This window comes from Sedimenticola hydrogenitrophicus, assembly GCF_029017505.1.
In the GTDB taxonomy this organism is placed as follows: domain Bacteria; phylum Pseudomonadota; class Gammaproteobacteria; order Chromatiales; family Chromatiaceae; genus Sedimenticola; species Sedimenticola hydrogenitrophicus_A.
This window is the reverse complement of the sequence record NZ_JAQGEI010000012.1, coordinates 57163-114833: the sequence shown is the minus strand read 5'-3', so window position 1 is coordinate 114833 and position 57671 is coordinate 57163. Positions and strand designations below refer to the sequence as shown.

Sequence of the window (57671 nt, the reverse complement as noted above, 5' to 3'; positions counted from 1 at the left end):
CCAGTCAGCGTATGTTTATCTGAAAATAGACCATCAGTGGCGTGGTTGACCCTCCGACCTTGTGGATTACCCGGATTGAATTGATAACCGGCCATGGTGTATTTCAGCCTGCGGATCCCCGAGGAAACGCCTGCGGTTCCCTTGCTGTTCCAGCGCTCGACCTTCGCCCACGTCACACCTTCTAAAGCGTAGTTATAAAATGTAAATTATCCAGTCAAAATTGCCCTGCCATGATGTTCCGCCGACAAACTGCCGGTTTATGCAGTAGAATTGTTTTGCATAGATAATATTTATAGTTATGGAATTACTCCCGTTACAGGAAGGCAACATGATGACGCCTTACGCCGACGAACCGGCCACCAATAAACTGGACAGTCGGGCACAGAGCTATCTCGCCACGGTCAGGCAGGATCTTGAGCGGATTGCCAAGGCGGCGCATTACAACCCCTGCGCCATACTGGGCACACGGAAACATCCTCCGGACAGCCCGCTGCTGCTCTATTCGCCCGATACGCTGGAACTCTCCCTGGAGGTCTCCCCGGAATCCTCCCCGGAATCTTCACAGGAGCAGCCGGGGCACGCCCTGCCGCGGGTCGGCGATAGCGACTTTTTTATTTATACCGGGGATCTTCAGGCACTCCCCCGGCACTACAGGGTGCGGCGCCTGGACACCCAGCAGCGTATCAGCCGCTTTCACGACCCTTACAGCTTTCCCCCGCAGATTTCCGATTACGACCTGCACCTGTTCTCCGAAGGGAGGCACTTCCATATCTACAATATCCTCGGTGCCCATTTCAGGTGCATTGATGGCATAGACGGCATCCACTTCGCCACCTGGGCACCCAACGCCGAGCGGGTCAGCGTGATCGGTGACTTCAATCACTGGGACGGCCGCCGCCATCCCATGTGCTCCCGTGGCCCCAGCGGGGTCTGGGAACTGTTCATACCCGGCCTGCCCCAGGGCACGCTTTATAAGTACGAAATCCGTAACCGCGATTCCGGGGCCATCCTGACCAAAACCGATCCCTATTCACAACAGATGGAACTGCGCCCGCGCACCGCCTCGGTGGCCACGCAACCGCCCCCCCACCAGTGGCAGGACGACGCCTGGATGGCGGCCAGGGCCGATCGGGAGTGGCTGCATGAACCGCTGTCGATCTATGAGTGTCACCTCGGCTCCTGGCAGCGCGACGCGGAGGGGCGCTTCCTCAACTACCGGGAACTGGCGCACCGGCTGGTGGCCTATCTCAGGGAGACCGGCTTCTCCCACCTCCAGCTGATGCCGATCACCGAACATCCGCTGGATGCCTCCTGGGGCTACCAGACCACCGGTTATTACGCGCCGACCAGCAGGTTCGGCGAGGCCAACGAGTTCCGCTACTTTGTCGACTACTGCCATAGCCATGGGATCGGCGTGCTGCTGGACTGGGTGCCGGCGCACTTCCCCAAGGATGAGCACGGCCTGGCCCGCTTCGACGGCTCCGCGCTGTATGAACACGAGGACCCGCGCCGCGGCGAACACCGCGACTGGGGCACCCTGATCTACAACTACGGCCGCAACGAGGTGAAAAACTTCCTCCTCGCCAGCGCGCTCTACTGGCTCGAGGAGTTCCATATCGACGGCCTGCGTGTGGACGCCGTCGCCTCCATGCTCTATCTCGACTATTCACGCCAGGAGGGTGACTGGCTACCAAACACCCATGGGGGTAACGAGAACCTGGAGGCGATCGCCTTTCTCCGCGAACTGAACAGTGTCGTTCACGAGCGCTTTCCGGGCGCGCTGATGATCGCCGAGGAGTCCACCGCCTGGCCGCAGGTGACCCGGCCGGTCCACCTCGGGGGGCTGGGGTTCGGCATGAAATGGAACATGGGCTGGATGCACGACACCCTGAACTATATGCAGCAGGACCCGATTTACCGCCGCTACAGCCATGACCAGCTCACCTTTGGGCTACTCTACATTTTCACCGAGAACTTCATCCTGCCGTTTTCACACGACGAGGTGGTGCACGGCAAAAGCTCGCTGCTGAACAAGATGCCGGGGGACGAATGGCAGCGCTTCGCCAACCTGCGCCTGCTCTATACCTACATGTTCTCCTATCCGGGGAAGAAGCTGCTGTTCATGGGGTGTGAGTTCGCCCAGGGAGACGAGTGGGACCACGACAGGACGCTGGACTGGTACGTGCTGCAATACCCCCTGCACCAGGGGGCCCGACAACTGGTCAGCGACCTGAACCGGCTCTACCGGAGCCTGCCGGCACTGCACCGCTACGACTTCGATCATGAGGGATTCGAGTGGATCGACTGCCACGACTCGGATCAGTCGGTGCTCTCCTATCTGCGCAGGGCCGGTGATGAGCATGTGCTGGTGGTGCTCAATTTCACCCCGGTGATCCGCACCGGATACCGCATCGGCACCCCGCTCGCCAGCGCCTACCGGGTGCTGTTCAACTCCGACTCGCTCCATTATGCCGGCAGCAACGCCGGCAGCGGCGAAGTGGTGATGGCCGAAGAGACGCCCTGGATGGGCCGGCCGGCGTCGTTATGCCTGGACCTGCCACCTCTGGCCGGCCTGATGCTCGTCACAACAACATGAACAAAATCCTGTACCTGACCAGCGAGCTGTTTCCGTTGATCAAGACCGGCGGCCTCGCCGACGTCGCCGGGAGCCTGCCGCCGGCCCTTACCCGACTGGGCCAGGAGATGCGGGTCCTGCTGCCCGCTTACCCGGAGGTGATGCGCAAGGTCAAGCAGCCGAGTCTGCTGGCCAGCACCCGGTACTATAACCAGGAGGTCAAACTGCTCGAAACCCGGTTACCGGAGAACGGTCTCTCCCTCTGGCTGGTGCACTGTCCGGCGGCGTTCGACCGCCCCGGCGGCCCCTACATCAACGGCAACGGCGAGCCCTGGCATGACAATGCCCTGCGCTTCGCCATCTTCTGCCTGGTGGCCGTGGATATCGCCCTGAGCCGACTCAACCTGAACTGGCAGCCCGACATCGTGCATGGCAACGACTGGCAGTCCGGACTGGCCCCGGCGCTATTGCAGCTGCACTCCCGCCGGCCGGCCACCCTGTTCACCATACACAATCTGGCGTACCAGGGGCTGTTTGATCATCAGACCTTCCTCGACCTGGACCTGCCGGCGGGTCTCTGGCACCTCGACGGACTGGAATTCTACGGCCAGCTCTCGTTCATCAAGGGCGGGCTGGCCTTCGCCGACCGCGTCAACACCGTCAGCCCGACCTACGCCCGCGAGATCCTGCAGGTGAAATTCGGCTGTGGCCTGGAAGGTCTGCTGCAGCATCGCCGCCACCGGCTGTCCGGCATCCTGAATGGCATCGACAGCCGGGTCTGGGACCCGAAGCACGACAAGTATCTCAAGGCGCCCTACGGCACGGAGAATCTGGAACAAAAAAGCATCAACAAGACCCTGTTGCAGCAGCAACTGGGCCTGCCGGTCGACTCCGACATTCCGCTGATCGGCATGATCAGCCGGCTGGTGGAACAAAAGGGCCTGGAGATCATTCTGCAGGGCATGGCCGATCTGCTGGCGTTGCCGGTGCAACTGGTCATTGTCGGTACCGGCGACACCCATTACGAACTCCAGCTCAGCCACTGGGCAAACCGCCACCCCGACCAGATCAAGGTCATCATCGGCTATAACGAACCGCTGTCCCACCGCCTGGAGGCCGCCGGCGACCTGTTCCTGATGCCCTCATCATTCGAGCCCTGTGGGCTGAACCAGATCTACAGCCTGCGTTACGGCACCCTGCCGCTGGTAAGCAATGTCGGCGGTCTGGCGGATACCGTGGTCGATGCCGATGCGGAAAACATTAAAATCGGCACCGCCAACGGTTTTGTCCTCCCCAACCAGACTGCCGACGACCTCCTGGCCACCCTGCGCCGGGCACTTGGGCTGTGGCAGACCGATACCTGGCGTCAGCTACAGCTCACCGCCATGGGTAACGACTACTCCTGGCGCAGCAGTGCCAAGCACTACCTGGACCTGTACCACCTGGCGCTGGGCGACCGGCGCGGGGCGATGGGCTAGCTGTGCAGCTTTTTTGCGGCAGAGAAGCAGTCCTCACGCCAGCGGCACATCGACTGATCGCACTCCCCCGTCACCGCCGAGGCGAAACAGTCGAAGTTGCCCTCCCGCCGCTGTATGGAATGGATGATTTTCATTTTACTGATGCCCCCGGTCTTTAGCCCCAGATCCTTTGCCACCCGGCGCACTTCCTGCATATTCACCATATTCTCCTCCTTAGTTACGCTCCCTCTCCTTATCGCCAGCATTGCCGCCGATGTTCCAGAGCGTAGCACATGAATCCGACAACTCCCGATAGGCGATTGAGTTTGTAGCCTGAATGGCGCCCGGCCAGGGGTGCTTGACAGGCGCCCCCCCTATGCGACCGATGTTGGGGTTCGTGCCTCACCCCAACCTACGGCCTGAGCTAGCTGGGTAATCAGCTTGGTAGGGTGGGCACGCTTTTTGTGCCCACGCGGAAGATGTGGTACGGGGCAAAAAGGTGGGCACAAACTACGCGCCCACCCTATGCGACTAGTAGGTTGGGGTGAGCTTGCGAACCCCAACAGGGTTTCATGCGTGCGCACCATGATGCCGGGGTTCGTGCCTCACCCCAACCTACGGCCTGAGCTAGATGGGTAATCAGATACCGATTGGCTCGACCCGGCCGCGTGGGTGCCCCGCCACTCCGCCAGGCGCGGGGTTCAGGACTCCTTCTTTTGGCGGAATTTCTTGTGACAACTGCCGCAGGTCTCGGCGGTCTTCTTGAACTGCGCCAGCATCGCCTGCTCATCCCCCGTTGCCGCCACCTGTTGCAGCTTGACGGCTTCGTCCTGCAGGTTTCGGTAGTTGCTCAGGAACTCATCCCAGTTGTCCCAGATCTCCGGCTTGGCATCGCTCTCCTCGATCGATCCCTCGGGAAAGCCCTCGGAGACGTCCAGCCGGGTGGCGTTGGCCAAGCCCTCAGCACGACTCTTGAACCGGGCGGCATCAAACGGGATCTTCCCCTTGGCCATGGCGCCCATCGGCTGCACATACCACTTGAAGGTGGTCATCACCGAGGCCCTGAAATCGATCGCCGCCTGGGTGGACTCCTGAGCCATGCCGGAGGTGCTGGCAGCGCCGCTGGCGAGGAGACAGGTGATCAGGGCGGTTTGCATAAGACGCTTGTTCATGATTTTCTCTCCCTATTAGCGCTCTGTGTTGTTGTTTTCCGAAAAAGCCTGTTCCTGGTGATAAACAACCGGGGCCGGGGTTTATTCCATCCCGTGGCCGAATGCTACATGGTTAAGCCCAGAACCACCGTCATCCCGGCGAATGCCGGGATCCAGGCGGCTCGATGGAGGCGGTTTTCCTGGATTCCGGCCTGCGCCGGAATGACGGAAACAGGTGTATCCCAGCTTAACTAAGCGCCATTCACCCCGTGGCCGATTTGTTTGGGAATAAATGCCGCGCCCGGGTGTTAACTACAATAGTAGAGATTTATGCAACAGGGAGAAGTCATGTCCTCATTCGGACAACTCATCAGCCAGCAGATCCCCAGGCTGCGCCGTTACGCCCGGGCCCTGCTTGCGGATCCGGGGACGGCGGATGATCTGGTGCAGGACTGCCTGGAGCGCGCCTGGTCGAAGCAGCGGCTGTGGCGTAATGAAGGCGACATTCGACCCTGGCTGTTCACCATCATGCACAACATATACGTCAACGACATGCGCAGCCTGAAGCGCCGTCCCGGCTTTGAGTCGCTGACGGCCATGGCGGAGCCGCCCGGTCAGGAACGACCGGAAAGCCTGCTGGCGCTGCAGGAGCTGGAGCGGGCACTGCACCAGCTGCCGGATAAACAGCGACAGGTGCTGCTGTTGATCGGGCTGGAGCAATTCAGCTACGAAGAGGCGGCCTCGGTACTGGGGATACCCCTGGGCACCGTGATGTCACGGCTGTTTCGCGCCCGGGAAAATCTCCGGACCACGCTTCACGGGGAGCAGAAGTCGCACCTCAGGAGGGTCAAGTGAACGAACGGCAGCCGCAAGTCACCGAACAGGATATACACGCCTATGTCGATGGACGGCTGGAGCCGGCACGGCACAGCGAGGTCGAGGCCTATCTGAATGAATCGGATGAGGCGCGGGCGCAGGCGGCGGGCTATCGCCAGATCGACCAGGCGCTGCACACACTCTACGATCCCGTGCTGGATGAACCGGTACCGCCACACCTGGGGATACCTGCCAACCAGGGCCAGTCATACCGGCACCTCGGCTGGCGAATGGCCGTGATGCTGGCGACCCTGGTGATCGGTGCCATCGGCGGCTGGTTTGGCCGGGGCGGACTCGACGGCCAACCGGCACAGACCGCCAGCCTGTTCAGCAACGCCTATATGGCGCACGTGGTCTATAGCCCGGAGGTACGTCATCCGGTGGAGGTCGATGCCGAACAGGAGCAGCACCTGGTCACCTGGCTCTCCAAACGGCTGCAGGCACCGGTACGGGCCCCCGTGCTGAGCGAGTTGGGTTATCAGCTGCTGGGGGGGCGGCTGCTGGCCAGCGAGGGCGAACCGGCGGCCCAGTTCATGTACGAGAATGCCCAGGGAAACCGGCTGACCCTGTTCATCCGCCGCAACCGGCAACAGGCCGGCGACACCGCTTTCCGCTTTGACCGCAACAACGGCATCCAGGGTTTTTACTGGATCGACGGCGAGCTCGGCTACGCCCTGATCGGCGAAGCCGACCGGCAGTTGATCTCCCGGGCGGCCCATCGGGTATACGAACAGCTGGCGCTGCATTAGTACTACTTCAATTTGATAAAGTACTTTTGTAGGGTGAGGAGTGGTACAAGGATGTACGCTGATAGTCCGGCTGGGTACTAATCGCCAAGAAGTTCGCCGATGGGTTTCAGATCCTCTACATGATCGCAAATCGCCTTTATGATCATGACGGCAGGCACGCCCAGTAATAGCCCCCACAAACCCCACAACCAACCCCAGAAGAGTACGCTGACGAAAACCACTACCGGACTCATTCGGCTGGTCCGGCCGGTAAGCCACGGCGTCAGCAAGTAACCTTCTATGCTGGTGATCAGCAACGCAGTTCCCGAGACCAGAAGAACCATGCCGAGCGTTTCAAATTGAAGAAAGGCAACGAGTGCCGTGCCGCTGCTGACAATAAATGGACCAACGTAAGGTACTGAATTGAATACTCCCGCGGCGATACCCCAGATTGCCGCATTATCCAGTCCGATCCAGAGAAATGCCAACCAGGTTGCCACACCCACCAGCAGGCTGGTGAAAATATGTACCAGCAGGTAGTGTTGGATCTGTTCAGCAATTTGATCCAGCACACGCAGGGTAATTTTTTTCTTGCTGAGGGTGGGACCGGCTATTTTTACCAACTTGCGCCGGAAGGTATCACCCGAAGCGAGCATGAAATACGCCAGGAACAAAACCAATATGAGCTGGCCGGCAAATGCAACGGCTCCCTTTGTCCCCATCCAAAGATACTCTTTTATATTCAGCTTGGGTTGTTCAATCTGAACACGTGTCACACCGCGCGGCGTATCAGGTGCTGCAGTGCCTGTCTCACTCGCCGCCTGTTCGAGCTTGGAGGCAGCTTTTTGCATACTCTCCATCGCACCATCGGAGGCTCCCGGTTCTTTCTGGTTGGCAAGTCTCAGCTTATTCGCTGCATCGGGCAGGGTTTCAATCAGCCTGGCGGCGTCATCGCTGAGCGAATACACCAGGTAGCCAGCCCCTGCCACAATACCAAGCAGCAGCACCGCGGCTCCGATGGCGTTCGGAATCCGCCATCTGTTCATCCGGTTAACCACCGGAGCAAGCGCATAACTGATCACCACGCCAAGCATCAGCGGAATGAATATCGCCATGGCCCATCGCAGCATGAAAACGACCGCGAGTGCCGCAAGCAGCACGAGCGAGAGACTGTGTGTATTAATCGGTACAGGCAGGGTTAATGGGGCGGGTTCACAAGACTCCTCGCCGTTGTTGTGTTCGACACTTGTCTCTTCAGGCGCAAGATGATTATCCATCTGTGGTTCCTATTATGTCTGCTAAACTGCTTTTTTCACTAAACATCATTGGCGCCATTCAGGGGCAAACGCCGTTGATATTTTGACACCCTATTGTCAATCGCCCTTTGAGATCGGTACTATCCAGTGATCTACTCTTTATAGATTTCCAGGAAATTCACACAGACCCCTGCAAGTGCCAATCAAGCCTGCTTAAAGCTGTCTTCGCAATCTCCCGCGGCACGCCGCCATAATAAGCCTCGACATTCCCCCCGGCTATACTGGCCAGAGTATCACTGTCGCCACCCAGAGAAACAGCATTGCGTACCGCATCCTCATAATCCGTTGAATCGCGAAAGGCAATAAGGGCTTGCGGCACCGATTTCTGGCAGGAAATCTCAAAACCGTAATCGGGGCGGATGCCATCGATCCTTGAAGAGAGATCATAATGAAACTGATCTCAATAAAAAGGTAGCAATAAAAAGGTGATGGGGGGAATAAATAATATTCCCCCCATCACCTTTTTTTATGAGATAACTTTCATCTCTCTAGTTTCGTGCCATGCCCGGCACACACGCTGGAGTTATGGCGAACCTATAATTTATTGACTTGATAAAATCACAAAAAGTAGACCAAAAACACCAGGAATAGCCTGCACAAAAAGAATTTTGCGGCTTGCAGTTATTGCACCGTATATGCCGGCAACAACAACACAAGCCAAGAAATACACTTTGAAATCATATCCTGCCGACCCTTGAATAACACCCAACAAAAGGCCAACCGCAATGAAACCATTGTAAAGTCCTTGGTTTGACGCCAGTACTTTCGTGGCAGCCGCTTGCTCTTTAGATTGGCCAAAAACCTTAAGCCCAACTGGCTTATCCCAGAGGAACATTTCCAAAATCAGGAAATATCCATGAAGCAAGGCCACCAACAACACAACCACATCAGTGAATATTGTCATTTGTACTTACCTATGAGTGAGTCATAACGCCGCCAAGAACTTAAATCGCAGGCGTCCAGTTTTTCGGGTCAACCATCGCCCCCAAACTGAATTATCCGCGAACGGTTCCCGGTTGGCCATTAAAGATGAATTCCACTCAACGGAATAGCTCCTCGAGGGGCACCGACATCTCATCGGAGAGGCCCCGCCCTACGCGCTGCACGATTTCTCGTAATGCCTGCTCGGCTGGATCATCATCCCGCAGCAGCGTGGTATCCGGCAGGGCGATTGCCTGCAGATGGTAAAGGTCCAGCAATGAAACGGCCGACAGATCTCGCGCCAGCAGCCACTGCTCACCCTCGGTGTAGGCCAGGAAACGGGCGTGCTGAAGCGTGTTCAATTGTTCCGACAACTGGTCATGATCGATTTCGTTCAGCGCCTGCTGCAACTGTTCAATGGAACAACCCTCACCCCGCTTATGAGCGACGAACAACGTCCGGAGAATCCGGAAGTGGAGAATCAGTGGATCGACCCGACGTTGCTCACCGGATGTCTTGCTCTCGGCGGCAATTTCCAGACAACAGCAAAACTCCGCACCCAACAGGGCGATCGCCCAGCCCAGGTAGACCCAAATTAAAAACAGCGGCACCATCGCCAGGGCGCCATATATGACCTCATACCGGGCTATGAAGGTAATGTAAAACGCAAACCCATGCTTTGTAAACTCGAACAGGAACGCCGCAAACACCCCGGCGGTAATGGCATGGATGGGTCGGATACGCTGATTTGGCACGATCAGATAGAGCAAACTAAAGGCCGTCGCGGAGGCCAGCACCGGCATCGTCTTGAATAGCGGCACGCTCAGTCCGAAATGCCTATCCGCCAATGAAAAGACCGGCATAGAGATCAGGTAAGAGGTTGCCGCTACGCTCAGGCCAATCAGTAATGGCCCCAGCGTGAGAATCGCCCAGTAGACCAGGAACCGGTTGAGCACTGGTCGGGTCCTCTCAATCCGCCAGATCCGGTTAAATACCTGCTCGATCTCGGCCATCAACAGCAGGGCCACCACAATCAAAAACGCCAGGCCGGGTCCTGTCATGCTGCCGGCATTTTCACTGAAACGGTTCAGGTACTCGTATATCACCTCACTGGAGGCGGGCAAGAAGTTCTCGAACACAAAATTCTGCAGTTGGGTAATAACCCGGTCACCCACCGCAAAGGCTGACAAAATGACCAGAATCACACTCATCAACGGGACCAAGGAGAGCAGTGTGGTGAAGGTGAGCGAAGCGGCATTGGGCAATGCCTGGTCGGTCATGAAGCGGGACACGAGTAGCTGTATGAAGTTGCGTAGCCAGCGAGCAACCGCAGGAATTTGCGCGATGCGACCCTTTAATTGATTCTGCTCCATGCATAGCACCCATACGATTTTATTGCATACCTGCTCTCTCCCTGCATAATACATCAGCTACCGGCCCAGTTCAGGGCTGAATGCGGTTGATGCCGGTCGGAGTGGTAGTCATCAACAAGGAGCCTGACCCTTGAAAAAGATCAGCGGGGTTCAGGACCGGGATTCGCAACGGGATTCAGGACATCCATCATTTATTCATCCGTTATTGTGGGTAATTTTAAAGCACACCAATCATCGAAGTTTACGCAGGCAAAGCGCGATACAGTCGCCTCGACTCCCCCAACCCCTTGATAAAACAGCGCCCCGCCGCCAGTGCAATCTGCCTGATCCGCTCGGCTTGACCAATCACCACAGGCGCCTCCATCTGGCCGTATCCCGATAAGTGCTCCAGATTAAATGTGGATGTCCCGGTTTTTCCACCGGTTTTTTACCATCGGCGGGCACGGCCCGCCCTATGGTTCTCGAACATCGCCAGCACGGGATAGTAGTGAGTCTCATGGTGGCCGGAAATACGGCCCGACAGGCGGCTAGGGATTGGCCACCCGGTGCTTGGCGGCGATGAACTCGGTATGCGGGACATACAGCAGATCCGCCAGGCGGCGTATCACGTGCTCTTCGTAGTGATGCAGTTCGCTGTCGGAGAAGGCCACCCGCCAGAGCGCCTCGATCAGATCCACCTTCTGCCGCGGCGAATAGTGCTGGTTGATCAGGCGGGTAAACTGGAAATAGTCGGTGGAATCGGCATGCTCCGCCTCCGCCAGACCCAGCAGTTCATCCGCCTCCCCCGGCGCCAGCCGGAAGTGCTCCTGAACCGCCAACAGCAGCGCGGCCTTCTCATCGGGATGCTGCTTATAGTCCGACTCGGCCACTTCGAACAGCAGCACCGCCACCGCCAGCCGCAGGGCGTGCTCCGGGTCCTGGTCCATCGCGGATGAATCGGGGGCCATGTGGGTTTCAAAAAACTGTTTAATCTTCTCAATCATAATAAATACTTCGCTTGTGCCAGCGGCCACGCCTGAGTCTCAACCTCCAGTGGCATGCCGGACAAAACGGCTGACACCGCCAATTTTGGACCCCGATCCGGCCTCGATGTTTCGCGGAGCTCCGTGAACCGGCACTGCCGGCCCGCGGTGGGCGTTCCGTTGCACAGGCCGCCCCGGCCGCCGCCGCGCCGGTTGACCTGCCGGGAGGGACGGCGGCAGGGGGCGGTACAGAGGGTACCGAACAACTACACTGTAGTCATCAACAAGGAGCCTAAACCATGAAACAGATCAGAGCAGCAGATGACCGTGGTCATGTCCAACAAGGCTGGCTGGAGAGCCATCACAGCTTCTCCTTCGCCGATTATTACGATCCGGCCCACATGGGGGTATCGATCCTGCGGGTCATCAATGAAGACCGGATAGCGCCGGCCAGCGGATTCCCCACCCACCCGCACCAGGATATGGAGATCGTCACCTATGTCATGGAGGGGGAGCTGGAACACAAGGACAGCATGGGCAACGGCTCACTCATCCATCCGGGTGACATTCAACACATGAGCGCCGGCACCGGGGTCAGACACAGCGAGATCAACCCGTCCGAACATCAGCCGGTGCACCTGTTGCAGATCTGGCTCCTGCCCAACGAGAAGGGCGTGCCCCCCGGATATGCCCAGAAGCACTTCCCCCTGTCGGAGCGGCGCGGCACCCTGCAGCTGCTGGTCTCGCCGGACGGCAGTGGCGGCTCCATCAGCGCCCATCAGGACGGGCTGCTCTACGGCACCCTGCTGGAACAGGGCGAGTCGGTGACGCACACGCTGACGGCGGGGCGAACCGCCTATGTCCATGTCGCCAGGGGCCAGGCGCTGGTCAACGGCGAAACCCTGGGCGCGGGCGACGCCCTCACCCTGGTGGATGAACCGCAGGTGGAGCTGAGCGGTGTCGACCGGGCCGAGGTGCTGCTGTTCGATCTGCCTTGATCACCCAGGTGATCACCCGTTAACCGGCGGCACGAATCAACCAATGAGGCACCATGAGAAACAATGATGCAGGCGAGTTTGTCCGCTGGGAATCCCGCTTCAGGAACTGGGTGACGCCAACGGGAGCGGCGGGCCTCAGCGGCGAGTCCGGTTTCAGGGCCGAGCCGGGCCGCTACCATCTCTATGTCTCCCTGGCCTGCCCCTGGGCCCATCGGACCCTTATCTTCCGCAAGCTGAAACGGCTGGAAGCGGTGATCCCGGTGTCGGTGGTGCATCCCGTCATGCCCGAGGAGAGCTGGCTGTTCGGCGCGTATCCCGGGTCCACCGGGGACCAGGTGCATGGTTACCGAAAACTGGCCCAGCTCTACGACCGGGTCGAACCGGGCTACGACGGCGTGGTGACCGTGCCGGTGCTGTATGACAAACAGCGGGACCTCATCGTCAACAACGAATCCTCGGAGATCATCCGCATGTTCAACAGCGCCTTCGACACCTGGGGAGACCAGGCGATCGATCTCTACCCCGTGCCACTGCGCGCAGAGATAGACGAGATCAACGACTATATCTACGAACGGGTGAACAACGGGGTCTACCGGGCCGGTTTTGCGCGCACCCAGCGGGCCTATGAAACCGCCTTCGACCGGCTGTTCGATGCGCTGGATGAATTGGAGCGGCGTCTCGCCGGGAACCTCTGGCTGGTGGGCGACCGTCCCAGCGAGGCCGACTGGCGCCTGTTCCCCACCCTGGTCCGTTTCGATGCGGTTTACCATGGTCACTTCAAATGCAATAAGCGGCGCATCATCGACTACCCCAACCTGTGGGCTTGGTTGCGTGCGCTCTACCGGATACCCGGGATCGCGGAGACGGTAAACTTGGACCACATCAAGACTCATTATTACCGCAGCCATCCGTTCATCAACCCGAACGGCATCGTGCCGAAGGGGCCGGATATCGACTTTGAATCACGCGAGGGTATGGGCCGCTACAACTGACCTGAGCCCTAAGACAGGCGACGCCGGCCCCACAACGACAGGCTTCAGGGCTTGATCTCCGCCTTCGGCTGCTGATCCTGGATGCGGTGCGTTTCACTCAGCGCCGGCGGCGCTGAACCAGCAGCGCGGACGCACCCCGTGGCTCTGCAGCGGGTGCTGGGTGCAGAGCCAGGGCGGCCCGTCCGCCCCCGTCGCGCGATTCTCCGGATCGCACAGGGCGGCGGCGAAATAGGTATCGAGACGGCACTGCGGGCTGGGCGGCCCCGTTTCGGTCCGACGGGCGACCTCCAGCGCCGGCATCTCGAACAGTGGGTAACCGATATGCCGTTTGTGGGCGAAATAGCGGGTCAGGCGCGCCCCGGCCATGGCGGAGCGCATGCAGAGCTGGCGCTCCTCGCGGGAGATGAATACCGTCCGGCAGCGGTCGACCACGATCTCCGGGGTGGTCTCCTCACGCAGCACGCTATACTCGGGCAGCTTCGGAAACACGCGCCGCAGGCAGTCGGAGACCCCGAAGTAGTCCGCCTGCCCCTCCACCGAGTATTTCCAGACCGCCGGCGGTCCCGCCAGATGGTGGCCGATCTCGTGGCAGACGATCAGGGTGAAGGCGTCGGCATTGATGATCGGCTGCCGGGCGATGCCGCCGGGGATCCGCAGGATGGCGATCTCGCCGCGCCGATCCTCCTCCCGCCAGGCCGAGGCCTGGTTGGTCTCATCCGGCCACAGCCGATCGATGCGCAAGCGCTCGTTGCGCTCGCTGAACGCCCCGGCGTAGGTCCGGGCGACCACGTCGAGGATGGTATCGTAGGTGTTGCGGGAGATCTCCGCCTGCACTGTCGGGAGATTGACCAGGGACAGGCCCAGGAACCAGAGAACCACCAGGGAACGACGCAGCATACACAGTTTCCACTCGTGTCCGGCTCCCCTTATTGATAACTAATAGTGCAAACCCCGCCAAGTTCAAGCCGCCGGCGAATGTTTGCCCCGACGCGGATCTCCTGCGATGATTCGGGCACGTTACGCCAAACCACGAGGAAGCCCAATGGAACGCATCACCATATCCCTGGACGAGGAGCTGATCGGCCAGTTTGAGGAGTACCTTAAACGGCGCAGCTACAAGAACCGCTCCGAGGCGATCCGGGATATGATCCGCGACACCCTGGAGGCGGACCGCATGGCACATGCCGCCAGCGGTCACTGTGTCGGCACCCTCAGCTATGTGTTCAACCACGAAGAGCGGGAGTTGGCCCGGCGCCTGACCCACGCGCACCACCACCATCACGATGTCTCGGTCTCCACCCTGCATGTCCATCTGGATCATGAGAACTGCCTGGAGGCGGTCGTGGTCAGCGGCCCTACCCGGCAGGTGGAGGAGTTTGCCAACGCGGTCATCACCCAGCCGGGCGTGCGCCACGGCAAGCTCAACCTGATCCCGGTGGAGGTGGAGCAGGAGCACCACCACCACGGCGGCGGCGCCCACAAACACAGCCATACCCACCCGCAGACCTGAGTCACCGGGTTAACTCCCCGGCTTGGCCCGGGGGACTCGTCAGGTTTGACCTATGCATGGTTTGAGTGCCTCTGGATAACTGATGGCAAATGGACTCTCGCCAAGACGCCAAGAGCGCAAAGATTAAAGGAAGGAATCGGTTTTCCTTGGCGTGCTTGGCGTATTGGCGAGATCAAAGATCATTGTCCGGTTCGAGCCTGGGAAGGAGCCGTGGAGAAGAAGGGTTGTACAGTCGGCTCGGATGGTCCCCCGAGCGGTTCAGGATGTTGCGACACCGTTGAGGCCCTCAACCTGTAAGTGCCTAGTGTTCACGGGCCAATTGTATTACAAATTATTTTTTTGTAATATCGCTTAACCGACCCGGGCACCACAGCAGGATCACCCGGCCATTTTTTCACCGGAGTCCGCGGATGTTTAAACGGCTTACCCGATATCTGGCGACAGCGTTCTGCCTGCTACCCGCCCTTGCCGCCGCCCACTTTCAGACCCTGATCCCCTCCCATGAGCTGCTCCATGAAGGCACCCCCCGCCTTGTGCAGCTGGATTTGCGCTTCACTCACCCGATGCTGGGCGGTCCGACCATGCACATGGGACAGCCGTTGCGGTTCGGCGTGCTGGGCCCCGAGGGCGACCGGGACCTGCGTGACGCCCTCTCCACCTATCAGGTGGATGGCCAGACCGCCTATCGGGCCGAATACCGCGTCACCCGCCCCGGCGACCACCTCTTCTACCTGCAGCCCGCCCCTTACTGGGAGCCGGCCGAGGGGAAAATGATCGAACACTTCACCAAGGTGGTGGTGGACGCCTTCGCCGGTGAGCCGGGCTGGGACCGGCTGGTGGGGTTTCCGGTCGAGATCGAGCCGCTGACCCGCCCCTACGGGCTCTGGACCGGTAACCTGTTCCAGGGCGTGGTGCGACGGGATGGTGAGCCGGTGCCCTTTGCCCAGGTGGAGATCGCGTGGCTGAACGACGGCAGCATCACCCCCCCGGCGGATGCCTATGTCACCCAGGTGACCAAGGCCGACGCCAACGGCACCTTCAGTTATGCGCTTCCGCGCGCCGGTTGGTGGGGCTTCGCCGCGCTGCTGGAAGGTCCGGAAAAGCTGCGCAATCCCGCCGGCGAAGCCGTACCGGTGGAACAGGGGGCGCTGATCTGGATCCGCGCCCGTGACATGCAATGACGCCAATAGAATGATTAGTAGAATGAGGAGCCACGGCCATCGCCCATATCCCTGACGGTGTACTCTCCGCACCGGTACTGATCAGCGGTGCCGCCGCCACCACCTGCCTGCTGGCGGTGGCGATCCGGCGGCTCGATTTCGACCGCATCCCCCAGGCGGCGGTGCTCTCGGCCGCCTTCTTTATTGCCTCGCTGGTCTCGGTCCCGGTAGGCCCGAGCAGCGTGCACCTGATCCTGAACGGACTGATGGGGCTGATCCTGGGCTGGGCGGCGGTGCCGGCGATCCTGGTGGCCCTGCTCATGCAGGCGGTGTTTTTCGGCTACGGCGGCCTGCTGGTGCTCGGCGTCAACACCCTGAACATCGCCCTGCCGGCGCTGCTCTGCGCCGGCCTGCTGGGTCCGGCGCTCAGGCGCTCCAGCGGCAGGGCCAGCCTGGCTTGGGGGGCGGCCAGCGGCGCCCTGGGCGTCGTGCTGACCGGCACCCTGGTCAGTCTCAGCCTGGGCCTGAGCAGCAGCGATTATCTGCCGGCGGCCAAGGTGGTACTGGCCACCTATGCCCCGCTGATGGTGGCCGAGGCCGCGGTCACCGGCTTCACCCTGGCGTTCCTCCTCAAGGTGGCGCCGGAACTGATCACCCTGCAGGAGTAAACCGATGCCCCGCCTGCATCTAATAATAATCCCGCTCCTGCTGTTGCACGGCAGCGCCGAGGCGCACCTGCTGAAGCTGTTTGCCTATGTGGAGGGGCCGAACATCCACGGTTCGGTCTACTTCGCCGGCGGCGCCGAGGCGGCCGGCGCGGTCGTCACCGTCAGCGACACCGTCAGCGATCCGGGCGGCCAGCCGCTGGCGACACTAAAAACCGACCCCCAGGGCGCCTTCAGCTATACCCCGGCGAACGCGGGGGAGTACCGACTCCGGGCCGACACCGGTGACGGCCACCAGGCGGAGTGGCTGATCCGCGCAGCGGAGTTCGGCCCGACCGGCCCTGACGCCGCGATTTCAGCCGGGACCGGGAGCCGGCCGACGGCTACCGATCAAACGGGCCTGGTTGACCGACAATTGGCGGACCGACAGCTGATGGCGCTGGTCGAGCAGGCGCTGGCGCGCCAGATCGGCCCGCTACGCGCGGCGCTGCAGCGTAGCGACGAGCGGGCGCGGCTGAGCGACATCCTCGGCGGTATCGGCTTTATCTTCGGTCTGGCCGGGATCGCCCTGTGGTGGCGCGGCCGCCGGGGTGGACCGGGCGGCGGACCAAAAAAATGATGCAGCTGACCCTCGGCCAGGAAAACGCCCAAGGAGGCTGGCTCAGCCAGTTCGACCCGCGCCTGCGCCTGATCGCGGCCCTGCTATTCGCCCTGGCCGTGGTCTCACTGCAGCGCCTCCCCCTGCTGTTGACGGCCTTGCTGCTGGCGCTGCTGCTGGCGTGGCGGGTCGGCCTGAGCGGCCCGCTGCTGCGCAAGCGGCTGCTGGCCATGGAGGGTTTCATGATCGTGCTGCTGGTGATGCTGCCTTTCTCGGTGCCGGGAGAGAGTTGGTTGACCCTGGGGCCGTTCAGCGCCAGCTTTGAGGGACTGCAGCGGGCCCTGGAGATCGTGCTCAGGGCCAACGCCGTGGTCATTCTGCTGATGGCGCTGATCGGCACCCTGGAGCCGGTGGTCCTGGGACATGCCCTGGGACAGCTGCGCCTGCCGCAGAAACTGATCCACCTGTTCCTGTTCACCGTGCGCTACATCGGCGTGCTGTTCGACGAGTACCAGACCCTGCGCCTGGCGATGCGCGCCCGCGCCTTTGTCGCCGGCAGCAACCGCCACACCTGGCGCAGCCTCGGCTGGCTGCTGGGCATGCTGCTGGTGCGCAGCCTGGAGCGCTCGCGGCGGATCCTCGCCGCCATGAAGTGCCGCGGCTTCAGCGGCCGCTTCTACCTGGTCAACCCGAACGTCTGGCGCCACCGCGACACCCTGGGGCTGTTCGCCGCGGGCGGAATCGCCGCTATCCTGTTACTGCTGGAGCAGACCCTATGAATGAAATCCTGATCAGCCTGCAGGATATCGCCTTCGGCTACCCGGCCCATCCGGTGCTCTCCGCGGTCAACTTCCATCTGCACCCCGGTGAGCGGGTCGCCCTGCTGGGAGAGAACGGCGCCGGCAAAACCACCCTGCTGCAACTGATGGTGGGCCTGCACAAACCCAGCGCCGGGCGCATCCACGCCTTCGGCCGGGAACGCCGTAGCGAGCAGGAGTTTCGCGAAGTGCGCGCCCGGGCCGGGCTGCTGTTCCAGGATGCCGACGACCAGCTGTTCTGCCCCACGGTGCTGGAGGATGTAATCTTCGGCCCGCTGAACCTGGGCCGCAGCGAGACCGAGGCGCGGGAGATCGCCGAACAGGTGCTGGACTCCCTGGGGCTCTCCCGTTATGCCGAGCGAGTCACCCACAAGCTCTCGGGCGGCGAAAAGCGCATGGTCGCACTGGCCACGGTGCTGGCCATGCAGCCGCAGGTGCTGCTGATGGATGAGCCGACCAACGGACTGGACGAAAAGGCCGAACAGCGCCTGCTGGAACACCTGGAGTCCCTGCCCCAGGCGATGGTGTTCGTCTCCCACGACCGCAAACTGGTGGAGCGGCTGGCCACCCGGGCGGTGCTGATCCAGGACGGCACCCTGGTCGAAGGCATCATGCACCGTCATCCCCATCTGCACACCCATTCGCACCTGCATGTCCACGCCGCCGGTATCGACGCCGGGCATGAGCATGACGCAAAGGTGCCGGAACACAAACACTCCCATGGCGAGGAGTGACAACCGCGCTATAAGCCTGCTATCTGCCTTGTAACTCAAGTTTCTGAGTTCATTTCACAAAGCTTAATCGCTGAATTTGTAGGGTGTATAAGCATCAGCGCATGCCATCCTCAGGTCCGTAAACGGTACATTCATGTACCACTCCTCACCATGATTCGGATGCGGTGGATGCGCAAGCTTATCCACCCTACAAGTCCTGCGAACTCCGGAACTTGAGTTGGTAAGTAGATCTCTGGATGAGATCAGATCCTGCCATTGAGCTCGCGTTTACCGCTCCACTCCAAGGCGGCGATAACACCGCGCAATTCGGCCAGACCCCGCATACGTCCAATCAATGAATATCCAGGATGGGCACCTCTTTCGATATCCGACAAGAGATCGTGCCCGTGATCGGGACGGAAGGGAATCTCCGCGTCTTCCAGTCCCGCTTCTCGCCGACGCGTCTCCTCCTCCAGAAGCACATGGATAAGGGACACCATGTCGGTACCGCCATTCAAATGGGCCGCCTCTTCAAAGCTTCCTGATTGGTCCGGGTCATGCCGGATATTCCTCAGGTGTGCGAAATGAATGCGATCCGCGAATCGTGCGGCGATTGCCGGGATATCATTCTCGGGACCGGCGCCAAGAGAACCTGCGCATAAGGTCAGACCGTTGGCCCGTGCTGGAACCGCATCCATGATCCAGGCAATATCCGCCTCACAGGAGACGATGCGCGATAACCCGAGAATATCCCGGGGCGGATCATCCGGATGCACACACAAACGCATGCCGAGCTCTTCGGCAGTGGGCACCACCTCATTAAGGAAGCGGCGGAAATTGCTCCTCAGTTCGTCGCGCCCAATACCCTCGTAACGACGCAAGGCGGTTCTCAAACCCGTCACACTATAGCGATCATAGGCCCCGGGAAGACCGGACATGATGGCGTGCAACAAGGCGGCCTGGTCCTCCGCGGTCGCTGTCCTGAACCACTCTCCGCCTTGCTCAACCACCGCTTCCGGATAGTCGTTCACCGCGTCCTTCCGACCCAGCATATGAATCTCAAAAGCCGCCATGCGTGGCGCATCGAAACGCAGACAGGCACCACCCCGTGCCACGGGCGCCGCAAGATCCGTGCGCGTCCAATCGATCAGTGGCATAAAGTTGTAGCAAATGGTCTTGATACCTTCCGAGGCCAGGTTGCTCATGGACTGCCGGTAATTGGCGAACAGTCGTTCAAGATCGCCTTCGCCGCGCTTGATGTCTTCGTGGACGGACAGACTCTCCACCATCACCCACTCAAAGCCGGCCTCGACAATCTGCGCATTCCGCTTGGCGATTGCGGCACGCTCCCAGACCTCGCCATAGGGTATATCATGAAGCGCGGTGACAATCCCCAGTGCGCCCGTCTGCGCGATCTCCGGTAACGAAATGCGATCAAGTTCCCCATACCAGCGCCAGCTTTCCTTCATGAAAGTTCCTCCACCGCGCCACGCGCACCCAGAGTCATGAGCCGTTCATAGGCTGCACAGATCCCGGGTTCCAATGCCCTGGTGAGATCTTCTGAAAATATTTCCCGAACGGCCAAGAGTCTGCGTGCCTTATCGACCCCTACAGCCAAATCCGACTGTTCTCTGAGGTACACGGCCAGGGGATCCTTGACCTGGATAGGGTGACCCGTTTCGTCGATGCCGCCCACATAGCGCATCCAACCCGCGACTGCCAGATTCAATCCCGGAGCGGGCCTCCCCGTGGTGTAATTCTGCCATAGGGTACCCAATATGCGCTGGGGGAGTTTCTGGCTTCCGTCCATGGCGATCTGCCATGTGCGATGCTGGATTGCCGGGTTGGCGTATCGCGCGAACAGGGCCTCGGTATAGGCCAGGATGTCCGCGCCGGGCGGCGGCGTCAATGCGGGGATAATCTCATGGGTCCATAACTGATTCACATAGCGTGCGAAAACAGGATCGGCCACGGTGTCGGCGATTGTCTCGTGCCCCGCCAGATAACCCAGGTAGGCCAATGCCGAATGGGTGCCGTTGAGGCAACGAAGTTTCATCTGTTCATAGGGCGTCACGTCATCCACCAGGGTAACGCCCACGGCGCCCAGGTCGGGCCTGAGGCCATCGACAAAATCATCCTCGACCACCCACTGGCGGAAAGGTTCGTGCACCACGGGCGCAGCATCCCGGTACCCGGTGAGGGAGGCTGCGTCCTCGATTTCCTTCGGCTTGATAGCGGGTACAATGCGATCGACCATGGTCGCCGGAAAACGCCCCTCCAGCGCAATCCAGTCAGCCAGCCCGGGGTCGATCATACGGGCCAGTTGCAAAACCACGCCCCGCACCAGGCGGCCGTTTTCCGGCAGATTGTCACAGGTCAACACGGTAAAGGGGCGCAACCCGGCCCTACGCCGTGCCGCCAGGGCTCTAACCAGGAAACCGGGCGCGGAGTACGGCACCGCTGACCTGCTGTCATGGATAATGTCGGGATGATCAACATTCAAATGCCCGGTCGACGGTTCATAACAATAACCCTTTTCGGTAACCGTCAGGGTGACAATCCGCACCTTCGGATCCGACATCAATGCAAGCACCCTTTCGGGGTTCTCCCGGGAGACAAGGCAATCCTCAATGACATTGACCACCTGCGCCCGGGTGCCTTCAGGGCCACGTTCGAGCGCGGTGTAGGCAAAGCTTTGGGGAGCCAATGCGTCACGCGTTGCCGGAGACTGGAGAGAGACGCCGACAATCCCCCAATCGCCACCAGAGGCGGCCATTGCCTCTGCCACGTAAAGGGCACCATGGGCGCGAAAGAAAGCACCGAGACCGAGGTGAACCATACCCACGCCGGGGCGCGGAGTATTGGGACGGGACAGACGTGGCAGATTAGTAGGCAAGCCATCCACCATCGACATTGAGCACGGCACCATGAATATAGCGGGCAGCCTGGGAGCAAAGAAAAGCCGCCGCACCACCGATATCCTCCGCCTCACCCCAGCGTCCTGCCGGGATACGACTGAGGATGGCCGCAGAGCGTGCCGTATCGTTGCGAAGGGCCTCGGTATTGTTGGTGACGATGTATCCTGGCGCGATGGCGTTAACGTTGATGCCGCGCGCCGCCCATTCATTGGCCAGGGACTTGGTGATGCCCGCTACCCCGTGCTTCGAGGCTGTATAGGCAGGCACGCGGATACCCCCCTGAAAGCTCAGAAGCGAGGCAATATTGACGATCGAGCCGGTCCCGCCGGTGGCAAATATTTCACGCGCAAAGGCCTGGCAGGTAAAGAACAGCGCCTTGAGGTTCACATTCAAAACCGCATCCCAGTCGGTTTCCGAATAGTCCACACTGTCGCAGCGCCGAATGATCCCGGCATTATTCACCAGGATCGAGAAACCCTGATCCGCGAAAACCCCCTCCGCTGCCATCGGATTGTCGAAATCGAGACAAAGGCATTCAGCCCTGCCACCCTTTTCCCGGATTATGCCCACCGTTTCGTCACAGGCACGACGGCCGGCGCAAACCACTTGCGCACCTTGCCCAGCAAGTGCCACGGCCACGGCCTGACCGATTCCGGTATTGGCGCCGGTGACCAGGGCGCGGCGCCCGGACAAATCAAAAAGAGCGCTCATCGCAAATCACCCGGCTGCACGAAATCCATATCCGTGTAATCCACATTATCTCCCGCCATCGCCCAGATAAAGGTGTAGCCCGCGGTCCCGGCACCCGAATGCAAAGACCAGGGAGGAGAGATCGCCGCCTCTTCGTTGGCCACCAGCAAATGGCGCGTCTCGGTGGGCTCGCCCATGAGATGCAACACACGCGCTTCGGGGGAGAGGTTGAAATAGAGATAGGCTTCGATACGACGGTCATGGGTGTGCGCCGGCATGGTGTTCCAGACGGAGCCATCCTCCAGGGTTGTATAACCAAGGATGAGTTGGCAACTCTCCATCACCTCGGGATGAATGAACTGGTTGATCGTCCGCTTGTTCGAGGTTTCCAGCGAACCGAGTTTGACCACAGCGCTGTCGGCAAGTCGAATGAGTCGGCTGGGAAAGGTGACATGGGCGGGTGCCGAGGTGATATAAAATCGTCCTGCACCGGCAAAGGTGACCGGCCCGGCACCCTTCCCCAGATAAAGCACATCGCCCCGCTCCATGGCCCAGCTTTCACTGGCCGTCGAAACGGTCCCCGTTTCGCCAATATTGACGATGCCCATCTCCCGCCGATCAAGGAATCCGGGGGTACCGCTTTGCGCCACATGATCGAGGATCAGGGGCTTCCCCGCGGGTACCGCACCTCCCAGGACAAAACGTTCGTAATGGGTATAGACCAGACGAATCTCCCCATCCACAAATAGCCCTTCGGCAAGAAAATGCTTGCGAAGCGCTTCCGTATCCATGGTGCGTGCGTGCTCGGCATGAACCGCATAGCGGGTTTCAACATTCAACATGTTCATTCCTTCTATAAAAAGTCATCGCGTCGGGGGGTGAAGGTGTCGATAAGTGTGCCGGATTCCAGACACTGGCAACCATGTACCGCTTCGGAGGGCACAATAAGACTGTCACCGGGCTCCAGGGTAAGCGTCTCGCCATCCACGCTAAAAAGAAACCGACCCGATTGGACATAGGTCGACTGGACATGGGGGTGTTGGTGCAAAGCGCCCACCGCATCCTTCTGGAAGCCGAACGCCACCACCATCAGTTCTGGCTGCTGACTCAGCACTTGACGAGTGACACCTGGATCGGCCTCAACAAGGGGATAAGCATTCATGCAATGAACCTCCGTCATCAATGAAACAGGGCCGGTATGGCAAGCGACAGGGCGGGTATATAGGTGACCAGAATCAGCGTTGCAAAAGCGGCGAAATAGAAGGGACCGATCGTACGTACCGCCTCCCATACCGTGATCTTTCCAACAGCACACCCCACGAATAGCACCGAACCAACGGGCGGGGTACAGAGTCCGATACCGAGATTCAGGATCAGAATCACCCCGAAGTGGACCGGATCAACCCCGAATGCCAGTGCGACCGGCAGGAAGATCGGCGTGGTGATGACGATTAGGGGTGACATATCCATGAATGTCCCGAGGATTAGCAGCGCCACGTTGATCAACAACATGATAACCAGTGGATCGTCCGACACATTGCGCATGACCTCAACCAGGGAGGCAGGGACGTGAAGATAGGCCAAAAGCCAACCGAATGATGCCGCAGAGCCGATCACCAACAGTACCATCGCGGTGGTGCGAACCGCGGCCATGCCTGCTTCCACGAAGCCTTTCCAGTCCAGGAAACGGTAGATGAGCACCGTGACAAAAATGGCGTAGACCACTGCGATACAGGAGCTTTCCGACGCCGTAAAGACACCTGAACGCACACCGCCAAATATGATCCCGATCAACAGGAGTCCTGGAAATGCATTGATAAAGAGACGCTGGACAACTCCCCAGCCCTTGAAGGTGTCCAATGGATAGTCGCGCTTTTTCGCGACCCACCAAGCGGCAATCATAAGCGAAATGCCCAGTATAATGCCGGGCAGAATCCCGGCAGTGAACAGATCGGCAATGGAGATTCTGCCGCCTGCGGCAATCGAATAGATAATCATGTTGTGCGATGGCGGGATCAACAGTGCAATAATGGCCGAGGTAACCGTTATGTTCACACCATAGTCCGCGTCATAACCCCGCTCTTTCATTTGCGGAATCATCAGGCCACCGATGGCGGATGCATCTGCGGCCGCTGAACCGGAAATACCGCCAAACAGCAGTGACGCGGAGATATTGACCTGACCTAAACCACCACGAAAATGTCCCACCAGGGAGCCTGCCACGGCAATTAAGCGGCGGGCAATATCACCGCGCACCATCAGTTCGCCGGCAAAAATGAAAAAGGGAATTGCCATCAACGCGAACACCGACACACCGGAATTAAGACGCTGAAAAACCACGACGGGCGGTAATCCGAGGTAGATAATGGTTGCCAGGCTGGCGGCGCCCAGACAAAAGGCCACGGGGGTGCCGATCAACAGCAGGAATATAAAGGTCCCAAAGAGAATCCAGAGTTCCAAGTTTTACTCCTCCAGTACCGTTTCGCCAAATCGTGCCGTTGGCAAACCGGCAAAACGCCGGACAATCCGCTCTATGGAAAAAATAACCAATAACACGCCACCGGCGATTATCGGAATAAAATCGAAGGCGCCGGATATCCCTAATGAGGGAAGCGCGTTGTTTGCCGTTTTTGCGGCAAGCTCCGTACCAAACCACATCATGCACCCACCGAACCCGACAACGACGCCGTCGGAAATCGAGTGCAACCATCCACACACCTTGGCCGGCAGGAAGTACAACAGGACATCAAATGACAGGTGGTAACCCTCACGGACCCCGACTGCAGCACCGAGGAAAATGAACCAGCCCATAATCATGACGGCCGCCGGTTCCGACCAGGCGAGGCTATCATTCAACAGATACCGGAAGACCACCTGGGCAGCGATGATTGCGGTCATCAGGACAAGTCCAGCGACGGACAGCCAAAGAGCGATACGGGCGACCCAACTCGTCACTCTCGCGACAAACAGCATATTGTCCAGCATGGGACTCTCCAAGAAATTTAATGGTGGAGCACGCCCCTGGGCGTGCCAAGTGCGTGCTCAACCATCCGGGTCTCTATTCTGTTGCCTGAATGCGGGCGACCAGATCTTTCAATGTAGGTGAGGTCAAATACTTGTCGTAGACCGGTTTCATTGCGTCGATGAAGGGGGTCTTATCGATATCGGTGATGATCTGCGCGCCCGCGCTGCGTACCTTGGCTTCAGATTTCGCCTCTCGCTCGGCCCAAAGCTTGCGCATCACCGGTACGGAATCCTTTGCTGCCTGACGCACCGCTTTCTGGTCTTCAGGGCTCAACTTTTCCCAGCTCCTCTTCGACATGACCAGAACCTCAGGTACGATCAAGTGCTCATCAAGGGTGTAGTATTTTGCCACTTCGAAGTGGCCGGAACTTTCGTAGGATGGCCAGTTGTTCTCCGCACCATCGATGACACCGGTCTGAATCGACGAATAGACTTCACCATAGGGCATGGGGGTCGCGTTCGCACCCACGGCAGAGACCATGTCAACAAACAGATCCGACTGCATGACACGAAACTTCATTCCCTTAAGGTCCGCCATGCTCTTGATCGGACGGTCACTGTTGTAGAAGCTGCGTGACCCGCCGTCGTAGAAGGCCAATCCAATCAGATCATGGTCAGAAAAGGCGTCTTTGATTTGATCGCCAATCGGACCATCCATGACGCGGTGCATATGACCGACAGAACGGAAAATGTACGGCAGGGAGGGAATCTGGGTCTCCTCGATAATATTGTTGAATGGGCCAAGACTCACCCGGTTGAAGTCGATTACACCAAATTGTGTCTGTTCAATGGTGTCTTTCTCCTGACCCAACTGTGCAGAGTGGAAGACCTCGATACAAAGACGACCATTGGTGCGTTCTTCCAACATAGCGCCCATGGCCTTCACGGCTGCAACGGTCGGATAACCGTCGGGATGCGTGTCGGAAGATTTCAGGGTGATTTCGCAGGCTTGCGCACCCGTCATCATTGCAGCGCCTGCCAAGAAAGCGGTTGCCAGCGTTTTATACATTGTCATTGTTCCATTCCTCCTAATTCAAAGAATACACGGGGTGATCAAAGGCGATACGCTTTCTTGACCAATCCGTATGTGAGGTCGTGAATGACCTCAAATGCCTCGTCTTCCGCCAGTCTCCCGGAGGCGACCAATGTGGCGAGGTATGCGCAATCCACGCGACGCGCAACATCATGACGTGCGGGGATAGAACAAAATGCGCGGGTGTCGTCATTGAAACCGACGGTGTTATAGAAACCCGCTGTTTCGGTGGTGGCTTCCCGAAATCGGCGCATGCCCTCCGGGCTATCGAAGAACCACCATGCCGGCCCCAGCCGCAGGGCCGGATAGGCCCCCGCCAACGGAGCCAATTCTCTTGAAACCGTCGTCTCATCCAGCGTAAACAGAATGATTGTGAGACGGGGATCCGTACCAACCGCCTGCAACAGGGGGCTTAGCGCACGCACGTAGTCGGTGCGGGTCGGAATATCGAATCCCTTGTCACGACCGAATCGTGCCGCAATTTCTGATGAGTGATTGCGGAAACTACCGGGGTGGATTTGCAAAACCAAGCCGTCGTCGATGCTCATGCGCGCCATTTCGGTGAGCATTTGGCCGCGGAAGCGATCGGCTTCCTCCGCCGAACAGCGACCGGCGAGCGCCCTGGCAAACAGACGCGATGCCTCTTCGCTCGGCAAATCCTCGGTCCGTGCGGTGGGATGTCCATGATCTGTCGAGGTCGCGCCAAACTCTTTAAAAAACTGGCGCCGGACCCGATGGGCAGCCAGATAGCCCGCCCAGGTCGCTGTATCCTCGCCGGTAATCTCACCAAACCGTGCGACATTGTCAGCGAAACCCTCAAACTCCGGATCGACAACCGGATCCGGACGGTATGCGGTGATCACCCGCCCGCTCCATCCGCTTGAGCGGATCGCAGCATGCCAGCGCAGATCATCCAGTGGGCTCTCGGTGGTGGACAATACCTCTATACCGAAGCGTTCGAACAGGGAACGCGGCTGGAATTCCGGGCGAACAAGGCAATCGGCGATGTGATCGTAGGCCGCATCGGCCGTAGCCTCCGACAACCGAACAGACAGACCGAAAACCTCGTGGAAGGCGTGATCCAGCCACAGGCGTGAGGGCGTCCCCCTCAGCAGATGAAAATGCCTGGCAAACAAACGCCAGATCTTGCGGCCATCGGTTTCGGTCTTGCCGCCATCCACCCGCGGTACGCCCAACTGCTCAAGGGGTACGCCTTGTGAAAACAGCATCCGGAACACATAGTGATCCGGTGTCACAAACAACTGTGCCGGATCAGGAAAGGGTTCGTTCTCAGCGAACCAACGCGCGTCGGTATGGCCATGAGGACTAATGATAGGCAACGCCTTGACTGTGTCATACAGGGCACGCCCCAACATCCGGGCAACCCCGGACAGCGGCAGTAACCGGTCTGGATTAAGATCCATGTATCCTCTCTTTGCGTGGCTTTGCGCCACGGCTGCTGTTAAATTAGTCTTTACTAATAGACACTAGTCGACTAGTATGCTAGTATGCCTTTTACACAGAGTCAAGGAATTACCGTGTCGAAAAATTCTATTCTGGGTCAGATGACCCCAAATTATCTCGAACGCCCCACGATCTCCGATCAAGTGTTCGATGAGCTTTACCAACGGGTCATTTCACTGGAAATGCCGCCGGGAACCAAGATATCCGAGTCGGAAGTGGCAAAGGCGCTCGGGGTATCACGACAGCCCGTTCGAGATGCCTTTTATCGGCTGTCCAAGTTGGGTTTTCTGCTGATTCGCCCGCAACGGGTGACCACGGTCAGCATGATTTCAGAGCAGGATGTCTTCCAGGCGCGATTTATCCGAACCGCTCTGGAAATCGAAACCGTGCGGCTGGCCTGTGAAAAACTCAGGGATGAGGATATGGATACCCTGGAACAGATCCTCGACCAGCAGTTGGCCGCCGTTGAAAAGAGTGACAAGCTGGGATTCCACGCCCTTGACGACCTGTTCCACAAAAAAATCTGCGAACTGGCTGGCGTCGGGTTTGTATGGAATCTCATTCAGGAGCACAAAGCCCACATGGACAGGGTCCGGTACCTCTCCCTCTCCTTCGCGAGCCATCGTGCCTACGAAGACCATATCAAGTTGTTCAAGATGATCCGGGCCCGGGATTCCGAAAACGCGGTGAAACAGATGCGCAATCACCTCTCCACCATTCTTGAACATTTCAAGCGCATTCGCACCGAAAACGAGACCTACTTTGCGACTGAAGAGTAGGCTGCGCTGCGGGGTTTGATACGAATTTTTTAGCGTTCTGACTCAATTTGAGGGACGGCATGACTCAATATCTCAAGATCGACCCTGCTGATACCGTTGCGGTCGCACTGGAACCCCTGGTAATGGGGACAGTGATGGACGACTTGAACCTGACATTGAGCGAAGATATTCCCCTGGGCCACAAATTCGCCCTGTGCGACCACCGCGAAGGTGACAAGGTCATCAAATACGGGGGGGTTATCGGCCAGGCGCACGAACCGATCAAGCCGGGAGCCCATGTCCATGTTCATAACATCAGGACCACCCTCGTCGGGGCCAGGAATTATCTCTACAACGGTCCAATCAACCGGGTTTCAGACTCCCCGAACAGGAAACCACTCACCTTTCAGGCTTTTGTTCGCGCCAATGGCGAAATCGGGATCCGCAACGATATCTGGATCATTCCCCTGGTCGGCTGTATCAATGGCTTGGGACGCAACGCTGCCCGACGGTTTGAAGCGATGGATCTTCTGCCACAAGGGTCCCGGGTAATGGTCCTTGAGCATCCCTATGGGTGCTCCCAACTGGGCGATGACCTGGATAACACCCGCGCCATCCTTCAAGCCCTGGCCGTTCACCCCAATGCGGGCGGTGTGTTGATCATGGGGTTGGGATGTGAAAGCAACACCGAAGCGCTTTTCAGATCCGGCTTTAATCCGCCCGATCCGCAACGTCTGAGATACCTGGTCAATCAGGAGGTGGAGGACGAGATGGAGGCTGCCCTCGAACAGCTGTGCGCACTGGCCAAAAACATCCGCCGGGATAGCCGCGAGCCGGTCGCCATAAACAGGCTCCGCGTAGGCCTGAAATGTGGAGGATCAGATGGATTCTCCGGGATTACGGCCAATCCCCTGCTCGGTGCATTCTCAGATTGGCTATGCGACCTGGGTGGGACGACGGTTCTGACGGAGGTGCCGGAAATGTTCGGTGCCGAACATCTGCTGATGGAGCGCGCCGAAAGTCGCGCGGTGTTCAATGATATTGAACGTCTCATTAATGATTTCAAGGCTTACTTCGTCACCCACAATCAGCCGATATACGAAAACCCCTCGCCGGGAAACAAGGATGGCGGCATCAGTACACTGGAGGAGAAATCGCTGGGTTGCACGCAAAAATCCGGGCATGCTCCCATCCGTGACGTAATCCGCTATGCGGAGCGCATTCGCAAACCGGGATTGACCTTGTTGGAGGCGCCCGGAAACGACGGTGTCGCGGTAACCGCCCTGGCCGCCGCGGGTTGCCATCTCGAACTCTTCACCACGGGTCGCGGGACGCCCCTGGGCGGTGTGGTTCCCACGATGAAAATAGCAACCAACACGCCGCTATACAAAAGAAAGCCCCATTGGCTGGATTTTAACGCCGGTCCGATAGCGGAGGGGGGCATTTCCATAGACGATCTGTTACCACCATTCATCGATGCCATCCTCGGCATTGCGGAGGGAAAGCCGACCCGCAACGAACTCAATGATCTCCATGACATGGTCATTTTCAAGTCGGGTGTGACCCTCTGAGTCCTCCGACAGATGAAACTGACTTTTGCACCCTGATCAGGTTAGATCCGACAGACCTGGAGCACAGCCATGACCACACTCCTCCCGACCACAGCTCCGAGACGTCGTGATTGCCGGCTCAGTGACCCGGAACGATGAGCCAAGCCATGAACATCGCGTGTATTGGAGAGTGCATGATCGAGGTCGCCGGAACCCTGGCGCAAGGGGATCAGGCACGCCTTGGCTTTGGCGGCGACACGTTGAACACGGCCATCTACATGGCCAGGCTGCTGGGAGATCATAAGGGCAGCGTTGAATATGTCACCCTGTTAGGTGACGATCCTTACAGTGACTCAATGCTTGAGGCCTGGGAAATGGAAGGCCTGGGTTGTCGACTTGTCGAGCGATGTGCGGGCCGCGAGGCGGGCCTGTACACCATACATGTGGATAAAAAGGGTGAGCGCAGCTTTCGGTACTGGCGCCAATTCGCACCGGTGCGTGAATTGTTCGAAGGAGAGGCGGGCAACCGACGGCTTGACCATCTAGCCCGATTCGATGCCATTTTCTTTTCGGGGATTACGCTGGCTGTGCTGTTTGAAGAGAGCCGCAATCGCCTTCTCGACCTGGCCCAACAGATGAAGTCCAGCGGCCGTATGGTGGTTTTTGACACCAATTACCGGGAGCAACTATGGGCAGGATCCGACGCCCGGAGGGTAAACCTCCAGGCATTGAAAGCCGCCACCATCGCCCTGCCCTCGTCAGAAGACCTGGCAGGGATCTTCGGCCATCAAAGGCAGGGCTGGGCAAGCTTCCTGGAGAATTGCGCCATTCCTGAAATCGTATTAAAGCACGGCGGCGAGCCGATCGATCTCCTCTATGAGGGGGCCTGGCATAGCGTGATCCTGGAAAAAATTTCACGCATGGTCGATACGACGGCAGCCGGTGATTCGTTCAATGCAGGCTATTTAACGGCCAGAATTCGCGGGCAGACCCCCAAGGCCGCCATTCTTCAGGGCCACGAACTGGCACGTGTGGTCATTGGCCATCCCGGCGCCATCATTCCCCGTTCGGCGATGCCATAACCTTTTCTTCAAGGAGTTCACCATGACAGATTGGGGCGAATTGCTCAAAGAGACCTCCGTTATTCCGGTTCTGGTTATCGACCGGATAGAGGATGCGGTTCCGCTTGCCAGCACCCTGGTCGATGCCGGATTACGGGTCTTGGAAATCACCCTCCGTACCCCTGCATCACGCGAAGCCATCCAAGAGATTTTAAACGGTGTCCCCCAGGCGGTCATCGGAGCCGGTACCGTTTTGGACGCGGATCAATTGAACGAGATGGCCGAACTCGGGGTCCGGTTCGCGGTCAGCCCGGGTCATACCCCAGCCCTTTTGGATGCCGCCCGTGAAACCGGACTACCCTTCTTGCCGGGAGCCCAAACCCTGGCGGAGATACTCTTCGTACGGGAACATGGATTTTACTTCCAGAAGTTTTTCCCGGCTGGGCTGAATGGTGGCACAGCAATGCTAAAATCCATTTCAACCGTTGTTCAGGATGTCAATTTTTGCCCGACAGGTGGCGTCAGTCCAGACAATGCCCATGCCTACCTTTCACTCCCCAATGTCGCCTGTGTGGGTGGCAGTTGGATCGCGCCCCGCGATCTCATTATGGCGGGCAGGTGGGATGAAATTTTCAGCCTGGCAAAGGCGGCCAGGTTACTGAATCCGGGAAATCCCTGAGCAATTAGCCATTCGCCATGCCGGCGGAAGGGCAATAAGTCACTACACCGGGTCGCCGTCAAAAACGTTGATCTACTCGGTTCTGGCATACTGCTTCGCTCTACCGCCCCCATCCCTGGAGACGTGCGGAAAAGCCGGATTGACTCCTAGAAGCCATCCATCGGAAAGCGCTCGAGAGCCGCACCGGCCTCACACACGGTTTTCGCCTGCGCTGCCACCTGCACGCCCATTGTCGTCATGTAGAAGTTCGCCAAGTCCATGAGGCCGCCGAGATACACCGCATCCCCCTCGTTCGAGACCAGCTGCCGTTGTGCCGCCAATGCGGTGCGAGCCAGTTGCCAGCCACCGGCGACGGCACCCAGCATGTGGAGAAAGGGTACGGCGCCGGCCAGTACCTCTGACAGGGACTCGCGGCCATTCGCCAGCACCCAGTGGGCGGCCGTCTCAAGCGCATCCACCATATCCGACAGCACCGATCCCGTGGGATGCAGGTGGTCGTGGGCATATAACGCGCTGCAGGTGGCACGCACATCGGCAATGAGTTCGCGCAGGGTCGCGCCGTCTTCACGCAGGATCTTGCGGCTGATCAGATCATTGGCCTGAATACCCGTCGTACCCTCGTAGATGGTGATGATGCGGGCGTCACGGAACAGCTGGGCAACACCGGTCTCCTCAACAAAGCCCATGCCGCCGAACACCTGGATTGCGTCGTCACACACATCGTTGCCGGTTTCGGTGCACCATCCCTTGGCCACCGGCATGAGCAGATCGACATAGCATCGATATTTGTCCGCCCGGGTGCGGTCCGGATGGCGATGGGCAAAATCAAACCAGCCGGCGGCACTGTACAGCAGCGCACGCATGGCCATGATCCGCGCGCGCATGGACAGCAGCATACGCTTCACGTCCGGGTGATGAAGAATCGGCAGGTCACTCCGGCCGCTCACCACTTCACGCCCCTGCACCCGCTCACCGGCATAGGCCAGCGCCAGTTGGTAGGCACGCTCCGCCAAGCCGAGACCCTGGACACCGACGCCGAACCTTGCCTCGTTCATCATGATGAACATGGTCGCGAGTCCCTGATTGGCTTCACCCACGATCCAGCCCGTCGCTCCCCCCTCATCTCCATAGGACAAGGTACAGGTAGGACTGCCGTGAATGCCCAGCTTGTGCTCGATGGCAATACAGCGGATGTCGTTCTTCGCGCCGGGATTCCCCGCTTCATCCGGTAAATATTTGGGCACCAGGAACAGCGACAGGCCCTTGACGCCGGGCGGCGCATCCGGCAGCCGCGCCAACACCAGATGCACGATGTTGGGTGTCAGGTCATGCTCACCATAGGATATAAATATCTTCTGCCCAAACAGCTTGTAGCTACCGTCGGCCTGCGGTTCGGCACGGCTGCGGGTCGCCGCCAGATCCGAACCCGCCTGGGGCTCGGTCAGGTTCATGGTGCCGGCCCATTCACCACTCACCACCCGGTGGAGCCAGGTTTGCTTCTGCGTTTCACTGGCGGCGATGAGCAGCGCTTCGGCTTGGCCGACATTAAGCTGCGGCAGCATGGCAAAGGCCATGTTGGTGGAGAACCACATCTCCCATACCGGGGTTGCAACTACCTTGGGCAGCCCCTGACCACCAAACTCCGGCGGCAGCGACAGCCCCACCCAACCCGCCTCGCGAAACTGCGCATAGGCCTCCGCCCAGCCATCGGGCGTGATAACCCGGCCATCTGCCAACCGGCAGCCCTGTACATCCCCCTGACGGTTGATGGGCTCAAGCACACCGGCGGCGAACTTGCCTGCCTCTTCGAGGATGGCCGATACCAAGTCGGGCGTGGCATCCTCGTAGCCGGGTAACTCACTGACGGCCGCCAGTCCGGCCAGTTCGGTCAGGATGAAGTTCATGTCCCGCAAGGGGGCGATATATTCGCTCATTAGGCGCTCATCGTTACAACGCAGCTCATGCACAAGGCGATGCCAATGCGATCGATATCGGCCGGAGCCATTGCGCTACCTTGGCGCCAGGCGAATCGCACCATCGAGGCGGATCGTTTCACCATTGAGCATCACGTTGCCGATGATCGACAAAACCAGTGCGGCGAACTCCTCCGGCCGGCCGAGGCGAGGCGGAAAGGGCACCGCCTCACCCAGCGACTGCTGCACCTCGGCCGGCAAGCTGTGCATCATCGGCGTCAGAAACAGCCCCGGGGCGATGGTCATCACACGGATTCCAAATCGGGCCAGCTCACGCGCGATGGGCAAGGTCATGGACACAATGCCGCCCTTGGAGGCCGAGTAGGCGGCCTGCCCCACCTGGCCATCGTAGGCCGCGATGGAGGCGGTGTTAATGATCACGCCACGCTCGCCATCCGACTGCGCCTCGCCCCGCGACATGGCGGCCGCGGCCAGGCGGATCATATTGAATGTACCAATCAGGTTTACCTGGATGGAGCGGGCAAAGTCATCCAGTGGCATCGGCCCCTGCTTGCCCAGCACGCGTCCGGCGTTGCCGATGCCGGCACAATTGACCAGGCCCTGCAATCCGCCAAAGCGAGTTGTCGCCAGCTCCACGGCGGCCTGGGTGTCAGCCGCATCCGCCACGTTGGTGCGAACAAAGTGCGTGCGATCGCCCAACTCCTCCGCCAGTTTCAGGCCCTTCTCCTCATCCAGGTCCGCCATGACCACCCGGGCACCTGCGCCATGCAAGGCACGCACCGTGGCCGCGCCCAGTCCGGATGCGCCACCGCTAACAAGAAAAGTGTTGTCACGAAGTTTCATCAATCGATACCGATTCAGCCGTTTTCCAAAAGAATGGCGACGCCCTGCCCGCCGCCGGCACAGGCCGACGACACGCCGTAGCGAACGTCGGCTTCACCCAATTGGCGCGCCAGGGTATGGGTCAGACGCACACCCGAAACCCCAAGTGGATGACCGATGGCGATGGCGCCTCCGTGAATATTGGTCTTGTCACGATCCAGGCCCAACTCACGCTCACAGGCCAGGTATTGCGCGCCGAAGGCTTCGTTGATTTCAACACGCCCGATATCCTCCGGGGTAATCCCGGCCTTCGCCGCCACGGCGCGGATGGCGGGCGCCGGTCCGATGCCCATGATCTCGGGCGGCACGGCGACGGCCGAGCCGGCCACGATGCGCGCCAGAGGCGTCAAACCATGGGCGCGCACCCAGTCACCGTGCGCGACGATGACAGCGGCAGCGCCATCAACGATGGCCGAACTGTTGCCGCCGGTCTGCACGCCGCCAAAGGCCGGGCGCAGTTTAGCCAGGGTTTCAACGGGGGTGGGACGTACATGACCGTCACGCGCAAGGCACTCCAGGCGGTCCGCCAGGCGAATGCCGCGCGGCTGGTAACCCTCGATCGTCCACTGGGCACTGGTCACCGGGGATACCTCTTCAGCGTACCAACCGGACTCCCAGGCCGCGCAGGCACGCGCAAAGCTCTGGGCGGCATATTGGTCCGTCTCCTCGCGGCTGATGGCGTATCGCCGGGCAAGGTTTTCGGCAGTGTCGCCCATCCCGACACCCGGTGCGGTATCCTGGGTCGCCTCCCACAGGAAATCGCGGAAATCCACCTGTCCCATGCGGAAACCCGCCCGCTGTGTGTAGGACGCTAGCGGATTGCGCGACATGGATTCGGCCCCCACGCACAACACCACGCGCGCCCTGCCCAGGGTGACCTGATCAGCCGCATTGAGGATGGTCTCGAAGCCGGTGCAACAGAGACGCTGCACCAAAAGAGCCGGGACATTGGGATCAACACCAGCGTACAGACCGATATGACGCGGCAGAAAATAGGCGTCAAAACTTGACTGAGCCATATTGCCGGCCACGATGGCGTCCACTTCGCTGGCCGGAATACCGCTGCTTGTGAAAAGCGCGCGCGCGGCACAGATACCCAAGTCGGTAGCTGATGCGTCGCGCAGCGGGCCATTGTAATCGGCAAACGGTGTCCGCTGACCGGCCACCAGCCAGATGTCATCATAGCGGGTTGACTGGGCTGCCGCTTCGCTTGCGGCAAAATCATTATTCACCTTCATGCGCGAGGCCCCTGTCCCTTGCGTTGCAAGAAATCACCGATACGCTCGGTTACCTCCGGACTGGTTTGAGTAAGCGCCGCGGTCAGAGATTCAACGAACAGGCCGTCATCGCTACTCATGTTGTCAATACGGGCAATGGCACTGGCCATCGCCCAGTTGGCCATGGGTGCATTCTCCGCCACACGGGTAGCCAGCAGACGTGCCTTGTCCATGGCTTCGCCAGTACCGACCAGATAGTGGGATAGACCTAAACGCTGGCCCTCTTCGGCCTCCAGGATACGACCGGTCAGCATCATTTCACACATGCGGCCCGCACCAATAGTCCTGGCCACCCGAACAGACGCGCCGCCGCCCACGAAGATGCCGTGCCGTCCTTCGGGCAACTGGTAGATAGTACTCGGCTCGGCCACGCGGATATGCGCGGCAGCCGCCAGCTCCAGGCCACCTCCGATTACCGCGCCATGCAATACGGCAATGACCGGGATGCCGCCATGCTGTACCCGATGAAAAATCCGGTGCCAGGTCTGGCTGTGCTGCATCACGTCGAACGGCTCACGGCGCTGATGTTCAGAGAGATCCAACCCGGCACAGAAGTGCTCACCCTGGCCGCTCAAAATAATGACACGGGTATCTTCCGGGGTGTCCAGCAGGGCCGCCTCCAGTGCCATGAGCAGACGGTCGCTAACCGCATTCCGTTTGCGCGGGCGCGCCAGCTGAATGCTATAGACGACACCGTCACGCGCCGTGGTGACAAATGGTTCAGTCATGATCGATAATTCCTTATAGCTTATTTGGCTGGCGTTTAGCCTGCAGTACAGAGTGTGATTACATTCCTGTTCAACTCGCCCGCGTACAGGGCCTCCACCAGGTCGGCACGGCGGCTGAGCACCATGCGTTGATTGATATAACCCTTGTCGGTTATTTCACCATCCTCCACGGAGGGTGGTTCCGCCATCAAAAGCGCCCGGGTGGCATAGGTGGAAGAGCCACCACCCAACTGCTTGAGGGTCCGCAGGCCGGTCTGAACCCGTTTGACCACCGCGGGATTCGATAGCACCTGTTGCACCGGTGCATCGACCGGCAGTTCCGGACACAAGGTGCGGCACTCGGGAATGTTGGGAAAGATGAGAAAGCCGATCTCATCCCGGTCATGTCCGGTCAACACGATATCCTGTGCCACCGGCTTCATGGTATCGATGGCCGATACACGCAGCGATCCAACGCGCACCCAGGTTCCGGTAAGCAGTTTGAAGTCCTCTCCCACCCGGCCATCGAACAGCAGGCCCTTGGTGGGATGGGACGGATCGACAAACTCCACCGCATCTCCAATCATGTAATAGCCCTCTTCATCAAACGCCTGGGCCGTCACCTCCGGCTGCCGCCAGTAGCCGGGAAATACATTGGGTCCCTTGACGCGCACCTCCATCTTGTCGGCCGAAGGTACCAGCTTGAGCGCCGTTCCCGGTACCGGCACACCGATCACTCCGGGAACACTGGCGTAAAAATGGCAGTCGGAGGCCATGGGAGCCGTCTCGGTCGATCCCCACGCGGAGACCAGCAAAATCTTTTTGCCGGTAGCCATCTCCGAAAGTTCTTCCAGTGCGATCCACAGATGACGGGGCAACGCCGCACCCGCATAAAAGATGAATTTGAGGTTACGAAAAAAGCTGTTTCTCAAATCCTCATCTGCACGCAATAGCGGAACCAGCATGTCGTATGCACGCGGCACGTTGAAGTAAACGGTGGGTGAGATCTCCTTGAGATTATTAACCGTCTTGCCCAAAAGGGACGGTGCCGGCTTGCCTTCGTCGATATACAGCGTGCCACCCCAGCGCAGTACCATGTTCAGATTGTGATTGCTGCCAAAGGTATGGCTCCAGGGCAACCAGTCGACGAGCACCGGCGGGTCGACCGCCAGGAACGGCCACATCAGCGACTTGGCCATCTGATTGGAGACCATCATACGCTGGGTATTGATGACGGCCTTTGGCGTCCCGACCGAACCCGATGTAAACAGAAACTTGCCGATCGTATCCAGTGTGATGCGATTGAAGGCTGACATCACCGCCGCCTCGTTGGTCGACTCCTCCAACGCGGAGAAGGGCAGTGTGCCGTCGGGGGTCGTACCGCTTGAACCGGCAATCACCACGCCGTTATGCAGGTCGCGTACCGCTTCGATGGCCGGCAGGAATTGTTCCATTGGTTCAGCGAAGATGACCCCTGGCCGGAGCAGATCGATATTGGCCCTGAGTTTCCCGAAATCCCGTGACATCAGTGAATTGCCCGAGGAGATCGCACAGGAAGGCACGCCAATATGCATGGCCGCCAGCATCAGCAATGCATGCTCGATGGAATTGTCGGAAAGAATCACCACCGGCCGCTCGGGAGACAGATTCTGCCCCAGCAGCCAGGTGGCAATGGCGACAACCCGGCGCCTGGCTTCGCCATAGCTGAGCTTCAGCCATTCTCCATCCCTCCCCCGCTGCGCGAGGAACAGGCGATCGGGTGCAGCCTGGGCCCAGCGCTCAAGCCACTCGCCGACACAGCGGTCGTAGTCGTCCGGCAAGGGGATGCCGGAACGTAAAATTCGCGTGCCATCCGAACGGGCCTCAATAAGAACCACCGGTTCGACAAACATGTTGTCAGTTTTATCGTTCATGGCATACCCCCCTTGCTATGGTGTACATCCCCATCTCCTTACATCGGCAACAGCTTATAGCCGCCATTTTCGACCTGGATCAGCACCCGCCCGCGATCATCCATACCGAAATGATCTTCCGCTGTCATGTTGAAAACACCGTGCACACCCACCACACTCTTGTTGTTTTCAAGTGCATCACGCAGGGCCTTGCGGAATTCGGGAGTGCCTGGTCTGGCGGATTCCAACGCCACCAGTGCAGCCGCCTCGATCAACTGACCGGCATCGAAGACATGACCGGCAAAAGAGGAAAAACTACCCGCTCCATACATGGACTCATAGTCCTCGACAAACTGCATGCCCAGCACCTTGGACGGATGGCTGTCGGTAATCTGATCGACTACCACGACTGGACCGATTGGCATTATTGTCCCCTCGGCCGCTGCGCCGGCAACCTTGAGGAATGCCGGATTGGCGGCGGCGTGCGTCTGATAGATTACACCTTTGAAACCACGTTCCTTAAAGGCGGTCTGAGGCAGGGCGGCGGGACTACCCGAGGCAACCACCAGAACCGCGTCGGGACGAGAGGCAATAATCTTGAGCACCTGCCCGCTCACCGATGTGTCGGTGCGATTGAACCGCTCGATGGTTGTAAACTTGATACCCGCGCTCTTCAGCAATGGTTTCATGGCGACCAGCCAGTCCTCCCCGTAGGCATCGGAATAGCCGATGAATCCCAGCGTCTTCACCCCCTTGGACTTCATATCGCCAACCACCGCGCCGGCCATCACGTTGTTATGCTGTGGAGTACGAAACACCCAGACATTTTTCTCTGGAGGAAGATTGATCGGAGCGGCACTTATCTGCGGCGTCCGGCTCTCTACGGCCACTTCCGCAATCGCCAACGACGCGGGTGTGACGGAAGAACCCAGGAGCAAGTCCACCTTCTGCTCGCTCACCAGCTTGCGTGCATTTTTTGTCGCCGCCGACGGATCGGTCGCGTCATCAAGTACAATGTAGTTGATCTTTTCACCCGCCACCAACGCCGGAAGAAATGGAATCGCGTTTTTTTCCGGAATACCCAGTGCCGCGCCTGGCCCGGTGGAAGAGAGGGAAACACCCACATTGATATCCGCGAGGGCCGCCTGGCTGGAGAACAGGGCGACAACCGTACACAGAGCAGCTAGATTTTTTGCTTTCATACCTGATCCTCTTATGCTTCTTTGGCTTAATTTATCCGGCGGACACCTGGCACACCGGCACTGAGTTCCACTGAAGGCTTTCTGCCTCTCTTCTTATCCATTTCTATCCGCCACACAGAACGGGGAATACAGCGGCTGTCTCAGCACGCTGCCAACCTGTCCTGATGTTTTTTACCGAGACCAAGGTAAGTCTCAATGACACGCGGGTCATCGCGCAGCTGGCTCGCCTCACCCTGCATTGCCACTTCCCCCGTTTCCAACACATAACCGTAGTCGGCCACGGCCAGTGCGGCACGGGCATTCTGTTCCACCAACAGGATCGAGACCCCGGATTCGCGAAGCCTACCTATGATGCAGAAGATCTCTCGCGTGATCATGGGGGCCAGGCCCAGGCTTGGCTCGTCCAGCATCAACAGTTTTGGGCCAGCCATCAGTGCTCGACCCACGGCCAACATCTGGCGCTCACCACCGGAGAGAGTCGCTGCCAACTGTCGACGGCGCTCCTTAAGCCGGGGAAAAATGTCATAGACTTCATCCATGGCGCGTTGCAAGTGGCGTTCACCCCGGCGATAGCGATGAAAAGCGCCCAGCTGGAGGTTATCCTGTACGCTCATCCCGCCAAACAGCTCACGCTTCTCCGGCACCAGTACCATGCCGTTGGCCACCATACGTTCCACATCCGGGGTCTTTTCCAGATGGCTGTCGAAATACACCTCCCCGCGAGAGCCGAGTAATCCAATCAGCGCGGAAAGCAGTGTGGTTTTGCCTGCACCGTTTGGCCCTATTACCGTGACTATCTGCCCCTTGCCGACACAGATACTGACGCTACCGAGTGCTTCCACCTTGCCGTAGGCGACAGACAGATCGCGCACTTCGAGTATGGGACCGACCTGACTGTTCATTCCACATCCCCAAGGTAGGCTTCAAGTACGGCGGGATGTCGCTGCACCTCATCTGGGAGCCCTTCGGCAATCTTCCGGCCGAAATCCATGACCACGATCCTGTCCACCAGCCCCATCACGAAATCCATGTCATGCTCTACGAGCAAAATGGCCATGCCTTCGCCGCGCAGCTTGCATAGCAGCTCGGCCAGGGCCTGTTTTTCACCCCAACGAAGACCGGCGGCCGGTTCATCCAGGAGCAACAGACAGGGATCGGATGCCAGCGAGCGGGCGATTTCAAGAATGCGCTGTTGCCCCAGTGCCAGGTTGCCGGCTTCGTTAAACATCTGATCAGCCAGGCCTACCCGCTCTATCTGACGTGCGGCTTCCGCCATCAGGCGATCCTCCTCCGCCCGATCCATACGCCAGGCACTGGGCAATACACCGCTACGACCGCGCAGGTGGGCACCAATGGCCACATTATCCAGAACAGTCATGGTGGGAAGCAGCCTTGCGTGTTGGAAGGTACGACTCATTCCCAGTCGGGCAATCTCTCGCGATGCATGACCGGCAATCGACTTACCGCGGAACAACACCTCGCCCGAGGTGGGTGTATCCACGCCTGAAATCTGATTGAACATGGTGCTTTTGCCGGCACCATTGGGACCGATCAGCGCCAGTATTTCGCCGGCGCGAACGTCCAGGCTCATATTGTCGTTGGCAACCAGGCCGCCAAATTTGCGTGTGACGTTTCGTGCCTCCAGGATAACTTCTCCGGCTGGCGGCGGGACCTGGCGCTGTAGCGGCTCCGCCGTGGTCGCAATAGGTCGCGCTGTCGCGCGCTGCGGCGCCAATCGTGTCAGGTGTGGCCACAAGCCTTCACGGGCACGATGCAGGATCAGTACCATCAGCAGGCCAAAAAAGATGACTTCAAAGTTGCCTATCGCTCCCAGCACCAGCGGCAACAGATCCTGTAGCCACTCCTTCAAGATAGTGATGACACTCGCCCCCACCAGGGCACCCCATACCTGGCCCGCGCCTCCCACCACCGCCATGAACAGGTATTCGATACCGACTTGCAGTCCGAAAGGCGTGGGATTAACAAACCGCTGCATATGTGCGTAGAGCCATCCGGAAGCCGCCGCATGCAGTGCCGCTATAACAAAAATCACCATACGTGATCGGGCGGTATTCACCCCCATGGCTTCGGCCATGACCATGCCGCCATTAAGCGCGCGAATGGCTCGCCCTTCGCGGGAATCGAGCAGGTTTCTGGTTGTGAGCATCCCCGCGAACAGAAACAGCCAGATCAGATAAAAGATCTCTCCCCCCTCATCCAGGACCCAGCCAAAGATCGTAATGGGCGGAATACCGGTCAGGCCGGTATGTCCGCCCAGGGTGTCCATGGTACCGAAGAGAAAATAGAGGCTGATGCCCCAAGCGATGGTACCCAGGGGCAGATAGTGACCGGACAGGCGCAAGGTGAGTGATCCCAGGATCACGGCCACCACCAGGGTGAGTAACAGCCCGGCCACCAGCCCCAACCAGGGTGACCCACCCATCCAGGCCAGCCAGTTTGGCAGAACGGTGGCACCCGTGAGTGCTGCGGTGGTGTAGGCACCCAATCCCACGAATGCCGCCTGTCCAAAGGAGGTCAACCCACCCACACCGGTTAGCAGAACCAGGCCAAGGGACACCAGCGCATACAGGCCAATGTAATTGAGCAAGGTGACATAGAACGATGACAGCAACAACGGTGCAGCAGCAACGATCACGACAAAGACAACCAGCAGATGTACAGCAGAGAAGCGGGGGCTCATGGCGTTCACTCCTCCTCGATATGGTGGCTGGTGAGGGAGCGCCATAACAGCACCGGAATGATCAGGGTGAAAACAATCACTTCCTTGTAGGCACTGGCGTAGAAAGAGGCAAAAGACTCGAGCAACCCAACCAGCACCGCGCCGGCCGCGGCAATCGGAAAGCTGATCAGGCCGCCCACGATCGCGGCGACAAAGCCCTTGAGGCCGATCAAGAAGCCGGTGTCGTAGTAGATGGTGGTAATCGGCGCGATCAGCACACCAGACAAAGTACCGATAAACGCCGCCAGCAGGAATGTAAGTTTACCGGCGAATACCGGTGAGAATCCCATCAGCCGTGCGCCTGTACGATTCATGGCGGTGGCACGCAACGCCTTACCATAGAGGGTACGGGAGAAAAATCGCCATAATCCCACGATCAGTCCGATCGACACCAGGATCACCCAAACCTGCTGGCCGTTTATCAGCAACGGCCCCATCTCAAAACTGGCATCGGTAAAGGGTGCGGTGCGCAACCCTTCGGCGCCAAAGAACAGCAGTCCAAGACCGACAAGCACAACGTGTATCGCCACCGAAACAATCAGCAGAATCAGCACGGAGGCCTCGGCAATGGGCTGATAGACCAGGCGATACATAAGGGGACCGAGGGGTACCACGACCGCCAGGGCAACAAGCACCTGAACGAATGCCGGAAGGCTGGCCAGCGGGAGATACCACAACAACAAGGCCAGGATCAACGGATAACCCACCAGCCATCCGAAGCCATGCAGTCCGATGGGTAAACCGTTGCGCCAGCAGCGCCATAACTCGGCCAGAACCGCTATCGTGCTGACCACAACCAGCAACCAGAGCGTCCCCGGAATCTGACCACTCTGCAGCGATGCCAGGGTGAGCGCACCATAGGCGACAAACTCGCCTTGTGGAATAAAGATTACCCGGGTGACCGAAAAAACCAACACCAGCGCCAGTGCCAGCATGGCGTAGATAGCGCCATTGGTGGCGCCGTCCTGAACAAGAAACAGAGCGATCTGAAAATCCATTGAACCCGGCCCGTCAGCTATCCAAGACGCGCAATGGCCCAATGGCCAGACAATGTTTAGTCACCCATATGCCACATGACCAGGCACTGCCAAGACGCCGTTGAATGCTCAATTTGACTCCTCCTCTGTTGCGGACATACAGCCGCGGTATGCCGGTTGGCGCAGTTATTTTTCTATCGCCTGCGAGCGAAATGTCATGCGCGTCCAGTGTAAATTACCACGCACTAACTACCCTGTCAAACGCTTGTTCAATTAATTTATTTATACTCTCAAACTCAGCAAACGAGGAAGAAAAGCATGCTTCTGGGGGCGAATTCCCATCAGGTTCGGCGGGACGGCCACGCGAGCGCGACCGTCCCTTGGGCTGCCGGCGGCAGGCCGCAATCAGTAGATGTAGCGCAGGCCGAGCATGTAACCGTTCTGGCTCCCGCCGGCGGCCGGCGCGGTGCCTCCCCCGGCCCCGGACAGCTGATAGCTGGCATTGTCGCTGTTGTCGATGTGACCAACCTGGGCATAGGCGTCCAGGCCCTTGTCGATGGTATAGAAGCCACGCACCACCGAGAGCGTGGCGTCGCGATCCTGGTCGTCGTTGATAATGTGGTGGATGCCGCCGTCGAACCTGATCACCGGCGTGAGCTGATAGCTGGCACTCAGGTAGTAGGCGTCCGATTCCACACTCACTGCAGTGGTATCGACCTTGCGGCCGAGCCAGCCAACGCCCAGCTTGGCCTTACCGAGCTTCACGTAGCCACCCAGCGTGGTGCGCAAGTCCTCATCGTTCGAATTGGAGAAGGCGAACGGCGCCGCACCATTGAAAAAGAAGGCGCTCGCCCCGGTGCCGCCACTGATCTGATCAATGCCACCTGCCACCCCGAAGTTCGCCCCGTCGTAGCGTGCCATCGCCGACCAGGCCCGGCACTCCTGGGTGTCGGCGATGCTGTTCTGCTCGCCCGCGCAGGTGCCCGAGGCCGGCGTTCCGCCGCTGGTGTCGTGGCCGAAGGAGTAGGACAAGCCCATCGACACGCCACCGATCTTGTGCTTCCAGGCCAGCGAGTTGTCGTAGCGCGAGTTGGGCAGGTAGGAGTCCAGCGAGCCCATGCCGTAGATGTTCGGCCCCAGCTGGTCCGAGCCCATCATCGCCGCGGTCAGCATCGACCACTGGCGGCCGACGGTGAAGCTGCCGTAGGGAGTCTCCAGGCCGGCGTACAGCTGGCGGCCGAAGATGCGTCCGGCCTGCAGCTGGTTGCCGTCGTCGAGGTTGAAACCGGCCTCGAGCACGCCGATCGCCGCCAGGCCTGGGCGGACCTCCTTGTGCAGGCGGAAGCCGATGCGCGAAGGCAGGGTGGCGGTGATCGGCGGCACGCGGGTGAGGCTCTCGCCGTCGGCACCGATGTTGGTGATGTGCTCGACGCCGCCGTCCAGGATGCCGTAGATGGTCACCAACGGCTTCTCCTCGGCGGCCCTGGCGGCCGGGCCGGCGGACACCGGAGCGGCGGCCTGCCTGGAGAGTTTTTCCTCGAGCCGCTCGATCACCTGCTGCTGCTTTTCGAGCATTTGTCGTTGCTGCGCCAGATCCTGCTTGAGCATGTCGAGTTCGGTCGCGGCATGCGCCGGCGCGGCCAGCACGAAGGCCACGGCCGCCGAGAGGGCCGTGATCGACGGCACCCGTACCGCTGCCATCGCGCGCTTCGGCATGCCGCGCTCTGCCCCTCGTTGGGTTATTGGTTTCATCTGTTATCTCCTCATTTGGTGTGTCGAAAGTGCCTCTTCGGCCCCGAACGTGGGCCTCCGACGGTCAGGCCGGCATCGCGTCGCTGTGTTCAGCGAGCGAAACCTTCATGCGGAACGCCGGCGTTCGACGCCTCTGGCCGGACGCTCCCCATCTGGCTCACCGCTTTCGACGCCTGACCGATCGGGCGACGGAACGCGGCGAAATAATCTGACGTAACAGTGACCAGGCACCGCCAAGGCGCCTTTGAACTCTAAAAAATTGATTCCCCTTTACTGCCGACTTGCACCAGGGACATGCCGGTTGGCGCTGTTATTTTTCTGTCGCCCACAGGCGAAATGTCGTGCGCGTTCATTGCAAGCTATCACGCACTAACTACCCTGTCAAACGATTGGTCAACTAAGCTCTTTTCTGCTATTTTGTAATTACAGCGCTCTTGGCCTTCACCAGAGCATCCAAGCGAAAGGAAAATATTTCAGGACTGGAATTTCGGACAGATCACAGGTACATTCTGCCGTGGATGAAATCTTGTGCTAATTCAATGCCAAGCGATTGAATCTTAGCCACCCATACTGGTTTTGCCGTAGATTTAATGGAGCATCCAGTGTGACTGGCGCACTGCTGGAATGGACAACCGGGGGCCCCGGACCCTGACCTCCAGATCACTCTCCCTGATGCATCCAAAACCACCGACGAGACAGCTGACGATACGGATGAACAACCCCGCAACAACAAACAACGCCAGTGACGGCGCTGAACTGGAACACAGAATCCTGGCGTTTGCACAAGAGCACCCTGAGTTGGGCCAGGCCGCCGTTGCCGCCAAGCTACGTGCCGAGGGGTTCAGTATTTCCCCATCCGGAGTACGCTATATCTGGAAAAAACATGATCTGGAAACCGCCATCAAACGCTTGCGTGCGCTGGCGCAGCAATCCCCCGATGGCGTAGATTCGCTCACCGAAAGCCAGCAGCGACTTTTGGAACGCGGTAACTTGACGGCGCATCTGACACGCCAGGGTAGCTCCACTGATAACGATACGGAGATCACGGAAGAGCCATTGGAGCGCCGACAGATGATTATCAACGCCGCGGCGGAGCTGTTTTCGGTTTCCGGCTATGACCGAACGTCAATCCGGGATATTGCCGCGGGGGTCGGCCTACTGCCAGGATCGGTTTACCACCATTTCCCCTCAAAGGAAGAGCTCTACCTGGCGGTGCTGCGTGAAGGTTTTGTTTCCCAGATGGCACGCATCAAGATGGCCGTTGAAGCGGGTAGTGACCCCTGGGAAAAGCTCAAGCTGGCCTGTCAAGAACATGTACATGGTATTGTCGATAGTTCACCCATCCATCGTATAACCGGTCACAACCTGGCCCTGTCAGACAACCTTGCCTTGCAGGAAAAAATCAAGCCCTACCGACAAGCCTATGAAGATATCTTCCGTCAGCTCATAGATGCCCTGCCCACCACCGAAAAGGTCGATCGCTCGCTGCTTCGACTTTTTCTTCTCGGCGGCATGAATTGGATTTTCCTATGGTATAGAGAGGGTGGGAAAAGTGGCCGCCAGATTGCGGACCTGATGGTGGACATGATCCGTAATGGCGTCGGACCTCGCCCCCTCCAGTAGCGTCGATCCAGCATAACCCGACCATCCCGGTTGACAGCAAATCGACAGGGTGGGATTTTTGAACTAACCGAGCCATTCTCGGTCGGTATCTGCCTTGATGGCCTTTACTTAAAGCAACCCCCGGGGAAATCCGTGACCAACCTGTTTAGGGCTCGCGCAAGAATAATTTCGCAGTACCGAGGGCGTAACTGGGCCACGCTGGCAAGGCACGCTTTGCAGGCAATGGCCGTTCCCTTGGCAAAAAGCGTAACGCCGACAGCGGGGTCCAGTTGCGACCGAATACCGAAACTTATTTTTGCGCGAGCCCTTAGCTGCCCTTCGGCGCTCGTCCGCAGCCTGCTGTTTATCCTGCTCAGCGGTATGCTGGCAACACCGGTGATTGCGGCAGAGCAACGGAGCCAAACCAGCGCTGCGGGGATTACGCCACCGAGCATCGAGGGCACCAAGGCCAGGATTGGCGAACTGGAAGCGGCCAGCGGGCAGGAGGGTGCCGACAACAAGGAACTTGAGAACTACCGCCAGACGCTGGAGCAGCTGCAACAGGCGGAGAAGGAGCAGCAGCAGGCGGAACTCTACAAGCAGACGGTGGACAACGCCGAGCAGCAGCTCAATCAGCTGCGCGACGCCCTCAGCCGTTTCATCAAGCAGAGCAGCCAGCCCGCCATGGTGGCCAGCATGTCCGCTGAGGAACTGACCCGGCGCTACAACCAGTCCCTGTCGGAACGCCAGCTGGCCCAGTCACAACTGCAGGACCTGGAAGAGCAGCGTGCCGTTCAGCGGGTCCGCCCCGAACAGTCGGGAATGGAACTGGCCGACGCCAAGCGGCAACTGGAGGAGACTGAGAGCCGTCTCAATAGCGATACCACGGGGACACTCTCAGCACACCGGAAACAACTACTGCTGGCCAGTCAGCTGATGCTGAAAAACAAGATCAACCGGTTGCAGATGGAGCGTCTCAGCCACACCCATCGCATGGACCAGCTGGCGCTGCGGATTGAACTGGGGCAGGCCCGGCTGAAACAGACCGATGCCCTGGTCCAGCTGCTTCAGGAGCGGGTCTCTTCGTTGCAGGTGGAGGAGGCGCAGCAGGCCCGGCAACAGGCCGAAATCGTACAGCAGCAGGCGGCCGGCAAACATCCGCTGATCCAGCAGTATGCCGATCAAAATGCCGCGCTGAGCCAAAGGCTGTCCCAGCTCGCCACCCGGGCTGAAGCAACCACGCTGGAACTGGAAAAGACCCTGGCCCGCAAGGAGGCTATCCGCCAGAGCCAGGAACGGGTCCAGCAGCAGATCACCATCGGCGGCCTGGATGAACAGCCGGGCGGCGTGCTGCAGAAACAGCGCAGCGAGCTACCCCGGCTGGCCGATCTGCAGACGAGCGTGGATATGCGCCGCGCCCAGATCGCCGCGGCACGGCTGGAGTCATTTCGCATCGAGGACCAGCGCCAGCAACTGCAGGCGGAGCTCGGCCACAATCTGATGAGTACGATTCAGCCGGAGGAGCTGTCCGAGGCGGAGTGGAGCGGGATTCTCGATGAACTGAAACAGCTGCTGGAAAACCGGCTGCTGCTGCTGGACAAGGTCAAGACCGCCTATGGCCGCTATGAAAAAGTACTGGCCGATCTCAGTGCCGAACAGCTCCAGCTCTATGACCGGGTGAAGCAGTACAGCGATCTGCTGGACCGGCACCTGCTCTGGATACCCTCAACCACGCGGATCGGAGGCGCCACCTTCACCCAGGCCATCGAGGCCCTGGGCTGGTTCTTCTCCGCCGGCAACTGGGCCAACGCGGCCGAGGGCCTGGCGACCGGCCTGGAGCGCTACCCTTACCGGGTGATCCTGCTGGCGATCGTACTGGGCCTGCTGCTGCGCAACCGGGGCAAGATGTACCGGCGACTTGACGAGATCGCCCCGGCGGTCGGCAACGTCACCCGGGACAGCTTCAAGAACACGGTGCACGCGTTCCTCATCACCCTGCTGCTGGCGCTGCCCTGGCCGCTACTGATGGCGGCGCTGGGCTGGTGGCTGACCACCGGATCGGACCACTCCTTCATCGTCGCGGTCTCCATCGGCCTGCGCCGGGTGGCGGTGTTCTTTTTCATCATCCAGATCGTCCGCTACCTGTTTATCCCCAATGGCCTGGCGGAGGTGCACTTCCGCTGGGATCCGGCCAACGGCAAGCTGTTCCGCCACCATTTGCACTGGCTGGTGGCGGCGCTGGTACCGCTGGCCTTCACCGTGGGGGTGTTCGAATGGGTGGAGAACGCGGCCTACGCCAACTCCCTGGGCCGGCTCGCGTTCATCGCCGGGTTGCTGGTAACCGCGCTGTTTTTCCACCGCCTGCTCAATCCCTGGAGCGGTTTCCTGGCGGTCGATGCAAACGCCAACCGGAGTGATCTGAGCCGGCTCTGGTATCCCGCCGCCATGCTCGTCAACCTGGGCCTGACCCTGCTGGCCATCGAGGGTTACTACTTCAGCGCCCTCAACCTGGAGCGCATGGTGTTCATCTCGCTGATCTCCGGTGTGCTGATTTTCCTGGTCTACCACCTGTTCGTGCGCTGGCTGCTGGTGGCGGAGCGGCGCCTGGCGCTGGCCCGGGCCAAGGCCAGGCGACAGGCGGCCCAGGAGGCCAAGATCGCCAAGGAGGCCGCCGACGCCGCCGGCGAGGGCATGCCGGAACTGGCGGAATTCGAGGCCATCAATCTGGCCACCATCAATGAACAGACCCGCCGCCTGCTACGCGTCGGCTCGGGTCTCGTGTTCGCCACCCTGCTCTACCTGATCTGGGAGCAGCTGACGCCGGCCCTGAGCTGGCTGAATGCCGTAGTGCTGTGGCAGTTCGAGAGCGGCAGCGGCCAGCTCGCCAATATCTCCCTGTGGGACGGCCTGCTGGCCCTGGTGGCGCTGATGCTGACCCTGATCGCCGGCCGCAACCTGCCCGGCCTGCTGGAGATCGCCCTGCTGCAGCCGATGAACCTGGATCTTGGCAACCGCTATGCCGTCTCCAGCATGAGCCGCTACGCCATCTACGGCGGCGGTGCCCTGCTGGTACTGAATCTAATCGGCCTGCAGTGGAGCGACGTACAGTGGCTGGTGGCCGCCATGGGCGTCGGTCTCGGGTTCGGGCTGAAGGAGATCTTCGCCAACTTCTTCTCCGGCATCCTGATCCTGTTCGAGCGGCCCATCCGCATCGGCGACACGGTCACCATCGGCGATATCAGCGGTACCGTCTCGCGCATCCGCATCCGCGCCACCACCATCACCGATTGGGACAACAAGGAGCTGGTGGTGCCGAACAAGAACTTCATCACCGACCCGCTGATCAACTGGACCCTGTCGGACCCGATCACCCGTATCGTCATCAAGGTGGGTATCGCCTACGGTTCCGACACCGACCAGGCGCTGCGCATCATGACCGAGGTGGTGGATCGGCACCCCGACGTGCTGAAGGAGCCGCGCGCCACCATCTTCTTCACCGGCTTCGGCGACAGCTCCCTGGATTTCGATATCCGTGTCTTCGTCAGCGACAACCTCAAACGCATGCCGCTGATCCACGACCTGCACATGGCCCTGAACAAGGCGCTGGCCAAGGGCGGCATCGAGATTCCGTTCCCGCAGCGGGATCTGCACCTGCGCTCGGTGGCGCCCGGGATCAATCCGCGGGGCGAGGACAAGGCCTAACCCTCCATCGATCAGCTCCCACACCGTAGGGGCAACCCCCTGTGGTTGCCCGGACAACTGTGCGGATACCGACCCGGGCAGGCACAGGGGCCTGCCCCTACGACGGCAAGAGGCCCATCTACCCGGTACATCGCCGATGTCGATCCCGTAGGGGCAACCCCCCGTGGTTGCCCGGACAACCGTGCGGATACCGATCAGGGCAGGCACGGGGGCCTGCCCCTACGACAGCAAGAGGCCCATCCACCCGGTACATCGCCGATGTCGATCCCGTAGGGGCAACCCCCCGTGGTTGCCCAAGGTCCCGGGTGGCATCCGGCCGGGGCAGGCAGGCGGCCTACCCGCATTTGTGGCAACCCCGCATACCCATTAGAATGCCCCGATGAACCCGAACCCACCCACGGCCGACCGGCTGGACCAGACCCTCAGCCGTGTCTTCGGTTATTCCCGCTTCCGCCCGCACCAGCGCCAGATCATCGAACAGCTCATCGCCGGCGAGTCGGCCTTCGTGCTGATGCCCACCGGTGGCGGCAAATCCCTCTGCTACCAGCTCCCCTCGCTGCTGCGCCCCGGGGTCGGCATCGTCATCTCACCGTTGATCTCGCTGATGAAGGATCAGGTCGATGCGCTACGCGCCAATGGAGTGAAGGCGGCGTTTTACAACTCCTCGCTGTCTGCCGAGGATGCCCGCCAGGTGCTGGCGCAGCTGCACAGCCAGGAGCTGGAGCTGCTCTACATCGCCCCCGAGCGGCTTATGCGGGAAGATTTCCTCGAACGGCTGGGCCAGATCGATATCGCGCTGATCGCCATCGACGAGGCGCACTGCGTCTCCCAGTGGGGGCACGACTTCCGCCCCGAGTACGCCCAGCTGGGCCAGCTGGAGACCCTGTTTCCCGGGATCCCGCGGATTGCCCTCACCGCCACCGCCGATCCACAGACCCGCAAGGACATCCTGCGGGTGCTGCAGCTGGAGCGGGCGGCCTGCCACATCACCGGCTTTGACCGTCCCAACATCCGCTATTCGGTGCTGGAGAAGCACAACCCGTTCAGTCAGCTGACCCGGTTTCTTGACGGACACCGGCAGGAGGCCGGCATCATATACGCCCTGAGCCGCAAGCGGGTGGAGCGACTCACCGCGCAACTCTACGAGAAGGGCATCCGTGCCGCCGCCTACCACGCCGGGCTCTCCTCCGAGCAGCGCCACTGGGTGCAGGAGCAGTTCCTGCGCGACGAGATCGATATCGTCGTCGCCACCGTCGCCTTCGGTATGGGCATCGACAAACCCAATGTACGCTTCGTGGTGCACTACGACCTGCCGAAAAATATCGAGAGCTACTACCAGGAGACCGGTCGCGCCGGACGTGACGGCCTGCCGGCCGAGGCGCTGCTGCTGTTCGGCACCCAGGACATCGTGCTGGTGCGCCAGCTGGTGGAGAGCGGCGACAACCCGGAGCGGGTGCGCATCGAGCTGCACAAGCTGAACACCATGATCGCCCTGGCCGAGAGCGTCACCTGCCGCCGCCAGGTGCTGTTGAACTACTTCGGCGATCAGATCGAGGGCGGCTGCGGCAACTGCGACCTATGCCTCGATCCACCCGAGACCTTCGACGCCACCGAGGACGCCCGCAAGGCGCTCTCCTGCGTCTACCGGGTGGGCCAGGCGTTCGGCATCCGCCACGTCATCGATGTGCTGCGCGGCGCCGACAACGAACGTATCCGCCGCCTCGGCCACGACCGGCTCAGCACCTACGCCATCGGCGGCGACAAGAGTGAGATCGAGTGGTCCAGCCTGATCCGCCAACTGATCCACCACGGCTACCTGTTGCAGGATATTGAGCACTACTCGGTGCTGCGCCTGACTCCTGAGGCCAGGCCGGTGTTACGCGGTGAAAAGCAGTTGCAGTTAGCGCTGCCGCGGATTCGCGAAAAGGCCAAACGCAAGGCCAAGGCACCGAAAGGGGCCGGCGAGATCGGGCCTTATGACGAGGCCCTGTTCGAGCGTCTGCGCCAGCTACGAAAGTCGCTGGCCGACGCCGCGGGCGTACCCCCCTACGTGGTGTTCGGTGACAACTCGCTGCTGCTGATGGCCCGGGACAAACCGACCGAGACGGACCAGTTCCTGGAGATCAGCGGTGTCGGCCAGGCCAAGCTGGAGCGCTATGGCGATGCGTTCATGAACGCCATCGCCGAGCACGAGATCCGGTCGGCGGGGGGCGGTGTGGCATAGCGTAACAAGGAGTCCCATTTATCCCTTTGATCCCGTCATTCCGGCGTGTGCCGTCATTCCGACGTGTTCCGTCATTCCGGCGTGTGCCGTCATTCCGACGTGTTCCGTCATTCCGGCGAATGCCGGAATCCAGGGACTATACCAGGGCGGCGGTATGGAGCTACAACCTTGTATGTATCTATTAGCCACCGGTGGACGATAAAGACGATTGAAGACCTTAACCCACGCTGGCGGGATTTGTATCTGGAGCTGATCTGACGAGAACGGTTCTTTACTGAAAGAGAGGCGGTCAACAATCGTGGGGAGCATCTGGATTCCGGCATTCGCCAGAATGACGGGTTGAGCGCGGAATGACGGGTTGAGCGCGGAATAACGGGTTGAGCACGAAATAACGGGATGAGCACGAAATGACGAGATCAGCGCGGATTGACGGGGTCAGTGAACTCTACCCACAGATTCTTCGGAAGATCCAGAAACCGCCGATGGAGCGGGCACAATAGTCCCATAGCACAGAGCACAAAAACGGAGAGAGAGATGGATCGACGCTGGATCACGCTGGGAGGGGCATTGGGGATCGCCCTCGCCCTCTATTGGGGCAGCGACTTGGCACTGCCCCTGCGCATTGGCCTCTCCATCCTCGCCTTCATCGCCCTGCTCTGGGTCACCGAGACCTTCCATATCACCATCACCGCCCTGCTGATACCGCTGCTGGCGGTGGCCAGCGGCGTCTTCACCACCGGCGAGGCGCTGAAAAACTTTGCCCACCCCATCATCTTCCTGTTCCTCGGCGGCTTCGCCCTGGCGGCGGCACTGCACCGGCAGCAACTGGATATCCGGCTCGCGGCACTGGTGTTGCGTACCGCACGGGGACGACTGTCGATCGCCGCGCTGCTGCTGTTCGCCACCACCGCCTTCGTCTCCATGTGGATCTCCAACACCGCCACCACGGCGATGATGCTGCCGCTGGCACTGGGCCTGCTGGCCTGCCTGGCGTATGAAGACCATCGCTCGACCTACTGGTATGTGCTGCTGGGTGTCGCCTACTCGGCCAATATCGGCGGTATCGGCACCCTGGTGGGGAGTCCGCCCAATGCGATCGCCGCGGCCGCGGCCGGTATCAGTTTTGCCGAATGGCTCGGTTTCGGCCTGCCGATCGTGATCGGCCTGTTGCCGTTGATGTGGCTGCTGTTGTGGCTGGTGTTCCGCCCCGATCTGAACCATCATCTGCAAGCCGCCCCGGCGGAATCAACCACTGCGCCCCTGACACGGCCACAGCGCCTCACCCTGGGGGTATTTCTGCTCACCGTGCTGCTCTGGCTGCTGAGCCGGCCGATTGCGCGGTTTCTCGGAATTGACGCGGATTTCGACTCGTTGGTGGCGATCCTGGCCATCGTCCTGATCGCCGCCCTGCGGCTGGTGGAGTGGCGGGATATCGAGAACTCGGCCAACTGGGGCGTGCTGCTGCTGTTTGGCGGCGGCCTCACCCTCTCCGCCCTGCTCAAGGAGACCGGCACCAGCGTGTTTCTGGCGGAGGGGGCCGCCGGCCTGCTGCAGGGCGCGCCCCTGCTCCTGCTGCTGCTGGCCATTGTCCTGTTCATGGTGATGCTCACCGAGGTGGCCAGCAACACCGCCAGCAGCGCCCTGATGGTGCCCATCTTCGCCTCTATCGCCGAGGCCATGGGACTCTCCGCCAGCGTCATGGCGGTGGTGATCGCCATCGCCGCCTCCTGCGCCTTCATGCTGCCGGTGGCCACACCGCCCAACGCCATCGTGTTCGGCTCGGGCTATATCCCCCAAGTGCAGATGATGCGCATCGGCCTGGTGCTGAACCTGGTACTGGCCTGCCTGATCAGCCTGGTGACCTGGTGGATCATTTAGCGAGGAAGGATGAAGGAGGAACGACGTAATCCATCACCCCATAGTTTCTACGCGCGCTGACCAACTCGGTCACTGCGCTTATTTGGCAGCCGGGTAGCGCTGGCGTTAGTCAAAAAAGGCAACCAATATGCGTACTAAAGGAAAGATAACATTCTGGAATGAGGAGAAGGGTTTTGGATTTATCACCCCTATCGCTGGCGGAAAACAGGTCTTCGTTCATATCAAAGCCTTCAGCAACCGCAATCGACGTCCAGAGGTCAATGAGGTAGTAACCTACACCTTGTCTAGCGACAAACAAGGTCGACCATGCGCGGCCAAGGCCACATTAGCTGGCGACAGGCTTCCACAAGAAAAAAACCAGATGAATGGTTCACTGTCACTCATTGGAGCCGCCTTCTTTGTTGTCATTGTCGGCGTTACAGTAGTCGCATCAAAAATACCGCCTTTGATTCTCGCTACTTATATGGCAGCCAGCCTGCTCACGTTCATTATGTATGCAATAGACAAGTCGGCAGCAAAGAATGGATCGTGGCGAACGCCGGAAAGCACGCTACATCTGCTATCCCTGGCAGGGGGCTGGCCAGGAGCGATTGTCGCCCAACAAAAGTTACGTCACAAATCGAAGAAACAATCTTTCCGCTCTATGTTTTGGGTAACGGTATTTCTGAACTGTGGTGCATTCGTATGGCTGCTAACGCCAACAGGTGCCGCGGCGCTGCAGGCTTTGATCGCTAGCATAGTATGAGCGAGTAGGATGGGTGCTCCAGGATTCGTTTCCCATCAGGGACCGGAAGCAGAGTGTTGGTCGGGATCCGTGACTGGGACCAGGCGCAGGTTGTCGCCGGCCGCGTAGAACCGGTAGCGGTTGCGTCCCAACTCCTTGGCCTGGTACATCGCCGTGTCGGCACTTCTCATTAATAGCGAAACATCCTGCCCGTCCTGCGGATAACAGGCGATGCCGATGCTCGCGGAGACCTGGTATTCCCGTCCGGCCAGGGTGAAGGGCCGGGACAACAGGTCGATGAACTTATCCGCCACCGTGGCCGCATCCCGCGCGTCGCTCACACCGTCCAGCATGACCGTGAACTCGTCTCCGCCCTGGCGGGCCACCACGTCACACTCCCGCAGGCACCCCTGCAGGCGCACCGCCACGGTCTGCAGCAGTTCGTCCCCAACCGCGTGCCCGAGTGTATCGTTGATGACCTTGAAATTATCCAGATCGATGAACATCATCCCGACCTTGTCGCCACGGCGTTTGGCTCGCATCAGCGCCTTGCTTAGTTCCAGTTCGAACAGGACGCGATTGGGCAGCTGGGTGAGGGCGTCATGGTGGGCCAGATACTCCAGGCGCTCCTCGTAACGCTTGTGCTGGGAGATGTCGTTGCTGACAAAGACATAGTGGGTGACCCGCCCCGCCGGATCGAGAATCCGGCTGATGGTGAGCCACTGGGGAAACACTTCGCCATTCTTGCGCCGTCCCCACATCTCGCCATGCCACTGCCCCGAGGCGTCCACCCGACGCCGCACCTCCCTGTAGAAGGCGGGGGCGTGCCGCTCGGAACGCAGCATCAACGGCCGCCGGCCCGACACTTCCGCGGGGCTAAATCCGGTCATGGAGATGAACGCCTTGTTGACCGAGACGATCTTCAGCCGTGCATCGGTGATGGCAATCGCATCGCCGGTATTTTCCAGCGCATTCGCCGCGATGTGCAGTTGCTCGTCGCGGACGCTGATCTGCTCCAGCATCGCGTTGAAACCGTCGATCAGGGTGCCCACCTCGTCATCGCCATGCTTCTCCGCGCGCAGACTATAGTCCTTGACCTGGGAGACCTGGCGCATGGTCCGGGCGAGACGGACGATCGGTTCCGAGACGATCCTCTGCAGTTTCGATGACAGCGGCAGGGCCGCCAGGCCGGCCGCAAGGATAATCAGCGTCAGCATGCCGATGTCGCGCATAAGCCCCATGCGCAACGGGCGCAGGTCGGTATCGAGCACCACCTTGCCGATGATCTCGCCGTCAAGGATGATCGGACTGGTGACCATGAGGGCGTCGCCGCCGAACAGCAGGCCACCACTGGACGCGTTGCCGTTGCCCTCGCCGGGGATGGGGGCAACCGCGCCGGGTGCGGTGAAGCGGGCAAACAACGTACCGTCCGATGCATAGATGCGTGCCTCGATGATACTGGGTTCCGCCACTAGGGCAGAGAGGGTATCGCGCGCCGACAGCGGGTCATTGAAGGTGAGCGCGGCGGTGCTGTTGGCGCCGACCACCTGGGCCAGCACACTCATCCGATTGGCTGTCTTCTGCTGTTCCGTCGCCGCGTAACGGGCGGTGAGGGCAAACCCGCCCAGCAGCAGGACAATGCTGCAGGTCGCCATGATGATGACGATCAATTTACTGCGAATCGAAATATCACGAATGGACCGCATCGTATGGCACCTTCAGTGCTGTCTGTCGACCAGTATCGCCAGCTTCAGCAGCTGCGAACTGAATTTGAAACCGAACTGCTCGCCGCTGGCGCGATCGATCTCGAATCGCACCTTGTTCTCGACTGTTTTCAGGTTGATGATCCCACCTCTGCTGATGAAGTCGTTCGTCTCGCCAACCGTCAGCGCATGCCCCAGCACTTCGGCGGGCACCGCCTCCACCGCGGTGCTGTCGGCCGCACTGACAAACAGCATCTGGCACTGCCCGGCGGTGGTGGCGCTGTCCACCCGCCTGACCTCCACCGAGCGGCCCTTTATGGTCTTGCCCATCAGGGTTTCACGCACGCTGATAAACGGCTCGATACCGATGACGCAGAGATTGAAGGGCGCGGCGTCATTGGCGAAAGCCGTCGCGGGCCACTCCACGAACTTGGCGAAGTTGTAGAGGAACGCCGCCTTGATGTGATACTCGGTGATCGACTCAT

Annotated in this window: 50 protein-coding genes (1 of these 50 running past the window's edge); 21 read left to right on the top strand and 29 right to left on the bottom strand. The window is 59.8% G+C overall.

Features of this window, described 5'->3' with window-relative positions:
* The first annotated feature begins 331 nt into the window (after positions 1 to 331).
* Positions 332 to 2596: a 1,4-alpha-glucan branching protein GlgB gene (gene glgB / locus O9K64_RS09655; protein WP_420493164.1), complete on the top strand. Its 2265-nt coding sequence runs from the start codon at positions 332 to 334 to the stop codon at positions 2594 to 2596.
* Positions 2593 to 4053, top strand: a complete 1461-nt coding sequence (glgA, locus tag O9K64_RS09650) for a glycogen synthase GlgA (protein ID WP_275097847.1) — start codon at positions 2593 to 2595, stop codon at positions 4051 to 4053. The genes glgB and glgA overlap by 4 nt, the downstream gene beginning before the upstream one ends.
* Here glgA and O9K64_RS09645 read toward each other — a convergent pair.
* Together O9K64_RS09645 and O9K64_RS09640 are read right to left on the bottom strand one after the other, a co-directional pair.
* Positions 4050 to 4256 carry an SAP domain-containing protein gene (locus O9K64_RS09645; protein WP_260294209.1) on the bottom strand — a complete coding sequence of 69 codons (207 nt, stop codon included), beginning with the start codon at positions 4254 to 4256 and terminating at the stop codon, positions 4050 to 4052. The genes glgA and O9K64_RS09645 overlap by 4 nt on opposite strands.
* A gap of 477 nt (positions 4257 to 4733) precedes the next feature.
* Positions 4734 to 5204 carry a c-type cytochrome gene (locus O9K64_RS09640; protein ID WP_275097846.1) on the bottom strand — a complete coding sequence of 157 codons (471 nt, stop codon included), beginning with the start codon at positions 5202 to 5204 and terminating at the stop codon, positions 4734 to 4736.
* A 327-nt stretch (positions 5205 to 5531) separates the two neighbouring features.
* On the opposite strand from O9K64_RS09640, the gene O9K64_RS09635 reads away from it, so the two are divergent.
* Together O9K64_RS09635 and O9K64_RS09630 are read left to right on the top strand one after the other, a co-directional pair.
* The gene (locus O9K64_RS09635) at positions 5532 to 6038 is read left to right on the top strand and encodes an RNA polymerase sigma factor (RefSeq protein WP_275097845.1); all 507 of its coding nucleotides are present in this window, start codon (positions 5532 to 5534) and stop codon (positions 6036 to 6038) included.
* The gene (locus tag O9K64_RS09630) at positions 6035 to 6808 is read left to right on the top strand and encodes an anti-sigma factor family protein (RefSeq protein WP_275097844.1); all 774 of its coding nucleotides are present in this window, start codon (positions 6035 to 6037) and stop codon (positions 6806 to 6808) included. Before O9K64_RS09635 ends, O9K64_RS09630 begins: the two co-directional genes overlap by 4 nt.
* 77 nt (positions 6809 to 6885) lie before the next feature.
* Here the strand turns inward: O9K64_RS09630 and O9K64_RS09625 are convergent, their stop codons facing one another.
* The 5 genes from O9K64_RS09625 to O9K64_RS09605 form a co-directional block, all read right to left on the bottom strand.
* Complete coding sequence (locus O9K64_RS09625; RefSeq protein WP_275097843.1) at positions 6886 to 8064, bottom strand: AI-2E family transporter; 1179 nt, start codon at positions 8062 to 8064, stop codon at positions 6886 to 6888.
* A gap of 157 nt (positions 8065 to 8221) precedes the next feature.
* Positions 8222 to 8464 carry an ADP-ribosylglycohydrolase family protein gene (locus O9K64_RS09620; RefSeq protein WP_335342268.1) on the bottom strand — a complete coding sequence of 81 codons (243 nt, stop codon included), beginning with the start codon at positions 8462 to 8464 and terminating at the stop codon, positions 8222 to 8224.
* Between the two features lie 180 nt (positions 8465 to 8644).
* Positions 8645 to 9007, bottom strand: coding sequence for a DUF1304 domain-containing protein (locus O9K64_RS09615; RefSeq protein ID WP_275097842.1), 363 nt, complete (start codon positions 9005 to 9007; stop codon positions 8645 to 8647).
* 136 nt (positions 9008 to 9143) lie between these two features.
* Positions 9144 to 10397, bottom strand: coding sequence for a YihY family inner membrane protein (locus tag O9K64_RS09610; RefSeq protein WP_275097841.1), 1254 nt, complete (start codon positions 10395 to 10397; stop codon positions 9144 to 9146).
* Between the two features lie 527 nt (positions 10398 to 10924).
* Positions 10925 to 11380, bottom strand: coding sequence for a TerB family tellurite resistance protein (locus tag O9K64_RS09605; protein ID WP_275097840.1), 456 nt, complete (start codon positions 11378 to 11380; stop codon positions 10925 to 10927).
* A gap of 278 nt (positions 11381 to 11658) precedes the next feature.
* On the opposite strand from O9K64_RS09605, the gene O9K64_RS09600 reads away from it, so the two are divergent.
* Together O9K64_RS09600 and O9K64_RS09595 are read left to right on the top strand one after the other, a co-directional pair.
* Positions 11659 to 12357 (top strand): pirin family protein, encoded by a 699-nt coding sequence (locus tag O9K64_RS09600; RefSeq protein WP_275097839.1) that lies wholly within the window; start codon positions 11659 to 11661, stop codon positions 12355 to 12357.
* 53 nt (positions 12358 to 12410) lie between these two features.
* Positions 12411 to 13349 (top strand): glutathione S-transferase family protein, encoded by a 939-nt coding sequence (locus O9K64_RS09595; protein ID WP_275097838.1) that lies wholly within the window; start codon positions 12411 to 12413, stop codon positions 13347 to 13349.
* Between the two features lie 93 nt (positions 13350 to 13442).
* Here O9K64_RS09595 and O9K64_RS09590 read toward each other — a convergent pair whose 3' ends face one another.
* A complete protein-coding gene (locus tag O9K64_RS09590) occupies positions 13443 to 14246 on the bottom strand; it encodes a hypothetical protein (protein ID WP_275097837.1) in 804 nt (267 codons plus the stop codon).
* Between the two features lie 145 nt (positions 14247 to 14391).
* Here O9K64_RS09590 and nikR point away from each other — a divergent pair, with 145 nt between their 5' ends.
* The 6 genes from nikR to O9K64_RS09560 all read left to right on the top strand — a co-directional run bounded on the left by nikR (position 14392) and on the right by O9K64_RS09560 (position 18834).
* Positions 14392 to 14859, top strand: coding sequence for a nickel-responsive transcriptional regulator NikR (nikR, locus tag O9K64_RS09585; RefSeq protein WP_260294225.1), 468 nt, complete (start codon positions 14392 to 14394; stop codon positions 14857 to 14859).
* 410 nt (positions 14860 to 15269) lie between these two features.
* Entirely contained in the window at positions 15270 to 16040 is a 771-nt protein-coding gene (locus O9K64_RS09580; RefSeq protein WP_275097836.1) for a DUF4198 domain-containing protein, read from the top strand.
* Positions 16041 to 16078: 38 nt separating this feature from the next.
* Positions 16079 to 16687, top strand: a complete 609-nt coding sequence (cbiM, locus tag O9K64_RS09575; RefSeq protein ID WP_275097864.1) for a cobalt transporter CbiM — start codon at positions 16079 to 16081, stop codon at positions 16685 to 16687.
* 4 nt (positions 16688 to 16691) lie between these two features.
* Positions 16692 to 17303, top strand: coding sequence for a hypothetical protein (locus O9K64_RS09570; RefSeq protein WP_275097835.1), 612 nt, complete (start codon positions 16692 to 16694; stop codon positions 17301 to 17303).
* Positions 17300 to 18061, top strand: a complete 762-nt coding sequence (cbiQ, locus tag O9K64_RS09565) for a cobalt ECF transporter T component CbiQ (protein WP_275097834.1) — start codon at positions 17300 to 17302, stop codon at positions 18059 to 18061. The genes O9K64_RS09570 and cbiQ overlap by 4 nt, the downstream gene beginning before the upstream one ends.
* Positions 18058 to 18834, top strand: a complete 777-nt coding sequence (locus O9K64_RS09560) for an energy-coupling factor ABC transporter ATP-binding protein (RefSeq protein WP_275097833.1) — start codon at positions 18058 to 18060, stop codon at positions 18832 to 18834. The genes cbiQ and O9K64_RS09560 overlap by 4 nt, the downstream gene beginning before the upstream one ends.
* A gap of 242 nt (positions 18835 to 19076) precedes the next feature.
* On the opposite strand, the gene uxuA is transcribed toward O9K64_RS09560, so the two are convergent.
* From uxuA to uxaC, 9 genes are all read right to left on the bottom strand, one after another.
* Positions 19077 to 20282, bottom strand: a complete 1206-nt coding sequence (gene uxuA, locus O9K64_RS09555) for a mannonate dehydratase (protein ID WP_275097832.1) — start codon at positions 20280 to 20282, stop codon at positions 19077 to 19079.
* On the bottom strand, positions 20279 to 21727 hold the full coding sequence (locus tag O9K64_RS09550; RefSeq protein ID WP_335342266.1) for a mannitol dehydrogenase family protein: 1449 nt from the start codon (positions 21725 to 21727) through the stop codon (positions 20279 to 20281). Before O9K64_RS09550 ends, uxuA begins: the two co-directional genes overlap by 4 nt.
* Entirely contained in the window at positions 21699 to 22442 is a 744-nt protein-coding gene (gene kduD / locus O9K64_RS09545) for a 2-dehydro-3-deoxy-D-gluconate 5-dehydrogenase KduD (protein ID WP_275097831.1), read from the bottom strand. Before kduD ends, O9K64_RS09550 begins: the two co-directional genes overlap by 29 nt.
* Positions 22439 to 23263, bottom strand: coding sequence for a 5-dehydro-4-deoxy-D-glucuronate isomerase (kduI, locus tag O9K64_RS09540; protein ID WP_275097830.1), 825 nt, complete (start codon positions 23261 to 23263; stop codon positions 22439 to 22441). Before kduI ends, kduD begins: the two co-directional genes overlap by 4 nt.
* Before the next feature lie 11 nt (positions 23264 to 23274).
* Positions 23275 to 23583 (bottom strand): cupin domain-containing protein, encoded by a 309-nt coding sequence (locus tag O9K64_RS09535; protein ID WP_275097829.1) that lies wholly within the window; start codon positions 23581 to 23583, stop codon positions 23275 to 23277.
* A gap of 17 nt (positions 23584 to 23600) precedes the next feature.
* Positions 23601 to 24881 carry a TRAP transporter large permease gene (locus tag O9K64_RS09530; RefSeq protein WP_275097828.1) on the bottom strand — a complete coding sequence of 427 codons (1281 nt, stop codon included), beginning with the start codon at positions 24879 to 24881 and terminating at the stop codon, positions 23601 to 23603.
* 3 nt (positions 24882 to 24884) lie between these two features.
* Positions 24885 to 25406 (bottom strand): TRAP transporter small permease, encoded by a 522-nt coding sequence (locus O9K64_RS09525; protein ID WP_275097827.1) that lies wholly within the window; start codon positions 25404 to 25406, stop codon positions 24885 to 24887.
* A gap of 73 nt (positions 25407 to 25479) precedes the next feature.
* Positions 25480 to 26460, bottom strand: coding sequence for a TRAP transporter substrate-binding protein (locus O9K64_RS09520; RefSeq protein WP_335342265.1), 981 nt, complete (start codon positions 26458 to 26460; stop codon positions 25480 to 25482).
* A 38-nt stretch (positions 26461 to 26498) separates the two neighbouring features.
* Complete coding sequence (gene uxaC, locus O9K64_RS09515) at positions 26499 to 27902, bottom strand: glucuronate isomerase (RefSeq protein ID WP_275097826.1); 1404 nt, start codon at positions 27900 to 27902, stop codon at positions 26499 to 26501.
* Between the two features lie 114 nt (positions 27903 to 28016).
* Here uxaC and O9K64_RS09510 point away from each other — a divergent pair, with 114 nt between their 5' ends.
* The 4 genes from O9K64_RS09510 to eda all read left to right on the top strand — a co-directional run bounded on the left by O9K64_RS09510 (position 28017) and on the right by eda (position 31990).
* Entirely contained in the window at positions 28017 to 28721 is a 705-nt protein-coding gene (locus O9K64_RS09510; protein WP_335342264.1) for a GntR family transcriptional regulator, read from the top strand.
* Between the two features lie 59 nt (positions 28722 to 28780).
* A complete protein-coding gene (locus O9K64_RS09505; RefSeq protein ID WP_275097825.1) occupies positions 28781 to 30271 on the top strand; it encodes a UxaA family hydrolase in 1491 nt (496 codons plus the stop codon).
* Between the two features lie 134 nt (positions 30272 to 30405).
* Positions 30406 to 31332, top strand: coding sequence for a sugar kinase (locus O9K64_RS09500; protein WP_335342263.1), 927 nt, complete (start codon positions 30406 to 30408; stop codon positions 31330 to 31332).
* Positions 31333 to 31354: 22 nt separating this feature from the next.
* A complete protein-coding gene (eda, locus tag O9K64_RS09495) occupies positions 31355 to 31990 on the top strand; it encodes a bifunctional 4-hydroxy-2-oxoglutarate aldolase/2-dehydro-3-deoxy-phosphogluconate aldolase (protein WP_275097823.1) in 636 nt (211 codons plus the stop codon).
* A gap of 146 nt (positions 31991 to 32136) precedes the next feature.
* Here the strand turns inward: eda and O9K64_RS09490 are convergent, their stop codons facing one another.
* The 10 genes from O9K64_RS09490 to O9K64_RS09445 all read right to left on the bottom strand — a co-directional run bounded on the left by O9K64_RS09490 (position 32137) and on the right by O9K64_RS09445 (position 45353).
* Complete coding sequence (locus tag O9K64_RS09490; protein ID WP_275097821.1) at positions 32137 to 33924, bottom strand: acyl-CoA dehydrogenase; 1788 nt, start codon at positions 33922 to 33924, stop codon at positions 32137 to 32139.
* Positions 33925 to 33999: 75 nt separating this feature from the next.
* On the bottom strand, positions 34000 to 34767 hold the full coding sequence (locus O9K64_RS09485) for a 3-hydroxyacyl-CoA dehydrogenase (protein WP_275097820.1): 768 nt from the start codon (positions 34765 to 34767) through the stop codon (positions 34000 to 34002).
* A gap of 14 nt (positions 34768 to 34781) precedes the next feature.
* Positions 34782 to 36044 carry a thiolase family protein gene (locus tag O9K64_RS09480; protein ID WP_275097819.1) on the bottom strand — a complete coding sequence of 421 codons (1263 nt, stop codon included), beginning with the start codon at positions 36042 to 36044 and terminating at the stop codon, positions 34782 to 34784.
* Positions 36041 to 36811 (bottom strand): crotonase/enoyl-CoA hydratase family protein, encoded by a 771-nt coding sequence (locus tag O9K64_RS09475; RefSeq protein WP_275097818.1) that lies wholly within the window; start codon positions 36809 to 36811, stop codon positions 36041 to 36043. The genes O9K64_RS09480 and O9K64_RS09475 overlap by 4 nt, the downstream gene beginning before the upstream one ends.
* 35 nt (positions 36812 to 36846) lie before the next feature.
* Positions 36847 to 38703, bottom strand: coding sequence for a feruloyl-CoA synthase (locus tag O9K64_RS09470; RefSeq protein WP_275097817.1), 1857 nt, complete (start codon positions 38701 to 38703; stop codon positions 36847 to 36849).
* A 38-nt stretch (positions 38704 to 38741) separates the two neighbouring features.
* The gene (locus tag O9K64_RS09465; RefSeq protein ID WP_275097816.1) at positions 38742 to 39884 is read right to left on the bottom strand and encodes an ABC transporter substrate-binding protein; all 1143 of its coding nucleotides are present in this window, start codon (positions 39882 to 39884) and stop codon (positions 38742 to 38744) included.
* Positions 39885 to 40024: 140 nt separating this feature from the next.
* Positions 40025 to 40786, bottom strand: coding sequence for an ABC transporter ATP-binding protein (locus O9K64_RS09460; protein ID WP_275097815.1), 762 nt, complete (start codon positions 40784 to 40786; stop codon positions 40025 to 40027).
* Positions 40783 to 42585, bottom strand: a complete 1803-nt coding sequence (locus O9K64_RS09455) for a branched-chain amino acid ABC transporter ATP-binding protein/permease (RefSeq protein ID WP_275097814.1) — start codon at positions 42583 to 42585, stop codon at positions 40783 to 40785. The genes O9K64_RS09460 and O9K64_RS09455 overlap by 4 nt, the downstream gene beginning before the upstream one ends.
* 5 nt (positions 42586 to 42590) lie before the next feature.
* Positions 42591 to 43622 (bottom strand): branched-chain amino acid ABC transporter permease, encoded by a 1032-nt coding sequence (locus O9K64_RS09450; RefSeq protein ID WP_275097813.1) that lies wholly within the window; start codon positions 43620 to 43622, stop codon positions 42591 to 42593.
* A 384-nt stretch (positions 43623 to 44006) separates the two neighbouring features.
* On the bottom strand, positions 44007 to 45353 hold the full coding sequence (locus tag O9K64_RS09445) for a porin (protein WP_275097812.1): 1347 nt from the start codon (positions 45351 to 45353) through the stop codon (positions 44007 to 44009).
* A gap of 711 nt (positions 45354 to 46064) precedes the next feature.
* On the opposite strand from O9K64_RS09445, the gene O9K64_RS09440 reads away from it, so the two are divergent.
* The 5 genes from O9K64_RS09440 to O9K64_RS09420 all read left to right on the top strand — a co-directional run bounded on the left by O9K64_RS09440 (position 46065) and on the right by O9K64_RS09420 (position 55504).
* Complete coding sequence (locus O9K64_RS09440) at positions 46065 to 46976, top strand: TetR/AcrR family transcriptional regulator (RefSeq protein WP_275097811.1); 912 nt, start codon at positions 46065 to 46067, stop codon at positions 46974 to 46976.
* A gap of 360 nt (positions 46977 to 47336) precedes the next feature.
* A complete protein-coding gene (locus tag O9K64_RS09435) occupies positions 47337 to 50657 on the top strand; it encodes a mechanosensitive ion channel domain-containing protein (protein ID WP_275097810.1) in 3321 nt (1106 codons plus the stop codon).
* Between the two features lie 379 nt (positions 50658 to 51036).
* Positions 51037 to 52881: a DNA helicase RecQ gene (gene recQ, locus O9K64_RS09430; protein WP_275097809.1), complete on the top strand. Its 1845-nt coding sequence runs from the start codon at positions 51037 to 51039 to the stop codon at positions 52879 to 52881.
* A gap of 534 nt (positions 52882 to 53415) precedes the next feature.
* Positions 53416 to 54759, top strand: coding sequence for a DASS family sodium-coupled anion symporter (locus O9K64_RS09425; protein WP_335342262.1), 1344 nt, complete (start codon positions 53416 to 53418; stop codon positions 54757 to 54759).
* Positions 54760 to 54886: 127 nt separating this feature from the next.
* A complete protein-coding gene (locus tag O9K64_RS09420; RefSeq protein ID WP_275097808.1) occupies positions 54887 to 55504 on the top strand; it encodes a cold shock and DUF1294 domain-containing protein in 618 nt (205 codons plus the stop codon).
* A 35-nt stretch (positions 55505 to 55539) separates the two neighbouring features.
* Here O9K64_RS09420 and O9K64_RS09415 read toward each other — a convergent pair whose 3' ends face one another.
* Positions 55540 to 57189, bottom strand: a complete 1650-nt coding sequence (locus O9K64_RS09415) for a diguanylate cyclase domain-containing protein (protein ID WP_275097807.1) — start codon at positions 57187 to 57189, stop codon at positions 55540 to 55542.
* A 12-nt stretch (positions 57190 to 57201) separates the two neighbouring features.
* Positions 57202 to 57671, bottom strand: partial view of a YfiR family protein gene (locus O9K64_RS09410; protein ID WP_275097806.1) — the 3' portion only. Its footprint extends 160 nt past the window's final position; only the last 470 of its 630 coding nucleotides appear in the window; its start codon lies off the right edge, out of view; it ends in the stop codon at positions 57202 to 57204.

What these genes read in the sequence shown, in the direction of transcription:
- O9K64_RS09420 (WP_275097808.1), top strand. Translation starts at nt 54,887, where the DNA reads ATGCGTACTAAAGGAAAGATAACATTCTGGAATGAGGAGAAGGGTTTT.
- O9K64_RS09440 (WP_275097811.1), top strand. Translation starts at nt 46,065, where the DNA reads ATGAACAACCCCGCAACAACAAACAACGCCAGTGACGGCGCTGAACTG.
- O9K64_RS09640 (WP_275097846.1), bottom strand. Translation starts at nt 5,204, where the DNA reads ATGAACAAGCGTCTTATGCAAACCGCCCTGATCACCTGTCTCCTCGCC.
- O9K64_RS09525 (WP_275097827.1), bottom strand. Translation starts at nt 25,406, where the DNA reads ATGCTGGACAATATGCTGTTTGTCGCGAGAGTGACGAGTTGGGTCGCC.
- eda (WP_275097823.1), top strand. Translation starts at nt 31,355, where the DNA reads ATGACAGATTGGGGCGAATTGCTCAAAGAGACCTCCGTTATTCCGGTT.
- O9K64_RS09560 (WP_275097833.1), top strand. Translation starts at nt 18,058, where the DNA reads ATGAATGAAATCCTGATCAGCCTGCAGGATATCGCCTTCGGCTACCCG.
- O9K64_RS09465 (WP_275097816.1), bottom strand. Translation starts at nt 39,884, where the DNA reads ATGAAAGCAAAAAATCTAGCTGCTCTGTGTACGGTTGTCGCCCTGTTC.
- O9K64_RS09645 (WP_260294209.1), bottom strand. Translation starts at nt 4,256, where the DNA reads ATGGTGAATATGCAGGAAGTGCGCCGGGTGGCAAAGGATCTGGGGCTA.
- O9K64_RS09625 (WP_275097843.1), bottom strand. Translation starts at nt 8,064, where the DNA reads ATGGATAATCATCTTGCGCCTGAAGAGACAAGTGTCGAACACAACAAC.
- kduD (WP_275097831.1), bottom strand. Translation starts at nt 22,442, where the DNA reads ATGAGCGCTCTTTTTGATTTGTCCGGGCGCCGCGCCCTGGTCACCGGC.
- nikR (WP_260294225.1), top strand. Translation starts at nt 14,392, where the DNA reads ATGGAACGCATCACCATATCCCTGGACGAGGAGCTGATCGGCCAGTTT.
- O9K64_RS09460 (WP_275097815.1), bottom strand. Translation starts at nt 40,786, where the DNA reads ATGAACAGTCAGGTCGGTCCCATACTCGAAGTGCGCGATCTGTCTGTC.
- O9K64_RS09480 (WP_275097819.1), bottom strand. Translation starts at nt 36,044, where the DNA reads ATGAAGGTGAATAATGATTTTGCCGCAAGCGAAGCGGCAGCCCAGTCA.
- O9K64_RS09520 (WP_335342265.1), bottom strand. Translation starts at nt 26,460, where the DNA reads ATGACAATGTATAAAACGCTGGCAACCGCTTTCTTGGCAGGCGCTGCA.
- O9K64_RS09470 (WP_275097817.1), bottom strand. Translation starts at nt 38,703, where the DNA reads ATGAACGATAAAACTGACAACATGTTTGTCGAACCGGTGGTTCTTATT.
- O9K64_RS09605 (WP_275097840.1), bottom strand. Translation starts at nt 11,380, where the DNA reads ATGATTGAGAAGATTAAACAGTTTTTTGAAACCCACATGGCCCCCGAT.
- O9K64_RS09610 (WP_275097841.1), bottom strand. Translation starts at nt 10,397, where the DNA reads ATGGAGCAGAATCAATTAAAGGGTCGCATCGCGCAAATTCCTGCGGTT.
- O9K64_RS09615 (WP_275097842.1), bottom strand. Translation starts at nt 9,007, where the DNA reads ATGACAATATTCACTGATGTGGTTGTGTTGTTGGTGGCCTTGCTTCAT.
- O9K64_RS09590 (WP_275097837.1), bottom strand. Translation starts at nt 14,246, where the DNA reads ATGCTGCGTCGTTCCCTGGTGGTTCTCTGGTTCCTGGGCCTGTCCCTG.
- O9K64_RS09570 (WP_275097835.1), top strand. Translation starts at nt 16,692, where the DNA reads ATGCCCCGCCTGCATCTAATAATAATCCCGCTCCTGCTGTTGCACGGC.
- O9K64_RS09445 (WP_275097812.1), bottom strand. Translation starts at nt 45,353, where the DNA reads ATGAAACCAATAACCCAACGAGGGGCAGAGCGCGGCATGCCGAAGCGC.
- O9K64_RS09595 (WP_275097838.1), top strand. Translation starts at nt 12,411, where the DNA reads ATGAGAAACAATGATGCAGGCGAGTTTGTCCGCTGGGAATCCCGCTTC.
- O9K64_RS09635 (WP_275097845.1), top strand. Translation starts at nt 5,532, where the DNA reads ATGTCCTCATTCGGACAACTCATCAGCCAGCAGATCCCCAGGCTGCGC.
- uxaC (WP_275097826.1), bottom strand. Translation starts at nt 27,902, where the DNA reads ATGGATCTTAATCCAGACCGGTTACTGCCGCTGTCCGGGGTTGCCCGG.
- O9K64_RS09450 (WP_275097813.1), bottom strand. Translation starts at nt 43,622, where the DNA reads ATGGATTTTCAGATCGCTCTGTTTCTTGTTCAGGACGGCGCCACCAAT.
- O9K64_RS09505 (WP_275097825.1), top strand. Translation starts at nt 28,781, where the DNA reads ATGACTCAATATCTCAAGATCGACCCTGCTGATACCGTTGCGGTCGCA.
- O9K64_RS09485 (WP_275097820.1), bottom strand. Translation starts at nt 34,767, where the DNA reads ATGAAACTTCGTGACAACACTTTTCTTGTTAGCGGTGGCGCATCCGGA.
- uxuA (WP_275097832.1), bottom strand. Translation starts at nt 20,282, where the DNA reads ATGAAGGAAAGCTGGCGCTGGTATGGGGAACTTGATCGCATTTCGTTA.
- cbiQ (WP_275097834.1), top strand. Translation starts at nt 17,300, where the DNA reads ATGATGCAGCTGACCCTCGGCCAGGAAAACGCCCAAGGAGGCTGGCTC.
- O9K64_RS09415 (WP_275097807.1), bottom strand. Translation starts at nt 57,189, where the DNA reads ATGCGGTCCATTCGTGATATTTCGATTCGCAGTAAATTGATCGTCATC.
- kduI (WP_275097830.1), bottom strand. Translation starts at nt 23,263, where the DNA reads ATGTTGAATGTTGAAACCCGCTATGCGGTTCATGCCGAGCACGCACGC.
- O9K64_RS09600 (WP_275097839.1), top strand. Translation starts at nt 11,659, where the DNA reads ATGAAACAGATCAGAGCAGCAGATGACCGTGGTCATGTCCAACAAGGC.
- O9K64_RS09455 (WP_275097814.1), bottom strand. Translation starts at nt 42,585, where the DNA reads ATGAGCCCCCGCTTCTCTGCTGTACATCTGCTGGTTGTCTTTGTCGTG.
- glgB (WP_420493164.1), top strand. Translation starts at nt 332, where the DNA reads ATGACGCCTTACGCCGACGAACCGGCCACCAATAAACTGGACAGTCGG.
- O9K64_RS09425 (WP_335342262.1), top strand. Translation starts at nt 53,416, where the DNA reads ATGGATCGACGCTGGATCACGCTGGGAGGGGCATTGGGGATCGCCCTC.
- O9K64_RS09500 (WP_335342263.1), top strand. Translation starts at nt 30,406, where the DNA reads ATGAGCCAAGCCATGAACATCGCGTGTATTGGAGAGTGCATGATCGAG.
- O9K64_RS09580 (WP_275097836.1), top strand. Translation starts at nt 15,270, where the DNA reads ATGTTTAAACGGCTTACCCGATATCTGGCGACAGCGTTCTGCCTGCTA.
- O9K64_RS09490 (WP_275097821.1), bottom strand. Translation starts at nt 33,924, where the DNA reads ATGAGCGAATATATCGCCCCCTTGCGGGACATGAACTTCATCCTGACC.
- O9K64_RS09475 (WP_275097818.1), bottom strand. Translation starts at nt 36,811, where the DNA reads ATGACTGAACCATTTGTCACCACGGCGCGTGACGGTGTCGTCTATAGC.
- glgA (WP_275097847.1), top strand. Translation starts at nt 2,593, where the DNA reads ATGAACAAAATCCTGTACCTGACCAGCGAGCTGTTTCCGTTGATCAAG.
- recQ (WP_275097809.1), top strand. Translation starts at nt 51,037, where the DNA reads ATGAACCCGAACCCACCCACGGCCGACCGGCTGGACCAGACCCTCAGC.
- O9K64_RS09535 (WP_275097829.1), bottom strand. Translation starts at nt 23,583, where the DNA reads ATGAATGCTTATCCCCTTGTTGAGGCCGATCCAGGTGTCACTCGTCAA.
- O9K64_RS09435 (WP_275097810.1), top strand. Translation starts at nt 47,337, where the DNA reads ATGCTGGCAACACCGGTGATTGCGGCAGAGCAACGGAGCCAAACCAGC.
- O9K64_RS09550 (WP_335342266.1), bottom strand. Translation starts at nt 21,727, where the DNA reads ATGTCGATGGTGGATGGCTTGCCTACTAATCTGCCACGTCTGTCCCGT.